The organism is Oceanobacillus indicireducens (assembly GCF_014647195.1).
GTDB lineage: Bacteria > Bacillota > Bacilli > Bacillales > Amphibacillaceae > Oceanobacillus > Oceanobacillus indicireducens.
Genome location: NZ_BMOS01000008.1, coordinates 1 through 57,671 on the forward strand (window position 1 = coordinate 1; position 57,671 = coordinate 57,671).

A 57,671-nucleotide genomic window follows, 5' to 3' on the forward strand; every position below is an offset into this window, starting at 1 on the left:
ACGCCAGTGCCACTGGCTATTCATACGACATTATGCGTGGCTGCGAACATCACTTATTATAGGCAATCTAAAATGTTATTGGCTGTAAGTACAAACCAACAGTCATATGTGCTTTGTATTCAAAACAAGACATTTTTCCTCATAAGTTCTTTTTTCACCCCCTATTTGAGTTTTTAAGAAACTTGATCTTATAACTCTGCTAACGAACGTCTAATTGTGCTTCGATTTTCTTTTCATATAAAGGCAGACTCAGTTTTCTTTCACCATGTTCTTTCTGCCATTGTTTACAACTCTACACTTTAGATTTGTACCCACCATATTTTTAGGATCTGATTTTTACTTTTTTTATCATCCAGATTTAATCCGAAAAATTGACAAGATAGAGCAAATCCAATTAGCTCAAAAATGTAAATTTTTAATTCCTAAAACTATTATAAGCAATAATAAAAATGATATAGAAGATTTTTTGGAAAAGCACGTTCAAAATGGTCTGATAATCAAAACAATGAACTCGCACTATACGGAATATAACGGAAAATTATACGAAGTATTCGGGAAAGTTATTTATGAAAATAACTTAGATATCGAAGAACTTGCCGTGGTACCTACGATAATTCAAGAATTGATTAGATTTTCTAAAGAGGCCCGCGTAACTGTTATAGGAGATAAAGTAATGGGTGCATTGATTCATAAAGATTCCAATGAAGGCGATTGGCACCATGAGGGTGTAAAACACATAAAATCAAGTACGTTAGAAGTCCCAAAAGACATTCAAAATAAATGTGTTAACTTTTTAAAAGAAGCGCAACTTGATTATGGAGCATTTGATTTTATGATTACACAAGAAGATGAGTGGTATTTCTTAGAAGTCAATCCTTTAGGTGATTGGCGTTGGGTAGAATTAGATACTGGGCAAAATATAACTAAAGAAATTGTAGATTATTTTATTAATAAAACATTAAATGACAAAGAAGGGAATTTATGAAAACACCTAAACTAAAGACATCAAAAAACGTAGTATTTTATATAGAGAAGTGTAATTTAATATGTGATCTTTTTTTAGATCACAAACAAATATCTTTGTCACCAGATCTTATGCCTTTTCTTACTTGGTTAGGAGAATGGAGAAGTTATAAAGAAATATTACAATATATAAAAAATCAAGAGTCAATTAGTGATGATGAATTAATAAGTTTAATTCAAACATTATTAAGTATGAATGTACTTGTTGAAAAAGATTCAAAAAGAAACAAATTGGAGAATGAGTTAATGATTTGGGATGAATGGGGAATGGCTCCAAAGTATTACCATTTTTCATCAAAAGGACTTGAAAAAGATAACTTTATCTCAGTGGAAAAGGATGCAGTTAGATTAACGGAAAAATACAAAAAAGAAAAAATGCCAAGTATCTATAAAGAGGAAAATGAATTTATTGAAAGATTTACTTTACCTACACCAGTTATGAAATATAATAAGTCTTTTTTTACTGCATTAACAGAAAGGCAGACCATTCGCACCTTTTGTCAAGAGGATAGCTTAAATTTGCAGCAATTAAGCGATCTTTTATTTGCAGTTTGGGGTGCACAATCATGCTGGTTATCTAAAGGATTTGGTGAAGCTTTATTAAAAACTAGTCCATCTGGTGGTTCTAGACATTCAATTGAAGTTTATTTAGCAATTATGAATGTCGATAATCTTCCACAAGGATACTATCATTACTCCGTACTAAATCACGAATTAGTATTATTAGAAGAGTCCAAAGGTATAAGAGATGAAATGATTGAAATGTGTGCAGATCAACCACATGTCGGTTTACCAAGCGTAGTATTTATTTACACCTCTCAAATTAAGCGTGTTATTTGGAAATACTCAGTTTCAAAGTCTTATAAAATAATATTCATGGATTTAGGACACTTAAGTCAAACTTTATATTTAACATCATCAGCAATGGACTTGGGGTGTTTTTTTACAGCTGCTACAAGAGAAGATATGCTAGAAAATAAACTAAATTTAAATATGGCTGACGAAATCATTTTAGGGGTTTCAGGTGTGGGGGTTAAAACGGAAAAAGTAGATAAAAACAAGCAGAGTGGAAGGTTTATAAGAGACGATTTATTATTTAACAATTAAAGAACCTAAACGTACCGTAGTCATCACTCCTTAAATCCCCCTCTCCTCTCTCTTTTTTAAGCATAATTTTTAATACTTTTAATGGAGAAATAAATCTATTAAAAAGCATTCTCATTATGGATACGCCTTATTATTGGATTTTCTGAAACTAAAATAAGTGATTTATTCATTTGGAAAGTCGGTTAAATACAAAATATTCAATAAGAACTTTTACTTCCTCAGTACTTCAACAAAAATGCCCAGAACAAAAGATAAAAAGGTGCTATAAGGCAAATCGCTAAAAGAAAGAGTGAAACTGCAAAAGGAAAGGCAGACTCAAGTCCTGCTGCATTTCTTAATAACGCTTCGTTAGCCATAACAAAGGCTATAAAGCCCAGGTTTTGAATAAGCAACATCACTTTTCCAACTCTGGCAAACTGGATTTCTTTATTCGCTTCCGTTAAATTAGCATAGTTCATTTTTTCCGGGTTTTTGACTAATAAGCCAATGAGGAACCAAATGAGGATGCTTAAAACTGGCATTACGAATAAAATGTATTTGGAACCCCAATTATCTGGAGTCTTACCAGTGAAATGGATGGCGTTCTGACTTGGGATATCTGACCAGAGATAAAATAAATTGAATATATGATAACCGAAAAGTAAAATGGAGATGGTGGAAAGGGTTATTTTAAAACGCTTGTTTCTCATTTTACTTTTACCCCCGTTTTAGACATTTTCCTAGGCTCTATCAACCCAATCTTCGCACTGACAAACTTCACAAAAATTGCTGCCTGAATTTCTCCTCCAGTATACAAAAAATCTAATATTTAATAACTTTGTTACAGTACGGTTTTGTGTTTAGATATACGTCTGAGATGGCGGAATAATAAAAGATATATTATTTCATATTGAAGTAACCATCCATTAGTGCAAATCCATATCTATAAGGGGAAAGTCATAGTGACTGTTCTAAGGTTAAAGCCCAATTTCTCATATAGTTTAATGGCTTGATTACCCGCAAATGCACTTAGACGAACTTCAGGGTATCCATTTTCTCTTAGTTCATCAATAGCAGTTCTCAATAATTGTTTAGAAACTCCATTTCCTCTAAATTCTTCCAAAACGAATAATTCATAAATAAAACCATTCATCTTATCAGTGAATTGGTCTCTACTTTCTCCTATAAGGATCCAACCCATTAGTTTACCTTCCTCAATTGCTATTAAATAATAGCTTCCTTTTTCCAATAATGGTTCAATAAGACTTTTAATTTTTTCATTTGTGGGTCTTACTTCACCTAATGTACCATCGAATAAGGCTTGCGGAGATAGTTGAATAATCTTTTCAAGTTCAGAACCATTTGGTCTCCTAATATCCATTCTAAAGTATTTCACTCCCTTCAATCCGATTTCGGTTAAATTTATTCCTTTTTTAACAAACATGCCCTATTAAATATATTCGACAAAAAAGGTGCTTCTCCTTTTTCAGGATTGCACCCGTTAGTGAACTTTCACTTCCACTCTTCCGCCAAAATCCCGTAAATTATTTGATCTTCATAATGGTCATTTAACCATTCTGTTTTTCTTATTCTACCTTCTTCAATAAAACCAAATTTTTCGGGTATAGCTCTGCTTCGCTCATTTCCAGCAGCTATATAAACTTCAATCCGATTGAGTGAAAGTTCTTTGAATCCATAATCTATCACCGTTTTGTAGGCCCTAGATATTACGCCCTTGCCTTGAAAGCCCCTACCTAGCCAATAACCTAATTCCCCTACATTATTAAATTTATCAACTTCATTAAATCCAATCGTACCTGCTATTCTTCCTTTATATATAATTGCAAACCACTTAGGATATCCACCGTTCTCCACTAATCCTTCGATTCTTTGTTTTAAGCTCTCATTTGTATCGTTTTGACTTTCGACAGCTTCTACCCAAGTGATCCATTGTTTTAAATGTTGCTTTGAGTCAACTATTAAATGATAATACTCCTCTGCATCATCCTCCGTAAACATTCTCAAAGAAACATCATTATCAATCTTATATTCAAACATATTTTCTCCTCCTGCAATTGCTTTTATAAATTTCTCTATTCACTGATAGTATTAGCAGAAAATCACAGCAACTATTTGTTAAATATCACTAAGAACAACTTCTCTGTTGTTAAACAATCCTGTCCTGTTAATACGATAACCAAACCATGCACCAGATAGCTTACAGGAATCTATCTAAAATCTTTAATTCCACTTTCAAATGCCTCTTTATCGTCATTCTCAATCCCGTGCAATGCTTCTTGCAAAGGAAACGTACGCTTATAGAATTTAACCCGTTCTGATAGCTGGTCACCGTTAGGATATAGGCTTATACACATATCAAAAAAGTCTCTACCATAGCTGGAGAGTATTCCCGCAAAATCATAAGCTGGGTCTCCTAATCCAGAACCACCAAAATCTATTATCCCCGAAATTCTACTTGTTTCCGGATTCCATAAGATATTAGATGCACCAAAATCTCCGTGTATCAGTGTGATATCTACTTTTGAGAACGCTTCCCCTTTTAGGAACGTTTCAAATGTGTATGTTATTTCTTCTTGAGCGTCTTTTCCAAAATAAGGAAATAGCTTTTTTTGAATCCTATCATACAAGTTATACATTTCTATACGAGGATTACGAACCTTTAGTTTCAAATCTCGACTTACTTTTTCTTCTGAAATCGCATGTAATTCTATAAGAAAAGAAACAAATTGCTTTGCTACTCCTTTAACCAATTCATAATTCTTAATACCTTTTAAACTTTCCTTCCACAAAGGAACACCAGCTATTAGATTATAACCAGTAAAGACCTTACCTGGTTCTAACCCTTCAAAGGAATGATAAATTGGATTCGGAATAGGGGTCGAGATGATATCTTTAATGTAATTCAAAATTTCCGTCTCTCTTTTTAATTGAAGGATTCCATTTTTATATTTCGGAAATCTAAAAACCAAAGATTCGTTTACAATGAACACGTCGTTATTTTGGCCAATTTCATTAAGATAAAACTGTTCAATTGGGAGGTTAGGATAAACCTTTTGAATGTGTTCAATAAAGCTATTCTTCATGCAGCCCCACCCTTTTAGTCACTTTTTATTTTTAAATTGCAAAAACTCTTGTTGAATGAAGCTACCCCATTTGTTAGAAAAGACAATAGTACTCAAACAATTAAAGCATTTTCTAATTTTAAGCTTCGTCCTCGAAAAGTAACTGTAACCTCTATAAATGGTAATTCTGATATTTCCTTTATCTTAATCATATTTTTCTAAGTCCAGTCCATTTTTTCTCATGTATATCGAGATCCTCTCTAGATGTACGAAAGAAGTATAGTTCCCGATTAGGCTTTTGCTTGTGTAATTCATTGTGGCGACGGAATGCGTCCATCGAGTCGTCAAAAGTATCTATTACGGCTATGTCATCTACTATGCGATAATTACTATCTGAGTGAGCTTCGATTGCTTCAAATACAACCCATTTATCAGGATATGCTTTTCGAACTTCTTCCCATAACATATATACTCCCCCTCGTATGAAATAGAAATTTCTTATTATCATTTTGTCAAAAATTTTATTCATTCACATCAATTTCTTTATTAAAGATAAGCACCTGATAATTGAATCAAAATTAGATAAAAAAACTAAATATTCTTCTTTCTAAAAATTAGAAAGAAGGAGTAGAATTATCCCTGTTATTATTGATGGTAAGGTAATGGATAGAATTCTTCTGGAATATCTTCTGCCAACACACCTATCCTTTCATTAAACATAAATCCAAGCATAAATAATAGAAAACCTAACCAACCAATTACCTTCCCAAACTTAGTATGGTTTTTCATCATATTTAAGAATCATTTCAACTAAATAAAAATCAACATTTTATAATTAGCTATCCTGCCCCATTAGCACAATAACTTAGCTTAATTCTAACATTGAGTACCGTTCGATTCATCAAGCGGATTTCCAAACGTGCAGGAATAAATAAGACCATTCATCCCTTAAACAATTAAACCACCTGCTCTCTCCAGTCTCAATCGTTTGTTGAACAAAACCTAAACAATTTTCTACCTGTATTTTACCATAAGAACACTTTATCCTTCTTGCACTAAAATGCCCTATACTTCAACAAAAGAGTGCGATCTACTTCTTGAAGAAACGCACCTGTTTGTTTAAAATGTTAGTTGAACAGAGTCAGGGATTTACGGACTGTATATTCCCCACCTCCACATGCTGGGCTTCCCTCCTGTTTAGAGGTGGGTATTACAGACTATTAATGCGTAATAAATTGTAACCATTATAAAACTAACCTATACTCATAAATACCCTCTCATTCTGATCACCTTCCCACCAACTTCAGAACCCGTTTCCTCCATTCCTACATTGCGATAAAATCTAATTGCACCGGTATTTGTTGGAGAAACTCTTAGATGGTATTCATTAACTTTATTTTTTTCAAAAAACTGTAGTGCGTATTGATATAACTTTTCCCCTATGCCATGCCCACGTTTTTCAGGTATTAAATAATACAAATGTATATATCCTATATTTTTGCCTTCGTATTCACGAATCGATAGTTCAAGCTGTCCGATATATTCTTTGTCTTCTTCAATTAGAACAAAGCCCTCTGGAAATTCAGCTATTTTTTCTTCCAGCCATCTTAAATAGTCCGTTGCAACAAAGTTTGAGGCATCACCGAAGCTGACTCTAAATGAGTCTTTGCGAAATTCAACTACTTCTTTATGGTGTTTTTTTATATCAATTCCGATAAATTTGAGCACAGCTATCCCCCTAACCAATTTAGATACTATGATTAAAATTACTATTCCTAATGGTTCTTTTAAACAACTCCTTATCTTTATTTAACTTCCAAATTCGACTCCCCGTCATCCTCCCGATAAAACCCTTGCTTGTCAGGTTTCAATACAGAAACGGAAAAAATTATCGAAGCAACTAACATCACGAGAGCCAATGTAACAATCGTCATTCGTAAGGAAACAAGATCTGCCACAACACCAATTGCTAAAATAAATATTACTTGGATCGCACTTTGAATAAGCTGATAAATACTTGTAATTCTGCCCATCACCTCGATCGGAACGTTATTTTGATAAAAGGTCATGATTCCTGCATTAAGGAAAACATTGAAGAACCCTAAGATGACAAAGCCAACAATTATGGAAGCGAACGACCAGGAAAATGCATAAATCACGTAACCGACCGTCCACATAATCAATCCGATCACTATCATATGGCGCAATGACATTTTATTCGAAAAAATCGTTAAAAGCATTGCCCCTACGAGCGATCCAATGCCTGTAATACTAATCAATAAACTATATTCCAATTCCGAAAGACCGATGACCTGCTGCGTAAAAACAACCTCCTGAGCATCCATCGCAAAGGAAAAGATCATAATGATAATGGATCCGAGATAAATAAAAGTTACATACTTATTTTCTCTCATGAACTTTTGCACAACCGTAAAGTCACGGACGACTTGGGAAATAGTTAATGCGGGGATAGCTTCTTTATCAATCTCTTCTTTTTCCGGTAAGAATAATAATAAGATTGCTGCGAAGATAAAAGATACTGCATTTATCCACAAGGTAGCTTCAACTGAGGTGGATAAGATCAATGCCCCTCCAATGGCCGGCCCGATAATAAAAGCTCCAGAATCGACAAATGACCGAACAGAGTTAAAGCGCTTCCTTTTTTCTGTCGGGATAAGAATAGCAACATACGTCATGGATGCAGGATTATAGAAAGCTTTCCCGACACTTAAAATTACGAGAATGCCATAAATTACTACCATGTTTGGAGCATATGGGATTAAACAAATGAACAATCCTCGCAAAATAAACGTGGCTCCCATCACGCTTCTTTTGCTCCGGTAATCAATGAAACTCCCGGTCCAGAATTTCGTAACGATGTTTGTTAAGGGGCTGATGATCCAGAGACCAGCCACTGCCGCTGCGGAACCAGTGAGCTGGTACACCATGATGTTTATCGCAACAAGATGAATAAAGTCTCCGATATTTGATATTCCGATTGTTATTAGTAGCAATGCAGGATGTTTCCAGCTTTTTAGATTTTTTATGTTATCCATTCCCTTAAGGTAATTATTTTATCTATTAAGTATGAAATATACCGACAATCAAAATTATAATAAGATAAGAAGACTTAGTGTAAGTAAATAAAATGAGGGTCAATAATGAAGCAGCAAGCATATTAAAATCAATCGGGGTCTTGAAACGCTCATTACACTCATTCCCTTTTAGTAAAGGGTAACATATTTCATCGGTGCGAGATAGTTATTTTCAAATATTTCCCACAATAAGGAAAGCCGTTTTATATTTCCTAAAACGGCTTTAAAATCATCAACGCTATAATGATAAGGAAAATCACATTAATAATCCGTTCATAAAAGAATAATTCCTTCGATAAATCATAATACACCTGAGGGATCTCGTCTCCCTCTACATCGACAAACAATTGCTTGATCGGCTTCGAACGTGGACTGAGCACGACCGGTCCCATCACAAGCGCAACAAGGAAGAGTACGAGACTAACAATATACCAGCCTTGTCTGAACCAAAACGGATTCAGAGCGCCCATCCATAATCCGGTGACAAGTAGTAACGTTCCGCCTACCATTGTAAATATATGTAACGAATTTCTTACTTTAAAAGAATGCCTTAACTCCGTCATCGTAGCTGGTTTCGATAGCGTGACGACAGCAGTCATTACCATGCCCGGCCCCATCCCGAGAATAGCTGAGAAAATATGTATAAACACTAGTGCGTCGTAAAGCGTCATTTATGTAGCCTCCAATTCTTTTACCTACCTTCTATTTTATCTGCATTTCTAGGAAAAGTCAGTGATGAACCTCACAAACTATTTGATTTCCATGTGAATTGCTTTATCATTCATCCTGAACTACAATCAATGAGAGAATATATTAAACAAATAGGGGACCTGAAAAAATGGAGAAGACATATTTAGCGAATATTATTCGGGAGCGACGGGCGATTAAGAAAGGGTATAACGATAAAACGGTCACAGAAGAAATCGTGCGGGAATTATTGCAGGATGCGCGCTGGGCACCGACTCATGGGATGCGCGAACCGTGGCGCTTTATTTTCGTTGGAGAGGAAGAGCTGCCGGTATTTGCAAAGCGAGTAGCAGCAACATATCCAGAAGCAAGACAGGAGAACCGGGAGAACTATTTGAACGAACCGAATGCAATATTAGTCGCTGTGATGGATGTTCCGGAAATGGAAAAACAGTGGGATGAAAACTTCGGAGCGATTGCAACGCTGATTCAAAACTTCTGGCTGCTCGCTTGGGAGAAACAGCTTGGCGTCGTTTGGAAAACAAATCCGCATATATACGATCCGAAAGTAAAAGAGATTCTTGATGTTAAAGATAATGAAAAAATTGTCGGCTTTATCCACCTCGGGTACTTTGACGAAAAACCAACACCAAAAGAACGAACACCACTCGAAGAAAAATTCACCCGCTTCAAAGCGTAAATGAAACTGGGACATGGGGTCAGAGACCCTGTCCCAGTTTATTTTTTCCCTCGACGCCTTTTTGCTTCTTCATAATCTTCTTTCGTAATCTCACCTTCTTCGTAACGCCTTTTCATGATGTCGAGCGAATCAGAAGGACCCGCCTCCGTTGAATTACCGTTTCGAAAGCGGATGAGAATAACAACAATGATTACGAGCACAACCGCAGTAACAATCAATCGGATAATCATAGCTTCGGGCATAATCGTATACCTCCTGTTTCAATAGGACCTAGGTGTACTTGTTCGGGTACTAATGGAGCGGTGAATAGTACATGTATATTCATATGTCAGTGGTCGTTTTTGTGTTTAATATTCGGGGAAGTGATGACTGTTATCAGTTCTTTTCGTTGAAGGGCAGTGAGCGAGCTTGTCAATAACTTTTCCGAAAATAGCTTATTGCTTGTGGGGACTGATCCAGACTATCACTGCCCTCTTCAACAAATACTAGCACCAACTGGAACTGGTTATGTGAATTTACGCCTTAACTCGGATGACCCAAACTGGGACAAATGCTCTGACCCCATGTCCCGCTATTTATATTTTTGTTCGCTTTGGGAGTTGTCTTTTGTTTTGTGTTTGTCTTTTTCATCTTCTTGTTCGATTTTCAAATCTTCGAGAGGGATGTCATCAACATGCTGCTGTTGTTTGAATTCATCAAGCTCATTGCGGCGCTCTTCATTCCATTTCGGCTTCTTTTCTGGGACTTTTTCAAAACTTTTATCTTTATCATTCATTACGTTCACCTCAGATTCTTTTTTCTAATCATTTTCCCGCTTTAAGTCCACATAAACATTAAACATGGTTTAAGCACACTTCCCTGTTATAATAATAAAATAAATCTTACATTTGGAGGTCATAGCATGCGCGTATTCCAAGAGCTTCATTCCATTCGAGAAATTGACGACTTCATCAATTGCCACCCCTTATCTTTCCTATATATTTCACGGACCAACTGCAGTGTCTGTCATGCCTTACTCCCGAAGGTGCAAAGCTTGCTGGAGAACTATCCCCAGATTCATCCCGCTCACATTAATGCAGATGATGTGGAAGCAGTGGCTGGGCGCTTTTCCATCTTCACCATTCCCGTTCTCTTATTGTTTGTGGAAGGGAAAGAATATATTCGGGAAGCAAGAATCGTCCATATGGATTTACTCGAGGAAAAGCTTGATAAAATATATAAAAACGTGGCTCTAGACTAATGCTAAAGCCACGTTTCTCTTTACCGTTTTTCTTCGATTGAATAGATTTCTACATTATAAGCATGCGTCTCTTTCGGCACATCGGTAAGCTTGATTTCTCCCTCATAGACGGTTTCACCACTTTCGAGGTCAACCTTAAACAATTTTTTCTGGTTCCCATCTTCTCCTGTATTACTATGGAAATACAGATGATCTCCTTTAGGGTAAACTCCGGAAAGCCCGCTTAAAATGTTCTCGTCAAAGCTGATTTCCTTTTCCTCACCAGGCTTATTTTCTTTCAAATGATATGGATAGTATTTCAGCCCATCAGACGTGAAAGTTATAAAGTAAAGTTCTTCCTTTCCGATACTCGTATAGTTCATCGGATAGATCACTTCTTCATCCAATTCTTGCTCTTCCTCCATGTAGTCTTGCCCTGTCGTCCTGTATTCTTCCTCTGCAGTTGCAAACTCTTCCGGAACTTCAATGACCTGCTTCTCTTTTGTCTCTAAATCATAAATAAAGTATTCTTCCCCAACTAACTCTGAAGTATACATACCTTCATCCCATTCGATATCCTCCACTCTAACAACGAGATATCCTTGTTGTTGAATCCCCAAACCATCATTTAATACATTAAAATAACTATGAACTGAATCACTTACAATGGCACCCTGGTCCTCAATTGTTTCATCACTCAGCGAAATTTCATAGACATGTAATTCCTTATCCTCCATAATAAAGTTAACAGTTGCCACATAAAGTGTATCATTAAGGAGCTGTACTTGTTCTACATACGAGTGATCCGTTCTTTCACTATCCGGTATATCCACCTTAAACGATTTTCTTTCCCGACTTTCTCTATCCAGTACATCCACCTCAAGTTCGTTTGACTCAAAGTAAATATTTGATGGTCCGGCATATGCTATCCGCTCCCCATCATCAACAAATCGAGCTGGATCTTCTTCCTTCCCTCTCATAAAACTCCGTTCTTCATTCATCAACTGCTCCATTTCCTGTGGTTGGAAGAATGCATTAAATTGTTCTAAGAAATTTTGATCCCTAGAATATTTAACCCCATCTGTACTAAGTCTAAACGATTCCCAAACGGAACCCTCATATGTCACATAATCACCGTAAACGATGATATCTTCCCTGTTCTCTTCATTACCTGAAACATTCACCAGCTCAATCTGCGGCAAACTTTCCTTAGCAATTGCGTGATGCACATATAAAACGCCAAATGTTATAACAATAAAAAGTGGCAGAATTACGATTTTCCAATACCTCTTCACAAAGCTCCCCTCCTATACCGTGACCTTTTTATTCAATAAATAATTGCTGACCCAAATGCTCACCCCTGTAACAACAACCCACAATAAAACCTCAAGAATAAATAATTCGATTGGATATAAATAGCTTTTTCCTAAAATCATCTCCACGACAAACGGCGCAAAAAAAACAACGAACGCTATAATTGCATAACCAATCCCATACGCAATTCCTTTAAACCGGTAACTTCTTTCAAAAAGAATTGCCGTGAACAAAATAAACACAACCATAAAGCCAACCCCATAATGGATTAAAAATTCAATGAAGCTCGTCGGAATAATTAATCCCACTGAAAACCCACCGACTGCATTACCGATAAACTCCATAATTCCTAGATCCACTCGCAAATTAGCGGGAACCATCCATTTCAAAATATTAGACTCTACATTTAATAAAATAACCTGCAAAGCGACAAGCCCAAGCACCATCAGAAAAATAGCACTCGCCTTCGCTAAATATATATTGATTCTTGCTGTCGGCAGCATGAGCAGCCGATAGATGAACGTATTCTTCCCCAACCAATCCCGATACCAGATGAAGAAGGAATAAATGATTAAGGTTGCCGCAGCAAAAATGATGGGAAAATCAAACAATTGAGAATACTGCACATGAAGTAAACTAAACTCCCCGTGAGTCTCAACGAACTGCTCTGTCGTCATACCGTTCGTATATATTTCTTCGTTAAATAGCTTCATATAATTATTTGCAACGAGCACCGTAGCGATTAGCTGAGAAGCAATCGTAATTCCTGCAAGAATGAAATAAATCTTAATAAATCGGCCAAGCTCGAAATTCACTAACTTCAGATAATTATTCATCCGCGATAAACCTCCCTCATCACGTCAACTACCGATTTTCCTTCCACTTCCCGCATCTCTTCCGTTTCGAATTCCTTAAACACAATCCCGTCATCAAGGAGTACAACTTTATCGATAATATGTTCGATATCGTTTATTTCATGTGTCGTAATGATAACACCGCGGTCCTCGACTAAGTGACTCGTGAATACATCGGCAATTTGCTCCCGGCTGAAGATATCGATTCCGGAAAAAGGCTCATCCATTAATAAATAATCTACATCAAGAGCAAGCCCTAACAATAGATTCGCTTTTGCCACATTCCCTTTCGATAGACTTGAAATGCGATCTTCCTTTTTCAATTTAAAAAACTGTAATAATTCCTCCGCCCGTTCATTGTTCCAGCTATTGTAAAAGTCCTGCATAAATTGCATCGCTTCCTCGATTCGCATATGAGGGAGCATCGTGATCGCATCTGGAATGAAAGCCACTTTTTCATATGTTTCCTTTGTAAGCTTCTCGCCATCAATTAAAATTTCACCACTCGACATAGGTGTGAGGTTTACAATACCATTTAAAATCGTTGTTTTCCCGACCCCATTCACACCAATCAGGCAAGTGATCTCCCCCTTATTCGCTGTGAAAGAGACTCCTTGAAGTACTTTTTTCCTGCCAAATTTCTTCGTCACATTCTTCACTTCGATCAAACCTGTCCCCTCCTCTGTTCTTCATATTTCTCTTGAATTAGCCCAATCAATTCATCGATCGGAATATTAACCGGTTCAACAGCCGCAATCAAGCGATCCACTGCACCTTCTATTAGCTCTGTACGAAGATCACGTAATACTTGCTCATCCTTCGTAATGCGACTCGGATTATTTCCCTCTGTAAAAATCAAGCCCGCTTCCTCCATTTCCTTATATGCTCGTTGTGCCGTATTCGGATTAATTTTCAACTGATTCGCCAGCTCGCGACGGGATGGAATTTCTTGTCCCAACTCATACTTGCCACTCACAATTTGCTCTTTGAAATGCTGTACGACCTGTACGTAAACGGGATCCCGTTTATTAAACGTAATCTTCAATATAACCCTCCTCATTTCCTGAAGTTAATATCTTTTATGTCCTTTTATGTATTAAACACTTAATACACTGAGGGTATAATTGTGTATTAAGAAGTTAGTACACTAGGTGTAAACAGAGCGTATTAAGCACGCAATACATCCGATATGCTGTATTATATGCTTAATACACGTAACTGTCAATCTCTTTTTTAAAATATATTTCCCTTTCTCCTAAACCCTCGGCCGCGGAGGTTTATGTTACAATAAACTTTATGCAAGATGAAACGATTAGAATTAAAGGGAGTTAATATAAAATGAAGTTGGTCTCATGGAATGTGAATGGAATACGTGCTTGTGTCCGGAAAGGATTCCTGGATTACTTCGAGGAGATAGATGCAGACATCTTCTGTATTCAGGAATCGAAAGTACAAGCTGGTCAAATAGATTTGGACTTAAAAGGCTATCATCAATTTTGGAACTATGCCGAGCGGAAAGGCTATTCTGGGACGGCTGTTTTTACGAAGGTTAAACCAATAAACGTCCGTTACGGAGTTGGTAGTGAGGATTCGGAAATCGAAGGTCGCATCCTCACGCTCGAATACGAAGATTTCTATCTCGTTAATGTGTACACGCCAAATGCAAAGCGTGATTTAACACGGCTTGAGGAGCGCCTTGAATGGGAAGATAAACTATTTGAATACCTGCGTGAACTTGATGCTTCAAAACCAGTCATCTATTGCGGCGATTTAAACGTTGCGCATGAAGATATCGATATTAGAAACTTTAAGACGAATAAAGGTAACTCCGGCTTTACAGTAGAGGAACGGAGTAAAATGACGCGAATCCTGTCCAATGGTTTCATTGATACATTGCGGTACTTCCACCCGGATACGGAAGGGATTTATACCTGGTGGTCGTACATGAAGACGGTTCGGGAGCGGAATATTGGTTGGCGGATCGATTACTTCATCGTTTCGGAGCGGCTAAAAAACGCTCTTGTTCAGTCTGTGGCACATCCGGATGTGATGGGGAGTGACCATTGTCCGATCATGCTGGAGTTGGACGCGGAATTGTTAAACAGTTAACAAACGATATCATGTCTATCATCATTCATTTCTAAAGGAAAAAGCCATTTTGATTTATCGGTCAAAATGGCTTTTTTAATAAATATTCGTTTTAATGTTCGTTATGCGAATTTCAGGGATAACAAGTAGGGCAATGAGAAACATTCATAAATGGTGCATAGACGTTTATGAATTTACGTCAATCTTCTCACAAATCCTCTTTAAAACCACCCTGCAGACCTTGAGCACTTAAACTGTTCCTATCCACTTTATAAGCAAACGACCACGTATCCCTTTCCTCTCCTTTCTCCCACGTTTCCGTGAAGGTAACGAGATACGTTTCTTTGCCAATTTCTTCTACACTCGTTTCTTTTATAACGCGATAATCCTCAATTCTTTCTTCCCACTTTCCAACAAACTTAGGGAAGCCTTCCGTAATTGAATCTTCATCAGAAGTTGCCTCGAGAATGGCATCTTCCTCTGTAAATGGTGGCAGGGGAGGTGAGATAATCTGTAAATAACCCCAGCAAATAACAATAGTAGCGATTGGTATAAGGAAGGCGGCTTTCATACCTTTTGCCTTTTTCCTTCTGCCCTGTAACCATTTATCGATAATCCCATAGAGAATCGCAGCCATCATTCCATACAAAGCGGCCAATAGATTATGAAACAGGATACCATTGGCTAATCCAAATAAGCCAAGAAGCATTACATACAACCAATCATACTGTTGAAACCACTTTCTCTGTAAAAGTTCAATCACCACGGATACAATATTTCCATATAAAAGGATGATTAATCCGATATACATTGTATAAACATAGAACCAACCGAGGAACTGATTTCCTTGATTATATTCCATTTCAGAGCCAAAATTGATCGTGAAAAGAGCGAAAAAAATGGAAAGAAGCGAAGTCGTAACAAAAGTCGTAGTTAACTTCCTAAAAATAAGTATTCTTGTCCCCCCTTTCATACATATCCCCTAACATCTAAATTCTGTAGGGAGAGCTAGTTCCTTTCTTAGTTGCACTCTATTCATAAATAATATCATAATACCTTAAATTTTATTTGTTATTTCACACAATTTTTTCACTGATAGACTTCATAAATCCCGAACGAACTAGAGCGGAATAAACAGGCGATTAGAGCACTTTTATTCACTCAAACGAATTCGAATCCAGCCGCCTTATCAAATAAACTAATACCATCTGCTCGGTGAAGTGTATCGAGTAGTTTTCTTTCTTGCATCCGGTTTATCAGTGGTACCGCAAGAATATTTTCACTACGTATTCCCATTTCCTCGATTGCGGTGATCACTAGTTCAAGATATATTGAATGCTCAAATGTAGAAAAAATTTGCAATCTATTTCACCTCGTAAGATCTGGAATTTTAAACGGAGATTGTTGATAATTTTGCTGGAGAAATTTTCGTTGTTCGCTTTCAAACAACTTGTTATTTTCCACTGTATTCACATAAGCATCATACACGGCAAACGAGAAATACGAAGGAATAAATAAAAACCATTGCGGGTTAAGTGATGCTGTCGCCTGTTTAATTTCTCCTAGGAAAAGGAAATGGACAGCAATAAGTGCATTCGAATAATAAACAAAAATGATAGAAAAAATTAGCATAAGAGCAGCTGTTAACCCCCGGTGTATATATAATTGCCCCAATCCCGGGGTGAAAATAGACCATAATACCGCCATCAATGGACTTCTTTTATCCAAATAATTAATTCCTACAGAGCCAATGGCATAAGAATTAAAGCTGGCATTTTCACGTTCAGCTAATATGAAAATCTTATTCAGATCTACTGTTGTTCGGTAACTATCCCATATAGCGAAAATATAGACCGGTAAGTATAAAAGAAGTACTCTTGGCTCGAGAACCTCCCTTGCCATCTGAAAGTTACCGGTAAAAGAATACACAATAGCCAGGTTCAAATGAGACATATTATTCACGATAATCTCCCAAAAGAAAAAGGAATACCCTCTCAGGTACTTGGATAAGAGTAAATGGCCACACCCTGGGAACGCAGCAGACCACCAGGCATTAATATAAGGATTTCTCAGATGAAGTTGCGTAGTGCTATATAAACTAACATGCGCTTTATAACGTCTCGCTGTATTATCATTATTATAATTGTTCATTTTCGTGGCTCCTTAGGGAAATGATCAAACCCCTTGCTCTCGTCGATTCCACGGATCCATTTATAATAAAGCAATATTATGCAGAATAATATGGGATAAACGAGAGCGGAATATGTCAATTTCCACCAACCATGATGAAAGAATCCCCATGGTCCAGGCAGCATGGTTAAAGCTTCAAAAACCGTAATGATTAGGGACCAGAGCAGAATATATAGTACGCGCTTGAATCGAGAGCTTTGAGTTGGATATCCATTTAAAAATAGAAGAGCAGCTGGCGGGGATAACAGAGCAACCGGAAGAACATCCAACCATTGAAGTCCCCTGTCGAAATACCAATATGCCCCGTATTTCACACTCAAAAAGAGATCAACTGATAAGTGAAAAAGGATAATAAAAACACAGATGTGAACGATATGACTTTTAGCGAGTCGCTTCACCCATAAAAATGCACCCATGTTTAACACAATGATGGCAATAATAAGTCCAAGCATAAAGAATAATCTCCTTCTCTTTAAAGATTATTCTTTGCTAATTCATCACGGAGTATTCGAGCTCCCGTGATCACTTTTAATTTAGGAGCATCCGCTCAAAAAGGGTGAACCAGGAACTTGTCCCAATCCACCCGCTTTCCTTATTTATCCTTACTGCTTTATCTTCTGAAAATAATCAATCATCCCTAGCGCACTAATCTGTACATCCAAGTTAATAATAATGTACACCTCATGGTCATCCTGGATGCCTAGACCTCTTAAATGTTCCTTTACCCTTTTCATAATTCTGCGAGCGATTTCATTATAGTCGCCGCCTTCATCTACAACTTCTTCCGCGATTTCCACATAAATATCCAGCCACTGTGCCACTTGCTTCAACGCTTCCTTTGGATTTTCCGTCATACCGAAATGACCGAAGTAAATTCGGTCGACATCTTTTTCCGCAAAGCGATTAATTGAAGCATGCATATCATTCGGATTGAAATGGTTTGGTGATGTCGTTGGTAAGTATAACTCCACCCCATCTTGCAGTAATAATTCATAACGGACTCCCGCTGTATCCCCTGTGAACATTCCATTACTTACCGGATCAAAAATGCTGAAGTGGTGTTTCGCATGTCCCGGTGTGTCCCAAAATTCCAATGTGCAATTCGGTCCAATATCAAGCGTGTCACCTTCAGATTTCTCAACTACTCTATCCGCCGGAACCGGAACAATCGGATCATAAATTTCCGAGAAACTTTCACCATAAATCGCCCGCGCACCTGCCGCAAGCTTCGTCGGATCGATCAAATGTCTCCCGCCGCGCGGATGGACAATCAACGTCGCATTTGGACATTGCTGGAGTAGAAAGCCTGCGCCACCCGCATGATCGAGGTGAACATGGGTAACGATAATATACCTCACTTCCGCAAGGGATCTACTTAAGCTTTCAAGCCCGCGCTTAATATATTTCACCGACGGACTCGGCCCCACCTCAATCAATGTCAATTCCTCTTCCTGAATGACATATGTACCTGTTCTGCTTGGTATGTCCATATCAAACCCATCAATCAACGAAATTCGTTCATCCAACTGGATCGGCTGCTTTTCCTTCACGGTACATCTTCCCCCTTATTCTTCAACTATCCCCATCATAACAAAATTTCAAGTAACCTGTATAAAACGAAACTCATTTAATTGGAGCTTTGTACTTTTCTCACGGAATGTTAGTTGGATCAATCAAGGGGGAACGTCCGTTAGCTCCCGCTTAAAAAAAGATTACTTTCTTTTTTAGGCAGGGGAATTACAAATGATTACCCGTGAAAAGTCGAACACAAATCGCTTGGACAAAATTATTATGCATAACATTCCTCAATCAGAAGAAAATAATACCGATCATATGAAGGAGGTCATCCAATTGTTCAATCAACAACAAAATCAAAATTTTAACGAATCATCCCAAATGCCGGCCCAAGTAAGTCATGGAGGACATGAGCTTTTTGATTCTCATGAGGCGATTGATGGTTTAGTCGGCGCGCTTGAACATTCTGTTATATACGAACAGCATATTCAAGACCCGGAATTAAAGCAACTTCTTTCCAGACAGAAATCGTATTTGACTCAAATGTACAATACGATTATCGATGCCCTGCAAACCGGTCAGGAGCCAGCTGTAAAAACACAAACGTATAATATGCCATATGGGAATGATACAACCTATGGCATGGAACCAAGCCAACCGAAGACTCCTGCCCAATCGATGAATGAAATCAATGACGCCTGTTACTCCAGCTTTATGATGGGACATTTAAAGGGCTGTGCGTCCCACTTCACAACGACAGCACTGGAAGCGACAAACCCAGTCCTGCGCCGTGTATTTGCTGACAGTATCCCGAATCTCATTGAAATGGCATATGAAATTTTCCTTTACCAAAACAAAAATAAATATTATCAGGTACCGCAATTGAAACAAGAAGACATGCAAAATTATATAAACAGCTTTGGTAAAGTCCAAGGGCAAATGCCTCATTAAACGTAAAGGAGACTTATCATGGGTAGAGATGAACACAAGAGAAGGAAGAATGCTGCATTAGGCCAAACACCGAAGCACCAATTAAAATATAGCGATGGAATCGATGTCGAATTTTCCGATGAGTTTGCCGACGCGGACGACTGGGAAGCTCAAGCAAGGGATCGAGCAGCCATCCGAAGAATTAAGAATAAATGACAAGCGTCAGGTCTTCACATGGTGGAGGCCTGATTTTTCATTTGGAAAAGATCACAGGTAGAACTGCCTTAGTTGATTTTTAGCCATGTTTCACGTACATTTAGAGTAAGAAGACATCTCCTAAAGGATGATTAACAATGAGCAGAAAAAATGTAGATGACTATATAACAGAAGGGATACACGGCGTCCGTCTTCCAAAAGAAGATGAAAGAATCCGGTTTCTCGGTACTTTGCGCGAACGGGTCGTCATTGCCCTTACAATCGGTCAGGTGATGAGTGACTCCGGACTCGAAAAATTAGAAGAAGCGATGCAGCAGCATCCCGGTACAAGGCTCATTATGAATGGACATGTTGCCTACCGATTTCTAACAGAGGAAAAAGCACTCGCCACAAAGTACAACATCCCTTATACTACGATCACCAACGAAGAAAATAATACCGATATTGGCGCTGTTTTAACGTATGATCACGCCATCGATAAAGAAGAAATCTTCATTAAAGAAGAAGAAGCAGAAGAAGAAAACGAGGAAGAAAAAAAAGAAAAAACCCTGCGTTCAAAAATTAAAAACTGGTTCCGGTAAACGGGGAAATAATGTTACGAGAAGTCTTAGGAGGTTTTTACGGTGAGAATTACGTCAATTGAACCTACGCCAAGCCCCCACTCCATGAAAATCAATGTGAGTGAGGAACTGCCAGCTGGTGAGAATTATAATTATAAAGCTAGTGATGACTTAACAAATGCTCCTGAATATGTGAAAGAGCTCTTTCAGATTGAAGGTGTTAAAAATATTTATCGTGTCGTTGATTTCATTGCACTAGCACGAGCTCCGAAAGTTCCTTGGGAAGAACTCCTTCCTCAAGTGCGTGAAGTGCTTGGGTCGGAAGAAACTGTCGAGGACTTACATATGGAAGAAGCAAGCGAACCGACACAAGATTTCGGGGAAATAAACGTGTTTGTCCAATTTTTCCGAGGTATTCCAATCCAAGTAAAGTTAGAAGAAGGCGATGACGAGAAACGTTTCGGCCTTCCGGAAGAATTCCAAGAAGCAATCATGAAGGCAACCGCGGCGTCGGATAGTTTTATTTTCGAACGCAAATGGGTCGAACAGGATCCGCGTTACGGAAAAAGTGATGAAATTGGTAAAGAAGTAGTGGAAGAACTGATTGCTACCCATGATAAGGAAAAGCTCAATCAGCTTGTTGAACTTGCTATTGAGGATCGCGACGCTTCGGAACTGGAACGTGACTCAGATGAGGACATACCATTAGAGGTACTGGATGATCCCGATTGGAAAGTGCGTTATGCGGCACTCGATAAAATCATCGAACCAACGCTTAAGCATCTTCCGCTGTTAGATAAAGCGTTGGATGATGCAAAGGCATCTGTCCGGAGACTCGCAACCGCTTACCTTGGCATGATTGAAGAACCGGAAGTACTGCCATCGCTGTATAAAGCACTAAAAGACAAGGCAGTGAACGTAAGGCGAACGGCAGGAGATTGCCTATCCGACCTTGGGTTTACAGAAGCAATCCCAGAAATGATTAAAACATTGGATGATAAAAGTCAGATCGTTCGCTGGAGAGGTGCCATGTTCCTTTATGAAGTCGGGGACGAGCGAGCCATTCCTGCCCTTGAAGCAAAGGTCAATGATCCAGAATTTGAGGTCCGGATGCAAGTACAGCTCGCCCTGGAGCGAATTAAAGGCGGCGAGGAAGCGAAAGGATCTGTGTGGCATCAGATGACACAGGCTGTTTCGAAAAAAGATTAAAATGAACTCCTAAAGCTGGTATGTGGAAAGCTTTAGGAGTTTTTTAATTGGAAAAGTAGTATAGTGTTAGTGAACTTCATGAAACTAGTATCACAATATAAAGTAGTCCTTGAAAAAGTACACGTTCTTCATTATAATTCTTCAAATTATTTATGTATATCGCCACGGTTATCAATTAGTATATATCACCAATTGGAGGTTGTATTGTAAGCCCTTGTAAAGCTTTTTTTATTCTAACTTGTACAGATTTCTCTTTTCCTTAAAAATTCAATCGATTCACGACTCAGTGTCAGTTGGTAAGTTAAGCTCATCCATTGCTTCCTCCCATGACACAAACTCAGAGTTATTCTTTAGTTGTCGTTTTTCCTCTTCACTCAAAGGAGTTTCGTCCGGTTCTAATTCCATAATTTCTTCCCAATTTGGTCGGACATGGCTTATCGTTAAATATTTTAAATAATCATATGCTGATTTCTTAGCGGATTGTGGTAGGTTCTTTACCATTTCAACTAATTCTTCATTACTTATAGCTATTGTTCAACCTCCTTTGTCCGATATTAAAGACTGGCATTTATTCTACTACTGTTTCCAATACAAATGATAATGATATTCGCAAGCTTCATTAAATAAAGAGGCGCACCTTAAGCAGCGATCCGTGTGCAAATATTCATCAATCGTATGCTCCTTACGACAGACACCGCATAGCACAGCTTTTTCATCATATTCCATCCTTTCCCATAATATCGGCTTGTGATCTTCCGCCTCCGCATGGCATTTGTAGCAAGGATAGTATTTATCGCAGCACTTGAATTTGATAGCGATAATGTCTTTTTTCGTTTGATAGTGAGTGCAACGCGTTTCATCGTCCACTGTAAAACCATATACTTTTTTCATTCCATCCCCTCCTTGTTATACTGGTAGACGTTCATTATACTTTAGATAAAACATAATGAACTCCCTCAATTTTGTCAAAATAAAAAACGAAAATGTGAGGTTAATGGAATGAGATATATCATATTATTTATAAGCGTAATTTTTCTCGTGGGTTGCAATGAGCCTACTATTTCTGAACCCGAAAAAGTGGCAGGGATCGTGCACAAAGTGAAATTTAAAGAACAACTAGAATCAGAGATTGATTTAACGTTATACGAACGTGAACCTAACGAATGGGGAGAAATCGTCACAGGAGTGAAAACACGCTTCGTTACAGATGAAAAAGAAATTGCCCTTACGTTTGATGCGTGTGGTGGTGACTTCGGGAACGGCTATGACGAAACATTGATTACATTTCTACGTGAAGAAGGGATTCCCGCTACGTTATTTGTAAATGAACGATGGATTCTAGACAACGAAGAGACTTTCCTGGAGCTCGCAAACGATCGGCTTTTCCAAATCGAAAACCACGGAACGACCCACGCTCCACTTTCTGTTGATGGAGCTGAGGCCTGTGGAATTCCGGGCACGAATTCAGCGGAAGAGGTTTTTGCTGAAATCATGGACAATCACGATACCATAAAGGAGTTAACCGGACGTGACATGAAGCTCTTCCGCTCCGGGACAGCCTTTTATGACGAGGTTGCTGTGGAACTTGCCAACGACTTAGGATATGAAATCGTGAATTTTGATATTTTAGGAGATGCGGGCGCGACATACTCTGCTGCAGAAGTGGAACGTGCTTTACTAGGTGCAGAGGCAGGATCGATTGCGTTGTTGCATATGAACCAGCCAAATAGCGGAACAGCCGATGGTGTGCAGGCTGCAGTTCCCCTTTTACAAGCAGCAGGATTTGAATTTGTACAATTGGCTGATCAGAAGTTAGAATGATTATTAAGATTTCTTTGGTGTATTTAATCCCTAAAAGGAGGTATTCGCGTGATGGCTCATTCCCTCGGGCTTTCTGGAAGTGTTATTTTATCTGACCCTAATAAACTACCAGACTTGTTCACCTATGAAATGATTAACCATATTGAAATCGGGGAATTTCCAGATGAAGCAGCTTTTCATCAGTTCTTACATCTTAAAAGAAAAGAAAACGTAACATATGGAATCCATTCGCCATTGCTTAGAAACATGAGCAAATATGACCTATTGGAGAAGGTCCAATTCGAACCAGAGGAAGCCTGGGAACAGTTTGAATCCGAGGTCGAGGCTATGGCCCGATTAGGTGCAGCGTATATTTTAGTCCACTTCCCATATTTTAAAGAAGAAAAGGATACAGATACAGTAGATATTATTGAAAGCGGACTGAAAAAGTTTCATCAGCTTCAGGAAAGGTATGCCATCCCGATCGTCTGTGAACCGAAACTGGGGCATAACCGCTCCCCCTTTGGCATTCAAGCATTGGACCGGTTCCCTCTCGAGACTTGGAACAAATATGGGATTAAACTATGTATTGACGTTGGCGATTACTTACTCGCTACTGACAGTGATGCTTTAAACTATGTAAAGAAATGGCGAGATCATATTAAAGTCGTTCACTTACATCATGTGGAGTTCCATGGTGAGAAATATATATGGGTACCAGTCCACCAATCATACGAAGTTATCGATTCTCATTTTCAGATAAAAGGACTCATTAAACAGCTAGCCAAAAGCCCCGATGTATTTTTTATTTTCGAGCATACCCCACATTCCAAACCTACCAGAGCTTTTGTCGAGGAGGGTATTCAGTGGGTTAAGGAGTTAATCAATAACTAATCTGAAAGTAGGGAGCGAGGGAAATATTGTGTTACAGCGTATCATTCAACAATTTGGCTTACAATTAGAAACGATTCATGAGGTAGATGATTCACATAGTTCTACTGTCTATCGATGTCAATTATCAAATAATGAGTATGTTTTCTTAAAAATTCCTTATTCAAACTTAAAATTCCAAAGAGAATTGGAAGCGTATCATATTTTAAAAGGAATCATCCCCATCCCAGAATTATTGGATTCTTGGTCCGGTAATGAGGAAATACCGGGAGCTCTTTTGTTATCTGCATTAAAGGGACACCCCCTGTCTGAAAACGATTCCCAAGCAACAGCCTATCAAGTTGGTGTTGTACATGCATCCATGCATGGCATCGAGCCACCACATCCATTACATACGATTCAAAACGAATTTGCTAATTGGCCCATGTTTATTGAAAAACAATTTTACAGTTTTGCAGAGGATGTAAAAGAAATAATAGATGATCATTTATTTAGAAAAGCTCTAAACAAATTTGAGTTCATGAAAGATCAGCTGCCGAAACCCGACGGCCCGAGTTTTATTCATATGGATTTTCGACCGGCAAATATAATAATCAATAATGGAAACGTTTCTGGAATAATAGATTTTGAAAGTGTGAGATTTGGAGCTACAGAAGTGGATTTTACTAAATTGTACCGGGATTATTTAAGCTATGATGAGAAATTATTGCAAGCATATACATATGGATATAACAGTGTAAGGCCCTTAGTTAATTTAGAAATCGTACTGCCATTTTATCGCTTCACCGATGCTTTTAACAGTATCGGCTGGTGCAGACGACGAGGATTGGAAAAAAACAAAAGATTTTTAATGGAAAATATTACTGCATTAAATCAACTTCTCACGTGACAGATTGTATTTAAGGGGCAATCATCCCCTTCTTATCCTATATAGAAGGTTTCCTTTACACGAGGCAAGCGTTTTCATATAATATTAGTAATTCACACAACTATAAGGAGGTCGTCAGATGGAGCGCATTCAAGAAGGCACATTATTATGGGAACCAACACAAGAGAGAAAAGAAAACAGCAATCTGAACCACTTCATGGTCTGGCTGCAACAAAATCGCAACCTTTCATTTGATAGCTATGACAAACTATGGGATTGGTCCGTATCCGAACTGGAAGCATTCTGGGAAGCGATGTGGGAATACTTTGATATCGAATCAAGCACCCCTTATCGATCCGTCCTCTCTGCACGGAAAATGCCCGGTGCGAAATGGTTTGAAGGTGCTAAAATCAATTATACGGAACATGTTTTTAGAAATAGAGATTCAGAGAAAACGGCAATTATCCATACATCCGAAGTACGACCTGAACTTAGAGAAGTGAGCTGGGGGAAGTTGTACGAGGACACCTTAGCCATCCAACAAACATTGAAGAAACTCGGTGTGCAAAAAGGGGATCGAGTCGTTAGCTACAGCGCCAATAACTATGAAACCGTTGTCGCCTTCCTTGCAACCGCAAGCATAGGAGCAATCTGGTCCAGCGCGTCACCTGACTTCGGAACGCAAAGTGTCATAGACCGCTTTAAACAAATCGAACCAAAAGTTATGTTCACCGTAGATGGCTACCGTTATGGCGGGAAAGAGTTCGACCGACTGGAGACTGTCCAATCGATTCAATCGGAAATCCCTTCTCTTGAAGCAACCATCACGATACCTTATTTACAAACCGATGCTGACTTTAGCAAGCTGAAAAAACCAATTAGCTGGGAAAAGGCTACAGAAAATACAGAAACAAAAGGCTTAACGTTTGAACACGTCGAATTCAATGAACCGCTTTGGATCTTATTCTCTTCCGGCACGACTGGAAAGCCCAAACCAATCGTACATAGTCAAGGCGGTATGTTAATCGAACATTTGAAGGCGCTCACCTTCCATTGTGACTTAGGTGAGGATGATCGCTTCTTCTGGTTCACAACAACAGGCTGGATGATGTGGAATTTCCTAATCGGCGGCTTGCTGACGGGAACAACGATCATACTTTATGACGGAAATCCTGCATATCCATCCACCGATACGCTTTGGAAGCTTGCACAAGATACGAATATGAACCTCTTCGGAACAAGTGCAAGCTACATCACAGCATGCATGAAAGAAGATCTTAAGCCGAAAGAGAAATTTGACCTAAGCGCATTACAGAATATTAGCTCGACTGGCTCCCCTCTTCAGCCTGAAGGTTTCAAATGGTCCTATGATAACGTGAAAGAGGATCTCTGGATTGCTTCCGTCAGTGGCGGCACCGATGTTTGTACAGCCTTCGTTATTGGAGCACCTGTTTTACCAGTCTATGCCGGGGAATTGCAATGCCGTGGTCTCGGTGCAAAAGTGGAAAGTTTTGATGAAGCTGGCCATGCCCATATTGATGAAGTCGGGGAACTTGTGCTAACCGAACCTTTCCCAGCGATGCCTATTTTCTTCTGGGATGATACAGATGGAACGCGTCTCTATGAAAGTTATTTTGACTTGTATGATGGAATCTGGAGTCACGGAGATTATATCAAAGTGACAGACCGGGGAACTTGTGTCATTTATGGACGCTCGGATGCAACAATCAATCGGGGGGGCATCCGGATTGGTACGAGTGAAATTTATCGTGCTGTTGATAAGATCCCAGAAATTGAAGACAGCTTAATCGTCGATATCCCGTCACCTTCCGGGGATTCCCATACCCCATTATTTATCGTCTTAAAAGAAGGATACGAGCTCACGGATGAGTTAAAGACAAGTATTAAGAAACAGATTCGGGATTATTGCTCACCGCGTCATGTTCCAACAGGTATCTATGCAGCACCAGACTTGCCGAAAACATTAAATGGTAAAAAGCTAGAAGTACCTGTAAAGAAGATTCTGATGGGTCAACCAGTGGAAAGCGTTGTAAATAAAGGTTCGCTAGGCAATCAGCAAGCGCTGGATTACTTTTTGGAGTTTGCGAAAGAATTGTAATAGAGCTGGAAACAGGACTTGGAGATAAAATCCCCAAGCCCTGTTTTTTAATGCTAATCACCAACTATCCTAGCCAAGGGAACTCACGCATAGTGAATGAATGAACTTCCTAAACTGGCAAATCAACTGATAAAGTGAAACTTCATTCAGTGGGGAATTCCTTACCTCCCCACTGAATGTTAGTTGAACAGAATCAGGTATTTACGGACTGTATAGCCCCAATCTTCACATCTTGGGCTTCCTTCCATGTTTAGAGGTGGGGGAATTACAGACCGTTAATACGTGATAAAAACTCAGGCAATTGTTGTTCACGTTTGTCGAGCATAATCTGTTCTGGCTTGATGCCCCGCTCTTGCAATACTGCAATGTTCTGCTTGAGGAATTCGTCACTGCCAACAACATAGAAAAGGCCATCCCTATCTTCAGCAAGATTTTTCACCTCTCCATAGTAATCTTCACGGTTATCGACAAACTGTGATGTGAACTTCTTGTCAGGGGCGGATGCAAAAATATCTGGGAATAGGAAATTTCTTGATGAATCGATGTTTAAGGAATGGATTTGTTTAACGTTGTCAGAACGGTCGAAATAATCAAGTACAAGCGGTCTGAAAGTTGCCAACCCGACACCTGATGACAACAGGTAAACATTTTTGTCTTCTCTTTTTAGCGGTACATTCGAATGGATTTTAAAAATGGCAACTTCATCGCCGACTTCAAGCGCTCTTAAATTCGCTTTAAACTCCGAACACTGCTCTCTAATGCGTGTAGTAATACCGATAGAAGCTTCATGAGGTAAAGTGGATATGGACATGTGGCGAATTAAACTGCGGTTTGGCTTATCTCCCGCATTAAATCCTTCCAGTGCCAAGTGAATATGGGCTCCTTCTTCCCATGTTAGACCTTCCGGGCAATCGACATGGTAGGTTTTAACCTCTGGTGTTTCTTCTATAATATTATTTATTTTAGTCCAATATATTTGCATGACTTATTCTCCTCACTCCATAATCTGGATTGTTACCATTTAATATACACTAAATGATAACAATTCTCAATTAAATGGATGGATTCTTCAATAATTTAACTCTCCTTCATGCGAAATTTCCTGCAGCATCTCCACCCTATTACCGAAAGGATCTCTAAATTCAAACCGCTCATAATTGGGGATTGGTATGGATTCTATAATTTCGACACCATTCTCTTCTAAAACCCTTCTCCAATATGTGATATCCTTCACTTGGTAAGCTACATGAGCTTTTGTTTTTGTTCGATCGAAGTCCTCTTCTGTTCCAACATGTATCTCTTTGTCCCCTACTTTTAGCCAAAATCCCCCGCGCCCTTGCAGAGATTCCGGCTTTTCAATTTCAGGTAATCCTAAGACATTGCAATAAAATTTTTTCGCTTCCGTTTCCATGCCCTAATTTGAACATGATGCAGACCAATAATCATGTGAATTCCTCCGTATTTTTCATTATCAACCGCTAGTTTAACTTTACTAAAAATTGGTAAATAAATAAAATATATAATTATTATATAAAGAGATAATTAAAAGTTATAGAGGTTAACTTCTTTTTTGCTTTTTAAGCATTTCCTTTAAATATTCCTCTGACTTTCCTCTAGGAATGCTTAAACTTTTCCAGTTTTCCCCTTTCAATTGCTTACCGATATAGACAATTTGGCCAACATGATATGCATAATGTGCTACTTGTCTTTCGATCGCTTCCATAACCAAATGATTTTCTCCCCGAATAGATATATTCTTCATTAAATCCAACTCGTCTAAGCCATGAAGGGTATCGAATAAAACTTTCCAGCCCTTTTCCCAGTAAGTAATGATGTCTGATTTCCCCGAAATGTCATCTATGAATTCTTGCTCACGGTTTCTGTCAGCTTTTTCACCGTCTGTCGTTAGAAAGTCGCTCCATCTTGAAACCATATTTCCACTTACATGCTTAACAATAACAGCAATGCTATTCGACTCGCTATTATAACTCCAATGTAATTCCTGTTCTGATAACTGATTTATCGTTTTGTCCCCTAGGATTTTTACGCTTTGAAACCTATCAATTACGATTTTCAAATATTCCTTTCCAAGTTCCAACTGATTCTCCCCTTCCATTGTTTCGTAAATTAGTTCAAAGAATCCAGAAGCTAGTTTATTCATAACATCTGGTTTTCCTCACTAGTCTAATACCACAATTCTCTATTTCAATTAACTTGGCATGTGAAATATGTTCTATCCTTATCTATTATCAAGTGAATGGTGGCATTCTTTTTCACTATATTTGGTAGCTTCTTCAAAAATATCAGTAACACCATTTGGAAGAAGAATATCTTTCTCGCAAAACTGCTTTACCTCTTTCCCCTTTTTCGTTACCCCATAATAATAAGTTATATCTCGTTCATCCTTGAAAACAACCATATAATGCCCGTGATAAAAATCTCTATTAATCAAATGCTTCGGCTCTACATAATGTGCGTCAGCGATTTCTCCATCAGTATAGCCTTGCTCCCCAAGGTAAGCTGGCACGTGCTTATTCGCAATATATTTCGTATATGGGTTTCCATTATTTAGTACATAAAGAAAACCAGCTGGAATAGCTGCAATTATCACGACAACGGTAATGAGACTAATAAATATCAGTTTCTTTTGCATTAAGAGTTCCCCTTGTATATTTTTCCCTAGTTTATATTTAGAGCTTAACTTCTCTTTTCAAACTGCTTCTTGCTGTTATTACAATGCACGCAATACTGATTAGCACACCTAGAATTGCAACGACACTTACTCCAATACTTTTCTGGATAATAAACCCAATTGGTACCATCCCTAGAAATGCAATTGCTACAATTGCTTGAAATACGATAAATATAATGTTTGCAGTCCGATTTTTGAATAAAGCTAGAATCAGCCCCGGTAAAAAAAGAATAACAGCCATTCCAATGGACAACCACAAACCAAGTGGTTCATCATACGAAACAGTATTAGGGCCCGTCGGATGTCTCGCCGCGATTAAAATCGCAGCTATAGCTAGAATTAACAAAAATAAGACCATTAAAAATTTTTTCACGACCAAGAGCTCCTTTTTATTATTTCATTCAGATGATAAACTTTCCTTGATGTACGCTTCCTTTCTAATTATTACGTTTCCGTCAATGTAAAGTTTCACTCTTCGGTCAAAATTAGTAGATGTGGCAACCCTCAACCTTAGACAACTCACAAACTCGCCAATTGGTTGAATAAAAGGCTTGACCACTCCAAGTATCAATCCAAATTCAACTAGCATTAGTAATACGAATTCTTTCCAGCCCCAATGGTCATATTTTTTCCAATTCTTTTGCTGTAATTGCATGCGTCGTCTCTCTTCCTAATTATGGTATAACCCAACTATATTGAATGACCTATTTACTTTAGAAAAAATAATTATTTTAAAATCACTTTCTCTTCCACTGGATAATATTCGCTAAACGGACAGCTTAACTGCGCGAAATTGAATAAGGTAAGTGTTTCAGATGTTGGTTAAGATCTCTATATGCCCGGACAAACCCGATTTTTGTTTATTCGGGGGATTAGAGCATCTCTTATTGCCTGAACAAATTCTAATCTTGCTCATCCGGGGGATTAGAGCACCTCTTATCGCCTGAACGAATTCAGAATTTGTTCAAATGAGCAATTAAAAGTTAAAACGTCTCTACTCTCTTGATTCTTGGAATCGTGCCCAAAGCTACAATGAATTACTAGTTGCACTGATTATACCAGAGGAAGGATAGCTCACTGTTTCAGACTGCGAAAGTTGAATTTCTTATGATCTAAGCTCTATAAAAACAAGAAGCCTCCTCGTCAAGGGCTTCTTGTTTAATGCGGTATCTTTTTTTATTTCAAGATGAAATCCATTGCCCACCATTTACATGAAGTGTTTGCCCTGTCACAAAGCGTGAATCATCTGATGCGAGATAGACAAAGGTTGGTGCAACTTCAAAGGGCTGTCCTTGACGTTGCATCGGGTTCCCAACTAATGTCACTTCATCTGCAGAGAAGCTCGCCGGGATGAGTGGCGTCCAAATCCGTCCTGGCGCAATAGCATTTACCCGGATCCCCTGATCGATCAAACTATTTGCAAGCGCACGGGTAAACCCAATAATAGCTCCCTTCGTTGCTGTATAATCGATTAATTGATCATTCCCATCGTATGTCACAACAGAGGATGTATTAATGATGGAGCTGCCTGCTTTTAAGTAAGGAAGTGCTGCACGAGTGGTGAAGAAATGCGAGTAAATATTTACTTTAAACGTATCATCAAATTGTTCATCGGAAATATCAAGCAAGCTCAATTGTTGAAATTGAATTCCGACATGGTTACATAAAATATCAAGCTGTCCCCATTTTTGAATCGTTTTTTCTACAATGTCGATACACTGCTCTTTTTCTCGCAAGTCACCAGGCAGCAATAAACAACTTTGTCCAAGCTCCTCAATTCTTCTCTTTGTCCGATTCGCATCCTCATGCTCATCTAAATAAGCAATCGCAATATTCGCCCCTTCTTTTGCAAAAGCGATAGCGGCTGCTGCCCCCATTCCACTATCACCGCCTGTGATAAGAGCTACTTTTCCTTTTAATTTATCGCTGCCTTTATAATTTGGATTTTCGATAATTGGCCGCGGAACCATCAGTTTCTCTACACCTGGTTGACGTAACTGCCGCTGTTCAGGAACTGTAATCGGGATTTCTTCGTATCTCGTTATTTTCCCGTAATTGGGATACATTGGATAATCGCGTCCGTCCGTGTTTTTGTTTTTCTGCTGATTTAGAGACATAGTGACCTCCCTGAAATAGTCATTTGCCCTAGGTTATGTTGCTGATACTATTAAAGTGCATGGTCATTGTTGGTGATATTCAAATTATCGCTCTTGTACGGGCTCAATCATTACCTAGGTTGAATAAAGTGAAAGAGTGACCTATGGAAGGAGGGTATCGTTTGCATTACTATAATCCAGAAGTAAAGTTATTACTAATCAATCATTCCGATAAAACAGTGCAATTGTTATATGATGATAATCCACAAACATTTACCATGCCCTTGATCGGACCAAGACCACCCTATTATTATAATCCACGATATGAAGAGAATTATCCTATTATCTAGTCAAACTGGGACACGGGGTCAGACCCTGATGTCCCAGTACAGTATCAAATGATGGGTTCTTTTCGCTCACATCTTCACACCTTGGAAAGTTTAATACTGCCAACCCCCGCGGTAAATTTCAAATCTCTCTCACCGTTTCCCAATACACTTGAAAATTCCCCTGATTTCTCAAACCCTACAGGTAAATCCGTCCGCACACTACCAAGTCCAGCCGTTGCTTCGATTGTTGCATTTAACTGTTCAGGATTTGGAAAATGAACGTGAATATTTCCAGCCCCTGACTTCATCAAGAGATCATCTTCTCCATCCACATGAAATTCAATATTTCCCGCTCCTGAATGAATCGTCAGCTCTCCGTGACATGCAGTCCCTTTAATATTTCCCGCTCCGGTTGTGGCAACTAAATGACCTGCATTGATTTCTCGCAACTTCATATTCCCCGCACCTGACTCGAGCATTAGATATTTAGCACTGATGGCACAAATCTCAACTTCTCCTGCACCTGTCTTCATCTCAAGCTGCTTGAAAATCATATCAGCCATTCGCACATTGCCAATGGAACATTTCACCTCGTATCGTTCGGCAAATTGTTCCGGTAAATATATCGTGAGCTTACCAAACCGCTTTTTCATCTGAAAGATCCCCCATTTTCTTGGTATCCCCACATTAATTTCCAATCTTTCATTTATAAGCCGAACAGCAAGATCTTCTCCTTTTTCAAACGTTTCCAGCACAATATCAACTCGTTTCTTATCATGAACTGAAAAATGGACGCTCGTAACATCAGAATTTACAGCAAGCTCTTTCACCCGCTCCACTTCCACTATGTTTTCTTGAACAATTGGATCTCCCATCGAACTGAAAAAATCAGCCATCGCTATCACCTCGTATATTTCATTTTGTTAGCCTTAGTTTACTAGAAATGAATATTATCCCAACATGCTAGCGGTTGAAAGATTGTCCGACTGGGGACGGAGATTGCGGGGAGCACAATCAAATTGGAGGTGGAGCTCTCAATATGGAAATCAAATTCTAAATAGTCACAAAACCTAATCAAACTTTTTTTATCTTGATGTATTTAACATTTATAATAATGAAGATACATGTAAATATCTCTTGCATGATAAGTGGACTCATGAAAATTTACAGGAAGAATTTAATAAAAAGCTTGGGAATAGTTCACTCACAAAGGAATCAATGTTAAGTTTAGCAGTAGTAAACCAAATTAAAGTAATTGGCGATTTATCTGTATGGTATACAGATATTAAAGATACTGTTGAAATTGGCTTCTGTTTTTCTAACGAAGTTTCTGGAATGGGTTATGCAACTGAAGCCGTGAGTAGTTTAGTTAAGAAACTATTTTATGAATTTGGTGTACATCGTGTACAAGCTAACCTTGATGCAAGAAATAAGGCATCACAAAAATTATGTGAGCGTATTGGTATGAGAAAAGAAGCTCATTTCATTCAGGATTTTTGGAATAAAGGTGAATGGACAGATAGCATTAAGTATGGAATGTTGCTTTCAGATTTAAATTAAAAAACGAGGTGAAGATTTAAATGAAGCAATGAAAAACAATCGTACTATTTATGAATTTATTATTGAAAACAAAAAAGTCTCTTTCCTGTTAATGTAATAGGAAGGAGATTTTTTTATGTTTTTTTATAAAAAATGAAACGGTATTGCGAATTATTTAATCTGGCCCGATCGTGGAATAAGAAAGAAAATAGGATGCCCCAATTCTATAGTATTGGAGCATCCTATTGTTATACGTTTGTTAAACTTATATACAATATTGAAATAGAAAAATGTTAAAAAATAGTCGGTACCATCCCCCCATCCATACGGATTGGAGAACCTTTAAATGCGGATGCATAAGGACTACATACAAATGTAGTTAGTCTACCTATTTCAGTTGGCTTGATAAATCGCTGTATTTCAGATTGAGGTAGGTTTGTAGTCATAAATTCTTTCTCTTTTTCTGAAAAAGTCATATCATCATTAGAGTATATACTCTCAATTATTTGATGCACATTTTCAGAGAGTGTTGGTCCTGGCATGATCGTATTAACTGTAACTTCTCTTCCTATTGTTAATTTAGATAAGCTTTTTGACAACGATAATAGCATTGATTTTGTCATACAATACTGAGGCATTTGTCCTGAAGGCATAATTGCTTCTTCACTTGCAATAAAGATAATGCGACCATAATCATTTTTTAACATTTTAGGTAAATAAAATTTAGATAATCCATTTGCAGCAAGAACATTAGTGCGGAAGTATTTCTCCCATACTTCATCATCAATGTCCTCATATTGCATAATTTCATAAATACCCATATTGTTAACTAAAATATCAATAGTGGGGTATTTTTTAAATAAAGCTTCTCTTTGCCCCATATCGACAATATCAGCAGTAGCATTTTGAGGAGAGGTAGCCGGGAAATCCGATTTAATTTCATTTACAATTCGTTCTACCTCTTCATAATTTCGTCCATTAATTAGTACATTGACACCTTCTTTGGCAAGTTCAATGGCAATCGCTTTACCTATACCTTTCGTTGATCCAGTAACTAAAGCCGTTTTATTGTTTAACCCCATATCCATAACACATTTCTCCTCCTAATTTATCCTTATGATTATAAAAAGTTAATATAAAAAAAGTTCCTATTCTTTTGTAGTTAATATTAGGTTCTCCTTCTTTTAATATAGTGTTAAAAAATTCACTTTTAATACAAAGTTAATGTATCGAGTCTGCACCTAAATGTTCAGTACGCCAATTTGCGGGAGTATCACCTTCCCAAATGCGGAAGGCGCGGTAGAACGAGTTCTGATCTTCATATCCAATCATGAAGGCTACTTCTTTAATATCGAACGTGGGGTCTGCCAAGTATTCTCGAGCCAAGTTATGTCGGACTTGTGTCAAAAGATGCTTGAAGCTGGTGCCTTCGTCAGTAAGCCGGCGCTGCAAGGTACGATTGCTCATCCCCAACTCGCTTGCGACAGTCTGAATATCAGGGCGCCCTCCTGCAAGGTTACGTTTCATGATCCACTTGACCATTTCGGTGATTGAATGACTGTGTTGCTGCTCACCCAACGATTTATCCAGTACGGGAGTCAGAATTTCCAGCAACTCTTCGTTGTACGAGACAAAAGGGAGGTCCAGATCTCCTCGATGTAGCGTCAACCTGTTACAATCTGCACCAATCCGGATATGACAGCCGAAGTAAGCTTCAAGTGCCTGTATGTCGCCCATCGAGTGCGTAAATTCGACAAATCTCGCCATCAACGGTTGACCTGTGCCCCGACGTCCAAGCTCCAAAAGAAATGCCAGAGTAATTCCAACGAGCAGCGGTGGACCTGGTTGCTCGGTATATAACCAATCTAGTTCAATTGTACAGTTCTCACCTTCCTCGGTGATACGTAAGCTTTCAGGGGGACACATTCGTTTGTACCGTGCCATTCGTTTTAGAGCGTCACGGTAGTTACGAGCATGGTAAGTCGCTAAGACGGCGGGTGGGTAATGCGCTGTTTCAAAGACTGTCGTAAGCTTGATGATTCCTTCGGCAGTGTCATCAATGAGATCTGAATAAGCCTGCCAAATCGCGAAATATTGATCGGTGGTGACAACTGGCTCATTAATAATGGTGAGCGGCAGTTGTGCCTTTCGAGCGACGTCGTGAGGAGCAATCCCTAATTGATGTATGCCTGCCCAAAATCCTGCCGGGATTTTAATACGAGTATGAGACTTCATAACAGGCCCTCCTTTAGCTATCTACACATTCACTAGTTTTGAGTGTGTTTGCGTTCTGTCTAGTTGACGGGACAGATATTATATTACCTGTTCAATGTCGCCTTGTAACTAGCAAAGGACGACATTTTACTTGCTAACTACGTCGAATAAAATCGTTTAGGTACAGAAGCTACCGTTCATACAGGCAGCTTCTGTAAAAAACCCCTAAAAAATCCTATTTACCTAAGTGGTTTAAAAATGTGCTAGTACTTTTTTATTTGTACCTACTCATCGGAAGCCACTCATTATAATCAAATTGACCTTGGCATTAAATTAATTTACCCGGTATTTAATATGTCTATACTCCACAATTTGGCCCGATTGCGAAACAAAAAAACCTGCATATTGGAGGGAATTGGACCAAACAAAAAGACTGGACCACTTTTGGATCCAACCTCGAATTTTGATTACTTGCTGATTAAAAAAGGCATTAATTCTGTTGAAGTAAAGCACCCAATCGTTTTAAGTTTAAGAGTTCTAAAAATCAGTTATATTTACAAAGCAATTAAGGTTCAATCATAACCACCTGAAGGTTCCGGTAATTCATTGTACTCTTCTTTTATCATAATAATCTCTCGGTGTACAAATTCTACGAAGTTTTTTAATTTATTATCAGGTACTTTGTCACAATCGGATGTAATCCATTCTCTTTGATAAATTTCGCCATTCATTGTAATTTTAAGTTTGTTTATTTCGTGAGGATCCGCACATTGAGATTTAGAAGCACTTTCTGCTGAATTCAATATGTCAGCCTCTTTCATTTCCTCGTAAATTGTTTGCATTTCCTCATCTGAAAATTTCATTTCTACCGTTTTATCATCATTCGAAATCATGTTTTTGGTATAGGTATTTTCATATGTGTTTATAATGTCTCTTGCCTCGTAGCCATAATTTAAAACAAAGTTAAAGTCTTCAGGTATTTCTTTAGGGAGATTACTCCCTCCTAGATTGGAACTACACGCCCCCAGCAAAAATAAGCAAGCAACAAGCATTAGTAATGACTTCAATTACTTTCCCCCTTTTTTATAAGACAATAGCATTCTAATAAATGTTCCTTCTTAAACTCTCCTGCCACCGTTAGTTTAAGTACCTTTTTTCACAATATTTTTTTTCATTTTACCATATATTCCAAATGCCTTCGCAAGGTCCATTAAAGCGTTGTAGAGTCTCATAATTATTATGGAAGTGAAAAGAATACATCCAGTTTGGGAAAGTGATTCACTGGCTGTGAAGGGGTTCGAGCCCCTGGGCCTCATTCTTAACCAAACAAAAGAACACTCTTGCTAATTCAACTATAGAATAAGCAAAAGTGTTCTTCATAAAGACGATTTCAGTGGAGAGCCTTCATCCTCCACTGATGGTCAGTCGCACTTATTGGACTTTTACGGGCAGTTGACATCCACCTACCTTCTTCGTTTCCACAGAAGCTTGAAGCGGGAGTCTCACTGCCCGTTTAGGTTGTATACTCCTTAATATTGAAGTCCTAATTAGTAATTACTTTTATCCCTTTAATAATATTCCAAATAAAATAGTATACATCAATAAGGAAGCATATGACTACGGCGATGATGGTTGCAATATAAAATGCCCCAGTAGGTTCTGATAAACCAAATCCTAAGGCAGCAAGAACAAGAATAGCAATAAGTGATGCAATCGCTGGAATTATATGTGTCCAAAGTGCTTTTTTCGCATGTAGTTTAGTTGTTTCATTTCCGAGAATCCAAACAATAATTGGAAATAAGATCGGCGCAAAAAAGATACTCCAATAACACAGGGCAGATAATAATTTATTTTCTTCTATCATAATCACCTGATTTCTTAATTAATAGATAAGCAATTTAACTTTGGCAACCAAAAATATGGTCAGAAATATCACCAATAATCCTATTGCATTTAGACCTAAACTAGGCAATAACTTTTAAAAATGCGCTCAAGACACTAAAAGACTCTCACTCGGCAAAGTAAGAATCCCAAAATCCTAAGGCGAGAGATTTCCTTCGCCTAACCATATTCTACCTTCAGAATAACCGATATATTCTAAGGGGTCAATGAGTGGGTTTACTAAGTGTGGGTTTTATGTTCTCTAATAAAAGTTGGGTTTAAAGCATCATAAGCGATAAATAAACCAAAAGTGACTACTTCCATAACCATATTTCGGTGGATGTGAACTCGGGATTTAATTTGTGGAATATGATGGGGTTCCCTATTTCGTTAATACATTTCATATGTACATTAAGGAAACGAATTTTTAATCCAGGGATAATAGGAATAACCAAGAAAATAAAACGCTTTAATAAGGGTCTATTATTTCAAATATCTTCTCTATTTTCTTTAAAAACTTGCTTTTACCCTATCAATGTTATATAATAATATTGCTTTGCGAATTTCATCTATTTAAATTTTTAATATGGGGCTGTAGTTCAGCGGGAGAATACTTGTCTGGCAGACAAGGGGTCACGGGTTCAAATCCCGTCAGCTCCACTACATAAAAACACTCATACTTATTCTAATTACAGAATGGAAGAGTGTTTTTTAAATTTAAAAAGCGTTGTAGAGCCTCATTTTATTAATTATTTTTGTTTTTTGAAGGTAGTTAGAGATAGGAACTCCGTTATCTGTGTTTCTCCTGTCTTTAAGAATCCATTTTTCAAATAGAAGGCTACTGCCGGTGCATTTTGGGTTCCAGTTGATACTACTATTGTTTCAAATTTTTCCAATTCGACCTCGATAAAATTTAATAACTTCTTAGCAATTCCCTACCTGAAATGTTTAGGATGCACCATTAATCGGTGTATATCGATTATCCTACCGTCTGTTTTTATAGAAAAAACTCCGCATAACTCTTTATTTAAGTAATGACCAAAGAAAGTCTCCCCACATTGTTGTAACGACTGCACGGTGTCCTTTAATGGCGGTATATCATAAAAGTCAATTATTTTTGCCTCCACGTTGTATGAAGGTATTTGAATGTTTAATACTTCTTGTGAAACCTCAGGATTGGTTATATCTATCTTTTTAATCAAGGCTATTCCCCATTTACTAAAAGAGTTTGTTAAGCAATATGGCCGGTTTGCGACAATTCGTTATGCGGCAACCTCCCCTTTAACTGAATAACTAAGTAATCCTCAAGTTAGGTTGTATTGAATAAAATATTTGCTTAAACTCAATTTATTAAGATTACAATCTCATCTATTGCGCGTTTTATATCATCTTTAATGTTATAGAAATGCGGGGCAATCCTTATCACATCTTTTCTTGCAGCAACAATAATTTTTTTGTCTCTTAACATCGCTTCCACTTTTGATGCATTTTCAATCCGAAAAGATACAAGGCTTGTCCTATTTTTAGTAGATAATGGTCCAAGGAGATGTAATCCTTTTTCTTGTCCATAATGTATGGTAAATTGGGTTAGATCTTTTAATTGGGTTTCAATATTACTTATCCCAACCTCAAGTAGCAATTTTAATGCCTCACAAGCTGCATAAATACTTATAAAAGAAGGCGTACCCGTTTCAAATCGCCGTGCTCCCTTTGCAAAAACAGGATTATAAATGTCAAATGAAGATGTATGCTCTTGTCACCATCCACCCAGTAACTCTTGGTTGTAATTGTTCTACTAGTTCTTTTTTTATATACAAAAACGCTACGCCGGGAATTCCTAACATGTATTTACGAGTTCCCGTTGCTAAAATATCAATATCCATCTCTTTCACATCAATCGGAATATGTCCTGCTGATTGGTAAGCATCCACGAACAATAGAGATCCTTTTCTATGCGCAATACTAGCGATTTCCTTAACGTTTTGCTTATATCCATTGTAATAATTCACATGAGGAATACACGTAATAAGCGTATCAGTTGTTATTTTTTTCTCATATTGTTCTAAAGGTATTTCACCATTGGAAGAACGAATTACAGTGATATTATCCTTAAAAGGTTCTTGTGCAAACCATATATGACCGACAGTTGGAAAATCTAAATCTGTAAACACAACCTTATTTTTCTTTTGCTGATAAGAAAGGGAAGTTGCAATAGCAGAAATAGCATCTGAAACGGAACATAATACTGCAACCTCATCAGTCTCGGCTCCAATAAGTTCAGCAAATTTCAATCTAGTCTCCTCTAATTTACTTATTGCTTCCTCCCAATTACTTCCAGACATTAAAAGGCTATTATGATATTCCTCAATTGCTTTTGAAACAGACTTTGCTAATGCACCTTGGGAACAACTAGCTAGGTGTGTGTGAGTAGCTAATATAGGAAATGATGAGCGATAAAAATCATGGTCCAATTCATTTTCCCCCTAATAAAATGGCTATTCCTGGATACGTTTATCCAACAACAATGCCCGATTGCTGAACTTATCCATCATATAAATCTTTGTCATCATAAGCCTGTATCCAATGAAATGGTTGTATTTCCTTTAAAGTTTTAAATGTTAAATTCTCATCTTCAGAGGTAATCGCTGCTTTGACCTCTGATCCCCAATAAAACAGTCTTTCTTGACAGACTCCACAAGGAGTTAAAACTTTAAACGTAGAATCCTCATCATCCCGTACTACACACAAAGAATGCGTTATCCTTTTATTTAACTTATGTGCTTCGAGAATTGCACCTGTTTCAATACATAGTTCAGTTGAAGCGTTGATTACATCCGGCGCTACACTCGTTAGTACCTGACCATCCTCTGTATACATTGCTGCTGCACCACCCCAACCAGAAGGATATCTGTTTTTTACCAAATCTATTGCTGCATTATAAAGTTTTTGTTCAATGTTCATTTTATCTTCCCTTCATAATTTCTTTTCTTGAAATTGTTCCGATCCTTTGCTATTTCTATAAGATTGTTCCATCAAATGGCTGGTTTGCAAGATTGGACGCTAAACTTATTCCTAATAAACGTCCGAAATATGCCGTTCTGTGCTTAAAATTCTTATACAATCCAAAGCAGCAAACACAATACCTAATATTAGATACAGCTATGCTCTAACCTCTCATTTCTTAATTATCTTTCTTCTAAGCTTTCTTGATTTCTAAGTTGAGTTCTTAGATCTACGTTTAAGAAACCAGCTTTTTAAACTTTCATTTACTAAACACAAGTTAACGAGAATACTAATTAAATTCTATAGTTTTGGCGGTCCTTTCTGCCGCAGATTCTCCTACAATTTTCTCGACAATGTATAGTGCCATATTTATTCCTGAAGAAACTCCACCAGAAGATATGATATTGCCGTCCTGTACAACTTTCCTATCAGATAAAACTTGAACTTCAGAATACTTTTCTTGTAGCAACTTCAATGCTAAATGGTGGGTTGTTGCTTTTTTTCCATCTAACAAACCAGTTTCACCTAATATGTACGCTCCAGTACAAACAGAGCATATATATTCAATACTATTATGCTTAATAATCCAGTCAATTATCTTTTGGTTTTTAACTATAGATTGCACTGCCCTTAAAGGACCACCAGGAACTATTAAAATATCTAACTTGGGACTATCTTCAAAACTAAAATCAGGTTCTACTTTTATCCCTGAATGAGTTTTTACCTTCATTCCTGTTTCTGAAATAGTGAATACATCAAATGGTCTTGTTGGTAATAAATGCTTTTTATAGAGATTTAATGTTTGTTCAGCTTTATTGTTTGAAGTTAATGATAAAACCTCAGCGGGACCCGCAAAATCTAAAACATCCACATAATCAAATAGTAAAATTCCGACTTTTCGCTTTTTCATTAATTTAAATCTCCTCTACCTCAAAAATACTTGTTTAGTCTCCTTTATACTAACCCTCGGATTAGTTTAAGTCCATTTCTCACAAGTTTCTTTCACTTTAACGTGGCTTATTATGTACACCGCTGCATCTTTTTAACTCTATAGACTCTATTTTTCTGAAACATTATTAATGATGGTTTCCTTCATCCCCTTTCGAAATTTTTTCTATAGAGTTCGTCTCAAGTGCATCTTACTTTATTCCACTTATTAAAGTCTGATGTCTTTTCTTTACAAAAATATAACAATCTCAATCCTATGTTTAGTATAGACTTGAACGGGAATGCATCCTGTAAGCAAGAAAATATTGCTGATGGGAAATGAATTTCCCTACTTTACGGCAGTTACTGCACGTAAAAATACTACCAAGGAGGTATTTAAAGTGGCACGTAAAGAAAATCAGAACAATAAGAAGATGACGGTTGAGGAAGCTGGTCGTAAAGGCGGAGAAGCTACTTCAAGAAATCATGACAAAGAGTTTTATCAAGAGATCGGTCAAAAAGGTGGAGAAACCACTGCAAGAAATCATGACGAGGATTTCTATGAAGAAATTGGTCACAAAGGTGGAGAGGCAAGAGCAAATCAGTCCACTAACAATTCCAATAAAATGAGTCAAGAAGAAGCTGGACGTAAAGGCGGAAGAGCTAGGGCAAATAAACGAAACGACAATTAAATAATTGCTCTGTTGATATACAAAGGCGGCTGCAATTGGCCGTCTTTTTCTTGGGTAATTTTAGTAAGAAATCAAATTTCTATGGATATAGGGGAACTTCTTTAAACAGTTGAATATACATGTAAAGTAGAAAACAGGAATTAGATATTGCCTTCTTTATCCTTAGGGTTCAGGGCTTTCCACCTTACTAAGCCAGAAGAGGGCAATTCCTCTTCCCGTTCCCCTCATCAAAACGTACGTGAGGATTTCCCTCATACGGCTTTCCGACGTTCTTCATCCTTTGGCTTTACGGACTTTCCTTGGCACAGAGGTATAATGTTTTCCAGAGTTCTTGGGCTTTTGCTTGACTGGTGTAGTTAGCCATTTTCTTGGAATTCACTGACTCTTACCTCCTCCCAAACTTATGAGCGAAACAGGGTATTGGCTTTTGCCGTCCTTTCCTAACCTTGTTTTGCGTTTTTTATAAACAAAATATGGTTTAATACTTGTAAGCATATTTTTTCATTTTTCAACATTTCCCGGGAAATATTTCTCACCTATGACAGCTCTCTCTGCGGATTTTTAATTGTTTCTTTATCTATATCCTGTGAATGAGTTCTTTTTCTATGTTTATGGTCCTACACTGAAACCCCATACATTTCCCTTCCAAATCCTGCTATAATCAAGACATCAGTATCCCGAAAGGAAATAACCATGTCTAAAAAACTCACAAAAAACATTCTTATTCTACTTGCCATTTTCGCCGCTTTAACTGCTTTTCGTTTGCTATGGCTCTTCTATCATGCACCGACAGATCAGCCGATTGCCCGAGATGGTGTATTAGACTTAAGTGATTATCCATTACATGAAAATCAATCTCTTACCTTGAACGGTGAGTGGATTTTTCTGCCAGACAAATTATTAGAGAGTCCCCGCCAGCTAAATGCCTCCATGGAGAACATACCAACTAATTTTACAGGGGGCGCAAAGAATGATAATCATACCTATGGGACTTATTATTTGAAAATAATCCTTGATGAAACGACTGATCTCGATTCCTTACTCTCCATCCGGATGCCATCAACAAAAACAGCATCTGCATTATATGTGAATGGTCATTTAAAAGAACGATCGGGTACGGCTTCTCCGGAAGAAAGCAGTCATGTCGGTCAGGGAAATCCGTATCTTGTTTCTTTCTCTCCTGACAGTCATGAAATCGAAGTGATGCTGCAAATTTCCAATTTCGATACAACAGCAGGAATTTCAGTCGGCAGTCCGATTCAATTTGGTACAGAAAAGGGAGTCCAGCAGGATATAGGCTTTCAGGATGTGCTGTTGATTGCCATGGTGGTCATCCTTGTTCTGCATAGCCTGTATAGTCTCCTTATCTTTATTTTTATTTCAAGGAATAAAATTTTTCTTTTCTTTGCACTGGGCTTTCTGTTCCCAGCGATTGATGAGCTGCTCACTTACAACAGTGCTGCAATGGAATGGATGAATTTCAACTATAGATGGTCCTTCAAATTTAAAGAATTGATTTATCTCGGAGCAGCCTTCTTCTTTGTACAAATCATGAGATATTTGTTACGAACGGCCTCGCAATATAAGCGTTTTCGTTGGCTGTCAATCCTATATGGTATTAGCGCACTTTTGATTGTGGTACTTCCATTAAATATCCTTATTCACGTAAATATTACATTTTTCGCCCTATATTTCATCTCCTTTATCACCGTTGTGCCGTTAGCATTGAAGGAGTATTTCCTGTTTAGGGATGAATCGATCTTTATTGCAATCGTCGTAGTCGGGATCACTTCCGGGATTATTTGGGGATTGATTAAAGCTCTCTCAGCAATTGAAATTCCTTTTTATCCGTTCGATTACATCTGTGCATTTCTCGGCTTTGCAGTATTTTGGTTCAGACGCTTTTACCGGCAGAACCAACAAGTAATTGAACTGGTAGATAAGTTAGAGCGGGAAGATAAGAAAAAGGATGAATTTTTGGCGAATACATCCCATGAACTGCGCAACCCGCTGCACGGACTCATTAATATTGCGCAAACGATTCTTGATGATAAGGAAGAAGATTTAACGGACAAAAACAGAGAGAATCTGGAACTTCTTGTCAGCGTCGGTCATCGGATGGCATATACGTTGAATGACCTGCAGGATTTCGCCCGATTGCAGGAAAGACAAATACGATTACAAAAAGAAGCGGTTAATATCTATTCAGCGGCAACGGTTGTACTCGATATGCTCCGTTTCATGACGCGAGGAAAAGATATACAGTTTAAGATAAATATCCCTGAGTCCTTCCCCTATGTCAATGCAGATCCGAACCGCTTGATTCAGATTATATTCAACCTCGTTCACAATGCGATAAAGTATACAAACGAGGGAAGTATTGCGATTGTTGCAGCAATTGATGGCAATATGGCTAGGATTTCCGTAGTCGATACCGGCATGGGCATGAATCAGGAAACAAAGGAAACCATTTTTCAACCTTATGAACAGGAAGATGCAAGTATGACTTCGACTGGAAGTGGTGTCGGACTTGGACTAAGCATTTGTAAGCAGCTCGTTGAACTTCACGGAGGGACTATTTCTGCAGCCTCAGAGCCGGGGAAAGGGTCTACTTTTGCATTTACGCTACCTATTGCAGACCCGTCAGAAAAAGAAGCTGCAGCGATTTTTGAAGCCAATGATTTTTTCATCGACCAGAAAAGGGTGGAGGGCCAATCACAAACAGCTAGTCTATCCGAAAATAAGAATGATAACAGTGCACGTATCCTTCTTGTCGATGACGATCCGGTAAATTTAAAAATTTTGCGTGAGATGCTTGATTCAGCATACGATGTGCATACTGTCACCAACGGACCAGAAGCGTTACGCATTGTTAGTGAACAGGACTTCGATTTAGTCATTTCCGACATCATGATGCCGAATATATCAGGATATGAATTAACAAGAAAGATCCGCTCGTTGTTTTCTCTATCGGAATTGCCTGTTTTATTATTGACAGCTCGCAACAACCCCGAGGATATTCAGGCTGGATTCCTTTCAGGTGCGAATGATTATGTGGCAAAGCCCGTAGTCGCCTTGGAGTTCAATTCTCGAGTAGAAGTGCTGACTCGACTAAAGCAATCCGTGAGAGAACAGCTTCGAATGGAAGCGGCCTGGCTCCAAGCACAAATTCAACCGCATTTCTTGTTTAATACGCTAAATACGATTGCATCTTTAAGTGAAATCGACACGGATCGGATGGTTGACCTACTCGATCATTTTGGAAACTATTTACGGAATAGTTTTGATGGCAGCAACACAGAATCCGTCGTATCAGTAAAACACGAACTTGATTTAGTCCGCTCTTATGTATATATCGAACAGGAAAGATTCAGCGATAGACTTGATGTGGTGTGGAAAGTGGATACCGATTTAGACTTTGCACTCCCTCCCCTTTCTATCCAGCCACTTGTTGAAAATGCCATTAATCACGGGGTGTTGAAACAAATGGAAGGTGGTACCGTAACCATACAGATTACAAAAATTAAAGAGGGTTATGAAGTAATGATTGCAGATGATGGAGTTGGGATTGCGGAAGATAAAATGTCGCATATCCTAGATGGGAAACAAGGAAACCGCAGAGGTGTTGGCTTAGCAAATACACATCACCGATTGGTTAAATTGTATGGTGAGGGGCTTGATGTAAGAAGTGAACTTGGGAAAGGGACGGTTATTCGGTTTTCTATTCCACTTGCATAATTAGGACAACGTATTTCTAACATTTTAGATAGTACCTCACCATTTATCAGGAGGTACTATCTTTTTACAATTTTTCTACAGATTACTTAATTTTTTATTTCAGAAACCATGAATAATATAGAAGTCTTAAATGTGAGGAAAATTACGGAATAACAGAAATTAAAATAAGAACATTTTATAATCAGTCGAGGGAGGAGAATCCTATGATTTTCATCGGACTTAATCGACTGCAGGATGAATTGATTATTGTGGATACAGATGGGACGGTGTATGAAGAGTATTAGATTAGAAATTATTAATTACGGTAAATGTCTGTCTATCAATGAAAAATCTCTACCATCATAATCTAATTTAAAGCATATATAGATTTTTACAATCAAAAAACCACTTCATCCTATTATGCATGTATAGAAGGAGTGGTTTTACTTTTTGGCAGAAAGATAAGTATAAATCCTTTCTTACTGCATAAGTGCAACTAATTAATTTATAAAGGTGTTAATCTTTTCTAGACATTCCACAACAACAACTTCTGGAACTTTATCAACTATTTTCAAATTTCTTAAACGCCAATCCAAACTTCTTAATTGGTCAGTCAGGATAACTCCATTTATTTTTAAATCATCAGGAATTTTAACCTCAAAAGGATAATTTTTAATTTGGCTGGTAATCGGACAAACAACTGCAAGCTTTCCGCTATTGAATAATTGCAGGTCTATGACTAGCCTGTTCATAACCCGATTGGGGAGTGAAATTAAGAAAAACCAAATCGCCTCTGTTCAGTATATTCATTACAGTAATTCATTCCCCTCCTGCTTTCCAAAATCTATTTCTTCATGTTGATTTTCGCGAGTAATTTGCACCATTAATTCTTCTAATGTCAATTCTATTTTTGCGGGCTTCAATATTATTTGTCCTTCTTTTACAATAATCTCCATTTGAGACCCGTTTACAATTCCGAGTTCTTCTGCTACTTTTTTTGGAATACGAATACCTAAACTGTTGCCCCACTTTTGAACTGTTGCAGGCATTTTAAGCACTCCTCTATTTTCATTCTCATTTTTCATTATAACATCCCCAATTCGTATATCATCAGTATATACAACCAGCTATGAAGAGTAAATTTATCAATCACCTGAGGTAAAGAGGAAAATCAACTTATCCACACTTGTTAAATTTCACCATGTTATTTTTGTTTTTTTAAAGCTAAACAAACCTAATTTCTAATGTTTAGCTGTTTTTTGTGGATAACTCATTTTTCACTTTATCACAACCTCTGCTACAATTTAATTACTAGGTAAACCTCACTTGAATGGGTTTCTCTAGGCCTATGAGGTCCTCTTCTGTTAATGTTAGAGTCTGGAAAGCTCTTAACAGGTTAGAGGCCTTTTTCTTGGTGACCTGGTTACACCTGTTTATAATGCATCAAAACTCGCTTTAGATCGGATCAATGCGCAATTAAATCAGTAACAAACTGCATGACTTCTGTTTTCAAAAATACAATTTACAAATTCTGTTTGTCCGTGTATTTTTAAGAGCAATTATGAAATTGATTCGATTAAGTGTATTTGTTTTTTCTAAGATTTTTTAATCGCACGCTAAATTCATAATAGGCTATTCCAGGGACCATAAGTCCTAATGCTGATATTCCAGCCAGCATGATAGCAAAGGCATTCATTCTCTCATTGATACCAAGGTAATACCCAAGGAGCCCAAACAACAAGAACAAGACTAACGCAATTAAAAATGGAACAGCTCTTTTACCCATGAGTTTCTTTTCCTCTTCATACATTTCTATTCTACTTGTAATATCGGTATATATCGGTCTTGCATTCTGTGGAGCACAAAATATATGAATTTCATCGGCAGAACATACATGCATCCATCCCGCGTCTTCAAAGTATGAAAAATATTCTTTGTCAGGATATTTTTCATAATCAAGTGAGTACTTTAGATTCCTCGGCTCTCCCTTTCTTAGCTTGAACTTAAAAAATCCATAAAAACCTTCTAAATGCCACCCTTGCTGTGAGTACCTTTCCAGCTTCGCCATTTCTCTTTCCTCAAAACGTCCAAGCCCATTATTTCTAATATATTTTGTTGTCTTCATACTTGTTCTCCCTTCTCATTAAATATATCTTCAGCAAGAGTAATCATTTCTCTCCTGCGTTGTACTTCTTTTTTTAACAATTGAATACCTTTTTCTGTTGTTTGATATGTTTTCCTTTGCTTATTTTCACTACTTACTAATTCTATTAGCCCCGATACTAAAAGCTTTTGGATATTTGAATATAAAGAAGCAGGTCCAATTAAGAATTTACCGTTTGTCATTGAATCAATTGTTTTCATTATTAAATATCCATGTTTTGGTTGTACCAGGAACAACAGTATATAGAAAGTGATATCCGTAAGTTCCTCAATTTCTAAGGTGTGATTTTTTGACATGAGCATCCTCCTAAATATATCGGTTAGTGATATATTTATATATACTATATCACTAACCGATATAGAAGCCAAACTAAATATCGGATTAATCTGAAATATTTTTTATTACTCATATGCTCATTTATGTATTTATGAGCTGTTTGCCTTCCAGCTGCATTAACAGCGATATCACGGGATGTCCGGCCACATGAACCTTTCATTGATGTAGTTTTTTATTTGTAATAAAATTTAAGTCTAATTCTCATCACGCAAGAAAAGCTATTCACGGCAGGGTATAATAATTCAAAAAAATAGACTTAGATGCTACATCAGTAGATCTAAGTCTATTTTTACTCTGTTTGTAATTTGCTAATCAACCCGTATTAACTAACCCCGCCGCAACACCATTAATCGTCAATAACACATCCGTCTTCAATTCTTCAGAAGGATTTTCCGTCGCTCTTAATCTACGGATGGAATCGACCTGCAAAATGTTTAACGGGTCAACATACGGATTACGGAGATGGACGGATTCTCGAATATTTGGTGAGTGGCTTAGGAGCACTTCATTGCCAGTAATTTGCAATAATGCCGCTCTTGTTCGTTTATATTCGTCCTTGATATTGTTAAAGATCCGTTTGGCCACTTCTGGATCTTCCACTAATTCCAAGTACTCTCTCGCACTTCCCATATCTGCCGTCAATAAAGCCATTTGCAAGTTGTTGATCGTTGCATGGAAGAAAGCCCAATCGTTATACATCGTCTGCAGGATCTCCAAGTTGCTTTCATCCTGGTCAATGAATGTTTGTAAGCCTGTACCTGCTGCATACCAAGCCGGGAGCAAGTGTCTCGACTGTGTCCAGGCGAATACCCATGGAATTGCACGCAAGTCCTCGAATTGCTGGCTGTTTTTTCTGCTCATCGGACGGGAGCCGATATTTAATGCATCAAGTTCCGCGAGTGGTGTCGCTTCGTTGAAATAGGTTAGGAAATCGGGATCACCGAAAACAAGGGATTGATATTTTTCCAATGATTTTTCTGAAATGACTTCCATTGCTGTTTCCCATTCTTCTTTACGAAGTTCCATCTGGTCAGGTGCGCTCGCAACTTTGGCACTCGCTTCAAATAAAGCCGAAGCTGCTTGCTCCAAGTTTCGGTAGGCGATATCTTCCAGTAAATATCTCGAGGACAGTACTTCACCTTGCTCCGTAATTTTCACACCATCTCCAAGTGTTTCCACTGGCTGTGAGAGAATGCTAGTATGGAGTGAACCACCCCCGCGTCCTAATGAGCCGCCACGTCCATGGAAATATTTTAAATGAATATCATAATTTCTTGCCATCCGGTGAATATCTTTCTGTGCTTTAAACAGTTCCCAATTTGCACTTAGCGTTCCACCGTCTTTACTTCCATCGGAATAGCCAAGCATAATTTCTTGATGATTGTGTCGCGCTTCCAGTTGTTTGCGGTAAACGTCTGCCTCAAATAAGGTCTGCATAATTTTTGGTCCTGCTTTCAAATCATCAATCGTCTCGAGCAGTGGTGCGACATCTAAGTCACTTTCTACTGTTCCGTCTTGATTGATCCGGTATAGTCCAACTTCTTTAGCAAGCACAAGGACCTCCAGTAAGTCACTTGGAGATTCTGTCATACTAATTATATAAACCTCAATCGCACGTTTGCCAAATTCATCATGTGCCTGCTTAATCATTCTGAATACTCGCAGCATATCCTGCGTCGCTTTGGAATATCTGTCATCTGTAAGCAGTAACGGTCTTGGGTCTTCCAGAATTTTGTACAAGATTGCTTGTTTCTCGGTTTCCGTAAGGGTGGAATAATCGTCAGCAAGCTTGACAATTTTTAAAATCTCAGCGATTGCCGCTTCATGTTCTCCGCTGTGATTCCGGATATCGAGTGTTGCCAAATGGAAGCCGAACATCTCTACTTGGCGGATCAGTTTCCGAATCGCTTTCAGTTTCTTATTAACTGGTAAATGTTTTTCTACACTTGCTTTAATTTCCTTCAGATCGGCTGCCAATTCCTCTGCACGCGTATAGCCTAAATCTGACTTCCCCTTTTCCCTGACACGTTTTAAAATAATCGCAAATTTACGCCTGTAGACTTCAGATTTCACTCGCCATTTCTCTTCTTTTTCTAAGTATTCTTTCTCCTCAGCTTCTACCTTTTCTATGAATTCTTGTTCGATAGCTAAGCGTTCAGTAGATTGGCTGAATCTTCTCATTAAATTCGTGATGGAAGCTTCATATTTCTGTAAAATAAGTCGCTGCTGCATTTCAAGTGTCGTCCAAGTTATTTCGGGAGTCACATTCGGATTCCCGTCCCTATCTCCACCGATCCAGGAACCGAAACGGATAAAGTTTGGCACTTGCCACTCCTTCTCTGCTACCTGATCCCGGAGCTGTAGTTCCAATTCCCAGAAAACATCAGGCAATGTATCGAAGAGGACTTGATTAAAGTAATAGAGGCCATTTTTCACTTCATCCAACACTTCCGGCTTCCTGTGTCTTAATTCATCGGTATGCCATAATGCCATTACTTCGTTGAACAGACTGTCCTCAATTGCTTCCCTCTCCCACTCGGTGATAAGCGGGTTATCTATTTTACGAAGGTTCTCTGATATCCGTTTTTGACTTTCAAGCACTGTTCGTTTTGTCGCCTCGGTTGGGTGAGCCGTCATAATCAGTTCAATCGATAAGTCATTGAGAACATCCTGTATCTCTTCTTCATTCAAATTATATTCCTTTACTTTGGTGACCGCTTTCTCGAGTGAGAAGGCTTGACTTGTCCCTTCCTCAAGTAAATATTGGCGTCTACGCCTAATCCGGTGATTCTGCTCTGCTACGTTCACGAGATGGAAATAAACAGAAAATGCCCGAATTACTTGTTGCCTCATTGGTGGTTGTAAGTTGCTGATTTCTTGTTTCAATTCCGCATACAAATCTTTATCGAATTTTTTCCGGATACTTTTCGTCATTTTTCGAATCGTTTCGACTTTATCAAATAACGCTTTACCACCATGGAGGACTAATATTTCGCCTAGTATATTTCCAAGCATATTCACATCATTTTGCAATGGAGTGTTATGAGCTGTTTTTTCTATCATTTTTGTCCCCTCCTTAGTTGTATTCTTTCTATCATACCACTTATCTTAAAAATTAATAAAGTCTAACATCGATTTTCAGTGTAAATAATAGATTCACTCTTGATAGCAAAAAGCCGAATGATACGGTGCATTCGGCTTTTTTGCTTTTAATATATCCATATTTTTATTACTTGGCGCATGATTTATCAAACATATAGCCAACCAATGCCTCATATATCGCTGGCTTGTTCGAGAATTGGCTGTTATATAGGTCTGCATAAAACCCCTTTTTCTCCAATAATTCATCATGTGTGCCTTGCTCCATAATATTTCCTTTATCCATTACCAATATGAGGTCAGCATTTTTATTGTCGATGATCTGTGGGCAATAACAAAGCTCGTTCGCCCTTTCATCAAATGATCCATGGCTTCTTGGATATACATCTCTGTTCGTGTATCTACACTTGATGTTGCTTCGTCTAAAATCATAATGGGCGGATCCGCTAGTATGGTGCGCGCAATCGTTAAGAGTTTTTTCTGCCCTTGGGAGATATTTGATGCTTCTTCATTTAAGACGGTACCATAAGCTTCCGGCAACGTGCTGATGAAATGATCAGCGTGAGCCATTTACACTAATATTCGCCTCTACAAAAAAGAGCGACAGATCGCTCTTTTTTGTTCTTAATTATTTTCCTTCAGTATACACAGCCATCGCCCCCCGCATAAACATTGCCAAGCCTTCCCCAAACTGGTCAAAGTTTTTCGTAATGCGTTCATCTGCGACATACATCTCACCAAGTCCTTTAAACTTATTTTTATTTTATTCGCCCATTCTTGGGTAATTTAATCTCCTTCTAGACGTTTTCACCATATAGTGAATGGAAGAGTATGTTTAGGAGGTTGAACAGATGAATCATAATCCATATAATTCGCATCAATACCCACATGATGGGTACGAAGAGTATGATGAGGAAAGACTATTCAATTACCCAGGTAATTTACCATTCGTTGGTGGCGGACAGCAGGAACCTCCGCCGTTTGGACCACCAGGATTTCCAGGTGGACAGTGGGGGCCTGGTTCTGGAGGTGGTGGCTGGTCACCACCTGGCGGACCTGGATCAGGAGGCGGTTGGCCACCGGGTGGACCTGGCGTAGGACCTGGAGGAGGACCGGGCGGATTTCCAGGGCAAGGGCAGCAGCAAGTGGGACCACCTTCCGCTCCACCACCGAATTTCACCCCACAGCAAAGTCAGTTTCAAACCTTTGCCGTTGATCCGGGCGGCATTCGCGGCTGTTTATTCCGCTTCACTTATATTTGGTTAAGAAGAGATCAATTCTGGTTCTACCCGACCTTTGTCGGAAGAAATTCGATTGCAGGTTTCCGCTGGCGAGGGAACCGTTGGGTATATTTTGGAATCGACCTCGATCGAATCCAATCTTTCCAATGCTTTTAACACAGGCGGGGCATTCAAGAAAAATTCTTGGATGTCCTGTTTTTTTAAATGATATAAATTGGACAGACCATTAAGTACGATATTGTTTCCGTAATGGTGACTTGTAAGATTGGGCTATCGGACAAATAGGAAGGGAAATCTATGAGACTTATCCAATAGAACTCTAGACCTGAACTCAAATGTAAATTTATATTAACAATTCATCAACAAATTCTTACCAATTTCTCATTTTCCTCACAGCGCGCTTTTACCTCTGGCGGATAATATTACATTGCAAGGAGGAGAAAGGGCATGGCAATTGAAATTTTTAGGAGAAGAGAACAGAAATATTTAATTACAACGAAACAATATGAAGAACTTGTTGACAGGATTTCTCCCTACATGCGGCCGGATAAGTTCGGTAACAATGGCAAGTACACGGTGACGAGTCTCTATTTCGAAAGTAACGACCGGAAAATTTATTATGAAACGAAGAACAAATTAAAGTATCGGCAAAAGCTGAGATTACGCGTGTATGATGATGCAGCTTTGGATAGTACGGCTTTTTTCGAAGTGAAACAGAAACATAAGAAGGTTGTGAATAAACGACGGATGCGTCTTCCTTTATCTGAAGCCTACCGTTATATTTATTTCCCGAATCGGAGTTTGGAAGAATTCGAGACTTCCAATCTGCAAGTATTACGGGAAATCGACTACTTTAGAAATTTATATCATTTGGAACCGGAAATGGTCGTCAGTTATGACCGGCATGCATTGCATCATAAAGAAGATGCAGACTTAAGAATGACATTCGACTTTAATTTACGCTGTAGGGATGATGATTTACAGTTGGCAAACGGTTCTTATGGGGACTTATTCATTGATGAAGATCTCGTTGTTCTTGAGGTGAAGGTGAATGATAGTGTCCCATTATGGCTTGCGCGTATTTTGCAGGAGCTGGGTTGTGAACAGCGAAGTGCTTCGAAGTTTTGCACAAGTATGGAATTATTGCATGGGATCGCATCACCCGCAGGAACAGCGCGGGAAACGGTTCATATAGGAGGAATGTAAGATGGATATGATCAATCAACTTTTTACAGTAGATGGTGGGGAAACGACATTGGTGCTCAGTTTAGCCGCAATGGCACTTACAACGATTTTAAGCATTATTATTACGCTTGTTTATCAAATGACTTTTTCAGGTGAGCGTTATTCTCAGAATTTCGTGCATACGATCATTATCATGAGTGTTGTCGTGTCTGTTATTATGAATGTGGTGAGCGGGAATGCCGGAGTTGCCTTTGGTTTATTTGCGGTCTTCTCCCTAATCCGCTTCCGTAGTGCGGTAACAGATGCAAAAGATATTGCCTATATATTTTTCGGGCTTTCGGTTGGGATGACTAGTGGATTATATCAATTCCAGTTAGCCATCATCTTGACATTTTTCGCAGGTATTTTATTTTATATCCTCCATAAAGTCAATTATGGAAAAGGCAAGGACACCCAGATTCTTAAAGTGACCGTGCCGGAGAATTTGAACCATGAGAACCTGCTTGAAGACGTATTCGAAGAGTTCACACTCTCAAGTCACCTGCGCCAGGTAGAAACGACAAACCTTGGAACGATGATTATGTACACATACGCAATCCGGATGAAGAATGATACGAACGATAAAATACTACTCGACCGAATTCGGGAAAAGAACGCGAACCTGAAAGTATCTTTATCGTACTTGCAATCTGGAAATTAATTGAAGTATAAAAAAGCTGCCCAGGTCAAAATGGCAGCTTTTTTCTTATGCTTCTTCTTTTAAAATCTCGTCCACGGTATTTTCTACTTCGGTCCGGGTCATCTTCTCGTGTCCGTCATCCATTGCTTTTAGCGTCTTCTTCGCAAGGGCAAGCGGAATTCGGCAGAAGAGGACAATATTCTTCGTCTCAAGATCTTCCATATATTTATCCGCCTTGGCCAGGTTATCTCGAGCATAATCGAACATATCAGCACGCGTCCAACCATCCGGGATGAAACGGACACCACGATCCGCATCTTCGTCCTGATTTCTTAACATGTTCACCGCTTGCAGACCGCGGCCATAGCCGATTGCTAGGTCATAATCGGTTTCCGTACCGTCATACCACTTCCAAATATCGGATAGCATGACACCAACGAGCCCAGCTACAAAGTACGTATACTCATCAAGTTCTTCCTTTGTCGTTACGATGAAGTCTTTTTCGACCCATTTCGCCATTCCGTCCGCCATAATGCTTGTTGCTTCCATCACTTTCCTAGTAATTTCCGCTGGGCAGACGTCGATCCAATCTGCGAGGCGCTGGGTTACTTCCGGTAATTCTTCGTAAGGCTTGATTAGTGCTTCATATGCTTCACGGTCAAAACCTTTTTCAGACCGCAACAGTTTTGCTGTCTTTCGCAGTAAATGTGTTTTCGTTTCTTTCTGCATTGTTTCATGATCTTCAATCTCATCAATCGCACGCATGCATAAATAAGCTGCGCCAACTGTTTTTCGTAGCTTCGATTTTAATAATTTAATTGGTATATAAAAAGTTCTACTTGTCAGCTTTAACATGTGCATTGCTTCTTTTTGTAATTTCACTTCTGTGCTCAACACGTTGTCCTCCCTTTAAAACTTGAGGTAATTCAATTATAACAAACTTCACGAGCTTTTTCCTCCTTATGCTCGGCTCTTGTGAAATTAACGGTTAACACGTAGAATAATAAAGTGAAACTTCATTCAGTGGGGTTCTTTCCAGCCCCACTGAATGTTAGTTGAACAGAATCAGAGATTTACATGTACTAATAATAGAAAGGTCGTTACATCATGAATAAACGTGTCTATTTTTTAATGACGGTATCCTTTGTCGTCGGAATGGTGGAGCTCATTATCGGGGGAATTCTTGATCTGATTGCGGAAGATTTGAATGTGAGTCTCGGATCTGCGGGAATGCTGATTACAATCTTCTCTCTCACATTCGCTATTGCTGCTCCGATTCTACTTGTTCTCACTGCGAAAGTCGAGCGGAAACGACTCGCATTGATTTCCTTAACCATCTTCTTATTCGGGAATATACTTGCACTAATTAGTCCGTCTTATAGTATTCTCTTTATCGGAAGAATTATTTCTGCTGCGAGCAGTTCAATCTTAATCATCCTCTGTGTTGTGCTCGCAGCGAACATTGTCGAACCGAAATATCGCGGACGTGCGATTGGGATTGTAAGTATGGGTGTTAGTGCTTCGCTTGTGTTAGGTGTTCCAATTGGGCTAAGTCTTGGCAATCTATTCGGCTGGCGTGCTCCTTTTCTCATGATTGTTATTCTCACTGTCATTAGTATGGTTGGGGTCTATTTCTTCATGGAGCGTGTTGCTCCGCGTCCAGTCAGTACAATTAGAGAACAATTCCTTTCACTGAAAGACCAGAAAGTTTTCTTCGCCCATTTAACCATCTTTCTCATGCTCACGGGACACGCAGTGTTATATGCCTATTTGACACCATTTGTACAAGTAACGATGGGGCTTGAGGAAAATAGCATTAGCATCGTGTATCTCCTGTTCGGGCTTGCTGCGGTAAGTGGAGGAGCTTTCGGTGGAACATTGGGAGATAAATTTGGTAATACGCGAGTAATCTTGCTCTTCATTACGATTTATGCTGCGATGCTATTCGCCATCTCCCATACGACATCAATCATGCCATTATTTATTGTCGTGCTCGCCTTGTGGGGATTAATGAGTTGGTCAGTCACACCCCCGATGCAAAGTTATTTAATCGATTCTGCTCCGGAAACAGCGGATATGCAAATCAGCATCAGCAACTCCGCCCTCCACTTCGGTATTGCCTTTGGTTCCTTCATCGGCGGAATTTCAATTGACCGAGTAGGAGTAGAAATCAATCCATACATCGGTGGCCTATTTGTTGTCGTTGCTTTTCTCACGATGCTTCTTTCTAACAGACAAAAGGAGAAAAATAAAGAATTGGCAACGAATTGATGCTGTTTTTTAATCACTATTTATCTTATACTGAAGATAAGTTATTTCATTAAACTAAAACGAACATCTGTCTTCGGGGAAAAGAGGTAAAAGATGAAGCAAACAAGCAGATTTATTACATTTCTCGGCGGTAAAAATTTATTCTTTCTCTTTGCTTTA

62 protein-coding genes, 1 tRNA gene and 4 pseudogenes (1 of these 67 running past the window's edge) are annotated in these 57,671 nt (G+C 38.5%); 23 read left to right on the top strand and 44 right to left on the bottom strand.

The genetic code is table 11. The features are described from left to right. Positions 1-280: 280 nt before the first annotated feature. Together IEX94_RS06970 and IEX94_RS06975 are read left to right on the top strand one after the other, a co-directional pair. Positions 281-985, top strand: a complete 705-nt coding sequence (locus IEX94_RS06970) for an MvdC/MvdD family ATP grasp protein (protein ID WP_188856608.1) — start codon at positions 281-283, stop codon at positions 983-985. Next, positions 982-2,130: a SagB/ThcOx family dehydrogenase gene (locus IEX94_RS06975; RefSeq protein WP_188856609.1), complete on the top strand. Its 1,149-nt coding sequence runs from the start codon at positions 982-984 to the stop codon at positions 2,128-2,130. The genes IEX94_RS06970 and IEX94_RS06975 overlap by 4 nt, the downstream gene beginning before the upstream one ends. 218 nt (positions 2,131-2,348) lie before the next feature. On the opposite strand, the gene IEX94_RS06980 is transcribed toward IEX94_RS06975, so the two are convergent. The 9 genes from IEX94_RS06980 to IEX94_RS07020 form a co-directional block, all read right to left on the bottom strand. Next, positions 2,349-2,819: a DUF1648 domain-containing protein gene (locus IEX94_RS06980; RefSeq protein WP_188856610.1), complete on the bottom strand. Its 471-nt coding sequence runs from the start codon at positions 2,817-2,819 to the stop codon at positions 2,349-2,351. A gap of 233 nt (positions 2,820-3,052) precedes the next feature. Next, positions 3,053-3,490: a GNAT family N-acetyltransferase gene (locus IEX94_RS06985; protein WP_156856122.1), complete on the bottom strand. Its 438-nt coding sequence runs from the start codon at positions 3,488-3,490 to the stop codon at positions 3,053-3,055. Between the two features lie 131 nt (positions 3,491-3,621). Beyond that, entirely contained in the window at positions 3,622-4,167 is a 546-nt protein-coding gene (locus tag IEX94_RS06990; protein ID WP_156856078.1) for a GNAT family N-acetyltransferase, read from the bottom strand. A 170-nt stretch (positions 4,168-4,337) separates the two neighbouring features. Further along, positions 4,338-5,213, bottom strand: coding sequence for a phosphotransferase family protein (locus IEX94_RS06995; RefSeq protein WP_188856611.1), 876 nt, complete (start codon positions 5,211-5,213; stop codon positions 4,338-4,340). Between the two features lie 187 nt (positions 5,214-5,400). Then, entirely contained in the window at positions 5,401-5,658 is a 258-nt protein-coding gene (locus IEX94_RS07000) for a hypothetical protein (RefSeq protein WP_156856123.1), read from the bottom strand. Positions 5,659-5,837: 179 nt separating this feature from the next. Beyond that, positions 5,838-5,984, bottom strand: coding sequence for a hypothetical protein (locus IEX94_RS07005; protein ID WP_188856612.1), 147 nt, complete (start codon positions 5,982-5,984; stop codon positions 5,838-5,840). A gap of 471 nt (positions 5,985-6,455) precedes the next feature. Further along, a complete protein-coding gene (locus tag IEX94_RS07010) occupies positions 6,456-6,920 on the bottom strand; it encodes a GNAT family N-acetyltransferase (RefSeq protein WP_188856613.1) in 465 nt (154 codons plus the stop codon). A gap of 77 nt (positions 6,921-6,997) precedes the next feature. Next, positions 6,998-8,248, bottom strand: a complete 1,251-nt coding sequence (locus IEX94_RS07015) for an MFS transporter (protein ID WP_188856614.1) — start codon at positions 8,246-8,248, stop codon at positions 6,998-7,000. Between the two features lie 251 nt (positions 8,249-8,499). Next, entirely contained in the window at positions 8,500-8,958 is a 459-nt protein-coding gene (locus IEX94_RS07020; protein WP_188856615.1) for a DUF2269 family protein, read from the bottom strand. Between the two features lie 167 nt (positions 8,959-9,125). Between IEX94_RS07020 and IEX94_RS07025 the strand changes: the two genes are divergently transcribed. After that, positions 9,126-9,674 carry a nitroreductase family protein gene (locus tag IEX94_RS07025; protein ID WP_188856616.1) on the top strand — a complete coding sequence of 183 codons (549 nt, stop codon included), beginning with the start codon at positions 9,126-9,128 and terminating at the stop codon, positions 9,672-9,674. Positions 9,675-9,712: 38 nt separating this feature from the next. On the opposite strand, the gene IEX94_RS07030 is transcribed toward IEX94_RS07025, so the two are convergent. Together IEX94_RS07030 and IEX94_RS07035 are read right to left on the bottom strand one after the other, a co-directional pair. Then, positions 9,713-9,916, bottom strand: a complete 204-nt coding sequence (locus IEX94_RS07030; RefSeq protein ID WP_229782608.1) for an SHOCT domain-containing protein — start codon at positions 9,914-9,916, stop codon at positions 9,713-9,715. Between the two features lie 329 nt (positions 9,917-10,245). After that, a complete protein-coding gene (locus tag IEX94_RS07035; protein WP_156856083.1) occupies positions 10,246-10,449 on the bottom strand; it encodes a YczO family protein in 204 nt (67 codons plus the stop codon). Positions 10,450-10,575: 126 nt separating this feature from the next. Between IEX94_RS07035 and IEX94_RS07040 the strand changes: the two genes are divergently transcribed. Then, positions 10,576-10,914, top strand: a complete 339-nt coding sequence (locus tag IEX94_RS07040) for a thioredoxin family protein (protein WP_188856617.1) — start codon at positions 10,576-10,578, stop codon at positions 10,912-10,914. Positions 10,915-10,934: 20 nt separating this feature from the next. Here IEX94_RS07040 and IEX94_RS07045 read toward each other — a convergent pair whose 3' ends face one another. From IEX94_RS07045 to IEX94_RS07060, 4 genes are read right to left on the bottom strand one after another with little or no spacing between them, the layout of a single operon-like run. Beyond that, positions 10,935-12,188: a hypothetical protein gene (locus IEX94_RS07045; protein WP_188856618.1), complete on the bottom strand. Its 1,254-nt coding sequence runs from the start codon at positions 12,186-12,188 to the stop codon at positions 10,935-10,937. Between the two features lie 12 nt (positions 12,189-12,200). After that, positions 12,201-13,043 carry a hypothetical protein gene (locus IEX94_RS07050; protein WP_188856619.1) on the bottom strand — a complete coding sequence of 281 codons (843 nt, stop codon included), beginning with the start codon at positions 13,041-13,043 and terminating at the stop codon, positions 12,201-12,203. Further along, complete coding sequence (locus IEX94_RS07055) at positions 13,040-13,729, bottom strand: ABC transporter ATP-binding protein (RefSeq protein WP_188856620.1); 690 nt, start codon at positions 13,727-13,729, stop codon at positions 13,040-13,042. Before IEX94_RS07055 ends, IEX94_RS07050 begins: the two co-directional genes overlap by 4 nt. Next, the gene (locus IEX94_RS07060; RefSeq protein WP_188856621.1) at positions 13,726-14,106 is read right to left on the bottom strand and encodes a GntR family transcriptional regulator; all 381 of its coding nucleotides are present in this window, start codon (positions 14,104-14,106) and stop codon (positions 13,726-13,728) included. Before IEX94_RS07060 ends, IEX94_RS07055 begins: the two co-directional genes overlap by 4 nt. 293 nt (positions 14,107-14,399) lie before the next feature. On the opposite strand from IEX94_RS07060, the gene IEX94_RS07065 reads away from it, so the two are divergent. Then, on the top strand, positions 14,400-15,170 hold the full coding sequence (locus IEX94_RS07065) for an exodeoxyribonuclease III (RefSeq protein ID WP_188856622.1): 771 nt from the start codon (positions 14,400-14,402) through the stop codon (positions 15,168-15,170). A gap of 187 nt (positions 15,171-15,357) precedes the next feature. Here the strand turns inward: IEX94_RS07065 and IEX94_RS07070 are convergent, their stop codons facing one another. From IEX94_RS07070 to IEX94_RS07090, 5 genes are all read right to left on the bottom strand, one after another. Then, positions 15,358-16,122 carry a glycosyltransferase family protein gene (locus tag IEX94_RS07070; protein ID WP_156856090.1) on the bottom strand — a complete coding sequence of 255 codons (765 nt, stop codon included), beginning with the start codon at positions 16,120-16,122 and terminating at the stop codon, positions 15,358-15,360. A 188-nt stretch (positions 16,123-16,310) separates the two neighbouring features. Further along, positions 16,311-16,511: a hypothetical protein gene (locus IEX94_RS07075; RefSeq protein ID WP_188856623.1), complete on the bottom strand. Its 201-nt coding sequence runs from the start codon at positions 16,509-16,511 to the stop codon at positions 16,311-16,313. Positions 16,512-16,517: 6 nt separating this feature from the next. After that, on the bottom strand, positions 16,518-17,300 hold the full coding sequence (locus IEX94_RS07080; RefSeq protein ID WP_188856624.1) for a hypothetical protein: 783 nt from the start codon (positions 17,298-17,300) through the stop codon (positions 16,518-16,520). Beyond that, entirely contained in the window at positions 17,297-17,791 is a 495-nt protein-coding gene (locus IEX94_RS07085) for a CBO0543 family protein (protein ID WP_188856625.1), read from the bottom strand. Before IEX94_RS07085 ends, IEX94_RS07080 begins: the two co-directional genes overlap by 4 nt. Before the next feature lie 150 nt (positions 17,792-17,941). Next, positions 17,942-18,889: an MBL fold metallo-hydrolase gene (locus IEX94_RS07090; protein WP_188856626.1), complete on the bottom strand. Its 948-nt coding sequence runs from the start codon at positions 18,887-18,889 to the stop codon at positions 17,942-17,944. A gap of 283 nt (positions 18,890-19,172) precedes the next feature. On the opposite strand from IEX94_RS07090, the gene IEX94_RS07095 reads away from it, so the two are divergent. The 4 genes from IEX94_RS07095 to IEX94_RS07110 all read left to right on the top strand — a co-directional run bounded on the left by IEX94_RS07095 (position 19,173) and on the right by IEX94_RS07110 (position 21,769). Next, the gene (locus IEX94_RS07095) at positions 19,173-19,805 is read left to right on the top strand and encodes a spore coat protein (RefSeq protein ID WP_370459745.1); all 633 of its coding nucleotides are present in this window, start codon (positions 19,173-19,175) and stop codon (positions 19,803-19,805) included. A gap of 18 nt (positions 19,806-19,823) precedes the next feature. After that, positions 19,824-20,000, top strand: a complete 177-nt coding sequence (locus tag IEX94_RS07100; protein WP_188856627.1) for a YfhD family protein — start codon at positions 19,824-19,826, stop codon at positions 19,998-20,000. 137 nt (positions 20,001-20,137) lie between these two features. Further along, entirely contained in the window at positions 20,138-20,581 is a 444-nt protein-coding gene (locus IEX94_RS07105) for a YueI family protein (protein WP_188856628.1), read from the top strand. Between the two features lie 42 nt (positions 20,582-20,623). Further along, on the top strand, positions 20,624-21,769 hold the full coding sequence (locus IEX94_RS07110) for a conserved virulence factor C family protein (RefSeq protein WP_188856629.1): 1,146 nt from the start codon (positions 20,624-20,626) through the stop codon (positions 21,767-21,769). A 276-nt stretch (positions 21,770-22,045) separates the two neighbouring features. Here IEX94_RS07110 and IEX94_RS07115 read toward each other — a convergent pair whose 3' ends face one another. Next, positions 22,046-22,270 carry a hypothetical protein gene (locus IEX94_RS07115; RefSeq protein ID WP_229782610.1) on the bottom strand — a complete coding sequence of 75 codons (225 nt, stop codon included), beginning with the start codon at positions 22,268-22,270 and terminating at the stop codon, positions 22,046-22,048. Positions 22,271-22,345: 75 nt separating this feature from the next. Further along, positions 22,346-22,660 (bottom strand): CHY zinc finger protein, encoded by a 315-nt coding sequence (locus IEX94_RS07120; protein WP_188856630.1) that lies wholly within the window; start codon positions 22,658-22,660, stop codon positions 22,346-22,348. Between the two features lie 198 nt (positions 22,661-22,858). On the opposite strand from IEX94_RS07120, the gene IEX94_RS07125 reads away from it, so the two are divergent. The 4 genes from IEX94_RS07125 (at position 22,859) to IEX94_RS07140 (ending at position 27,447) form a co-directional block, all read left to right on the top strand. After that, the gene (locus tag IEX94_RS07125) at positions 22,859-23,590 is read left to right on the top strand and encodes a polysaccharide deacetylase family protein (RefSeq protein ID WP_229782611.1); all 732 of its coding nucleotides are present in this window, start codon (positions 22,859-22,861) and stop codon (positions 23,588-23,590) included. A gap of 51 nt (positions 23,591-23,641) precedes the next feature. Then, positions 23,642-24,463, top strand: coding sequence for a sugar phosphate isomerase/epimerase family protein (locus IEX94_RS07130; protein ID WP_188856719.1), 822 nt, complete (start codon positions 23,642-23,644; stop codon positions 24,461-24,463). A 28-nt stretch (positions 24,464-24,491) separates the two neighbouring features. Continuing rightward, positions 24,492-25,349, top strand: coding sequence for an aminoglycoside phosphotransferase family protein (locus IEX94_RS07135; RefSeq protein WP_188856632.1), 858 nt, complete (start codon positions 24,492-24,494; stop codon positions 25,347-25,349). Between the two features lie 118 nt (positions 25,350-25,467). Continuing rightward, complete coding sequence (locus IEX94_RS07140; RefSeq protein ID WP_188856633.1) at positions 25,468-27,447, top strand: acetoacetate--CoA ligase; 1,980 nt, start codon at positions 25,468-25,470, stop codon at positions 27,445-27,447. A gap of 265 nt (positions 27,448-27,712) precedes the next feature. Here the strand turns inward: IEX94_RS07140 and IEX94_RS07145 are convergent, their stop codons facing one another. The 6 genes and pseudogenes from IEX94_RS07145 to IEX94_RS07170 all read right to left on the bottom strand — a co-directional run bounded on the left by IEX94_RS07145 (position 27,713) and on the right by IEX94_RS07170 (position 32,256). Next, positions 27,713-28,429, bottom strand: coding sequence for a dihydropteridine reductase (locus tag IEX94_RS07145; protein ID WP_188856634.1), 717 nt, complete (start codon positions 28,427-28,429; stop codon positions 27,713-27,715). A gap of 87 nt (positions 28,430-28,516) precedes the next feature. Continuing rightward, positions 28,517-28,893 (bottom strand): annotated as a pseudogene (locus IEX94_RS07150) (VOC family protein). Between the two features lie 112 nt (positions 28,894-29,005). Further along, the gene (locus IEX94_RS07155; protein ID WP_156856126.1) at positions 29,006-29,545 is read right to left on the bottom strand and encodes a DUF1572 family protein; all 540 of its coding nucleotides are present in this window, start codon (positions 29,543-29,545) and stop codon (positions 29,006-29,008) included. Between the two features lie 141 nt (positions 29,546-29,686). Continuing rightward, positions 29,687-30,100 (bottom strand): DUF3139 domain-containing protein, encoded by a 414-nt coding sequence (locus IEX94_RS07160; protein WP_188856635.1) that lies wholly within the window; start codon positions 30,098-30,100, stop codon positions 29,687-29,689. 37 nt (positions 30,101-30,137) lie between these two features. After that, positions 30,138-30,512 (bottom strand): YdeH family membrane protein, encoded by a 375-nt coding sequence (locus IEX94_RS07165; RefSeq protein ID WP_229782612.1) that lies wholly within the window; start codon positions 30,510-30,512, stop codon positions 30,138-30,140. Between the two features lie 808 nt (positions 30,513-31,320). Then, positions 31,321-32,256 carry an SDR family oxidoreductase gene (locus IEX94_RS07170; RefSeq protein WP_188856636.1) on the bottom strand — a complete coding sequence of 312 codons (936 nt, stop codon included), beginning with the start codon at positions 32,254-32,256 and terminating at the stop codon, positions 31,321-31,323. 143 nt (positions 32,257-32,399) lie between these two features. Between IEX94_RS07170 and IEX94_RS07175 the strand changes: the two genes are divergently transcribed. Continuing rightward, a complete protein-coding gene (locus tag IEX94_RS07175) occupies positions 32,400-32,585 on the top strand; it encodes a hypothetical protein (protein ID WP_156856110.1) in 186 nt (61 codons plus the stop codon). A gap of 74 nt (positions 32,586-32,659) precedes the next feature. Here the strand turns inward: IEX94_RS07175 and IEX94_RS07180 are convergent, their stop codons facing one another. Further along, complete coding sequence (locus IEX94_RS07180) at positions 32,660-33,460, bottom strand: DUF4097 family beta strand repeat-containing protein (protein WP_188856637.1); 801 nt, start codon at positions 33,458-33,460, stop codon at positions 32,660-32,662. Positions 33,461-33,668: 208 nt separating this feature from the next. Between IEX94_RS07180 and IEX94_RS07185 the strand changes: the two genes are divergently transcribed. Next, complete coding sequence (locus IEX94_RS07185) at positions 33,669-34,124, top strand: GNAT family N-acetyltransferase (protein WP_188856721.1); 456 nt, start codon at positions 33,669-33,671, stop codon at positions 34,122-34,124. Between the two features lie 272 nt (positions 34,125-34,396). On the opposite strand, the gene IEX94_RS07190 is transcribed toward IEX94_RS07185, so the two are convergent. The 4 genes from IEX94_RS07190 to IEX94_RS07205 form a co-directional block, all read right to left on the bottom strand. Beyond that, positions 34,397-35,191 carry an SDR family NAD(P)-dependent oxidoreductase gene (locus tag IEX94_RS07190; protein WP_188856638.1) on the bottom strand — a complete coding sequence of 265 codons (795 nt, stop codon included), beginning with the start codon at positions 35,189-35,191 and terminating at the stop codon, positions 34,397-34,399. A 133-nt stretch (positions 35,192-35,324) separates the two neighbouring features. Beyond that, positions 35,325-36,338: an AraC family transcriptional regulator gene (locus IEX94_RS07195; protein ID WP_188856639.1), complete on the bottom strand. Its 1,014-nt coding sequence runs from the start codon at positions 36,336-36,338 to the stop codon at positions 35,325-35,327. Positions 36,339-36,889: 551 nt separating this feature from the next. Then, complete coding sequence (locus tag IEX94_RS07200) at positions 36,890-37,384, bottom strand: hypothetical protein (RefSeq protein ID WP_188856640.1); 495 nt, start codon at positions 37,382-37,384, stop codon at positions 36,890-36,892. Positions 37,385-37,860: 476 nt separating this feature from the next. Beyond that, positions 37,861-38,181, bottom strand: a complete 321-nt coding sequence (locus tag IEX94_RS07205) for a magnetosome magnetite crystal formation protein family (RefSeq protein WP_373290805.1) — start codon at positions 38,179-38,181, stop codon at positions 37,861-37,863. Between the two features lie 605 nt (positions 38,182-38,786). Between IEX94_RS07205 and IEX94_RS07210 the strand changes: the two genes are divergently transcribed. After that, positions 38,787-38,858: transfer RNA gene (locus IEX94_RS07210), tRNA-Ala, on the top strand. Positions 38,859-39,540: 682 nt separating this feature from the next. Here IEX94_RS07210 and IEX94_RS07215 read toward each other — a convergent pair. The 3 genes and pseudogenes from IEX94_RS07215 to IEX94_RS07225 all read right to left on the bottom strand — a co-directional run bounded on the left by IEX94_RS07215 (position 39,541) and on the right by IEX94_RS07225 (position 42,111). After that, a pseudogene (locus IEX94_RS07215) lies at positions 39,541-40,669 on the bottom strand (aminotransferase class V-fold PLP-dependent enzyme). 70 nt (positions 40,670-40,739) lie between these two features. Further along, a complete protein-coding gene (locus tag IEX94_RS07220; RefSeq protein ID WP_188856641.1) occupies positions 40,740-41,159 on the bottom strand; it encodes a cytidine deaminase in 420 nt (139 codons plus the stop codon). Positions 41,160-41,490: 331 nt separating this feature from the next. After that, complete coding sequence (locus IEX94_RS07225; RefSeq protein ID WP_188856642.1) at positions 41,491-42,111, bottom strand: DJ-1/PfpI family protein; 621 nt, start codon at positions 42,109-42,111, stop codon at positions 41,491-41,493. A 418-nt stretch (positions 42,112-42,529) separates the two neighbouring features. Between IEX94_RS07225 and IEX94_RS07230 the strand changes: the two genes are divergently transcribed. Both IEX94_RS07230 and IEX94_RS07235 read left to right on the top strand, forming a co-directional pair. Beyond that, complete coding sequence (locus IEX94_RS07230) at positions 42,530-42,820, top strand: KGG domain-containing protein (protein ID WP_188856643.1); 291 nt, start codon at positions 42,530-42,532, stop codon at positions 42,818-42,820. Between the two features lie 693 nt (positions 42,821-43,513). After that, positions 43,514-46,558, top strand: a complete 3,045-nt coding sequence (locus IEX94_RS07235) for an ATP-binding response regulator (protein WP_188856644.1) — start codon at positions 43,514-43,516, stop codon at positions 46,556-46,558. A gap of 479 nt (positions 46,559-47,037) precedes the next feature. Here IEX94_RS07235 and IEX94_RS07240 read toward each other — a convergent pair whose 3' ends face one another. From IEX94_RS07240 to IEX94_RS07270, 7 genes and pseudogenes are all read right to left on the bottom strand, one after another. After that, positions 47,038-47,289, bottom strand: a complete 252-nt coding sequence (locus tag IEX94_RS07240; RefSeq protein WP_373290806.1) for a type II toxin-antitoxin system PemK/MazF family toxin — start codon at positions 47,287-47,289, stop codon at positions 47,038-47,040. Between the two features lie 57 nt (positions 47,290-47,346). Next, on the bottom strand, positions 47,347-47,622 hold the full coding sequence (locus tag IEX94_RS07245) for an AbrB/MazE/SpoVT family DNA-binding domain-containing protein (protein WP_188856645.1): 276 nt from the start codon (positions 47,620-47,622) through the stop codon (positions 47,347-47,349). A gap of 491 nt (positions 47,623-48,113) precedes the next feature. Continuing rightward, a complete protein-coding gene (locus tag IEX94_RS07250; protein WP_188856646.1) occupies positions 48,114-48,662 on the bottom strand; it encodes a DUF2812 domain-containing protein in 549 nt (182 codons plus the stop codon). Next, positions 48,659-48,997: a PadR family transcriptional regulator gene (locus tag IEX94_RS07255; RefSeq protein ID WP_188856647.1), complete on the bottom strand. Its 339-nt coding sequence runs from the start codon at positions 48,995-48,997 to the stop codon at positions 48,659-48,661. Before IEX94_RS07255 ends, IEX94_RS07250 begins: the two co-directional genes overlap by 4 nt. 352 nt (positions 48,998-49,349) lie before the next feature. Then, positions 49,350-52,100 (bottom strand): phosphoenolpyruvate carboxylase, encoded by a 2,751-nt coding sequence (gene ppc / locus IEX94_RS07260; RefSeq protein WP_188856648.1) that lies wholly within the window; start codon positions 52,098-52,100, stop codon positions 49,350-49,352. A 166-nt stretch (positions 52,101-52,266) separates the two neighbouring features. Beyond that, positions 52,267-52,703 (bottom strand): annotated as a pseudogene (locus IEX94_RS07265) (ATP-binding cassette domain-containing protein); the annotation flags it as partial. A gap of 61 nt (positions 52,704-52,764) precedes the next feature. Beyond that, positions 52,765-52,887 (bottom strand): annotated as a pseudogene (locus IEX94_RS07270) (TipAS antibiotic-recognition domain-containing protein); the annotation flags it as partial. Between the two features lie 100 nt (positions 52,888-52,987). Between IEX94_RS07270 and IEX94_RS07275 the strand changes: the two are divergent. From IEX94_RS07275 to IEX94_RS07285, 3 genes are all read left to right on the top strand, one after another. Continuing rightward, a complete protein-coding gene (locus tag IEX94_RS07275) occupies positions 52,988-53,533 on the top strand; it encodes a hypothetical protein (protein ID WP_188856650.1) in 546 nt (181 codons plus the stop codon). A 291-nt stretch (positions 53,534-53,824) separates the two neighbouring features. Continuing rightward, positions 53,825-54,583, top strand: a complete 759-nt coding sequence (locus tag IEX94_RS07280; RefSeq protein ID WP_188856651.1) for a polyphosphate polymerase domain-containing protein — start codon at positions 53,825-53,827, stop codon at positions 54,581-54,583. A 1-nt stretch (position 54,584) separates the two neighbouring features. Then, a complete protein-coding gene (locus IEX94_RS07285) occupies positions 54,585-55,262 on the top strand; it encodes a DUF4956 domain-containing protein (protein WP_188856652.1) in 678 nt (225 codons plus the stop codon). 45 nt (positions 55,263-55,307) lie between these two features. On the opposite strand, the gene IEX94_RS07290 is transcribed toward IEX94_RS07285, so the two are convergent. Then, positions 55,308-56,135: a squalene/phytoene synthase family protein gene (locus IEX94_RS07290; protein WP_188856653.1), complete on the bottom strand. Its 828-nt coding sequence runs from the start codon at positions 56,133-56,135 to the stop codon at positions 55,308-55,310. A 213-nt stretch (positions 56,136-56,348) separates the two neighbouring features. On the opposite strand from IEX94_RS07290, the gene IEX94_RS07295 reads away from it, so the two are divergent. Then, positions 56,349-57,512: an MFS transporter gene (locus IEX94_RS07295; protein WP_188856654.1), complete on the top strand. Its 1,164-nt coding sequence runs from the start codon at positions 56,349-56,351 to the stop codon at positions 57,510-57,512. A 93-nt stretch (positions 57,513-57,605) separates the two neighbouring features. Continuing rightward, a protein-coding gene (locus tag IEX94_RS07300) for an AI-2E family transporter (RefSeq protein WP_188856655.1) crosses the window boundary here: on the top strand, positions 57,606-57,671 show its start. 1,104 nt of this gene lie beyond the right edge of the window; 66 of the gene's 1,170 nt are visible here — the first part of the coding sequence; it begins with the start codon at positions 57,606-57,608; its stop codon lies off the right edge, out of view.

Bases quoted from the DNA above. Each gene is read 5' to 3' on its own strand.
- IEX94_RS06975 (WP_188856609.1), top strand. From the start codon at position 982: ATGAAAACACCTAAACTAAAGACATCAAAAAACGTAGTATTTTATATA.
- IEX94_RS06980 (WP_188856610.1), bottom strand. From the start codon at position 2,819: ATGAGAAACAAGCGTTTTAAAATAACCCTTTCCACCATCTCCATTTTA.
- IEX94_RS06985 (WP_156856122.1), bottom strand. From the start codon at position 3,490: ATGGATATTAGGAGACCAAATGGTTCTGAACTTGAAAAGATTATTCAA.
- IEX94_RS06990 (WP_156856078.1), bottom strand. From the start codon at position 4,167: ATGTTTGAATATAAGATTGATAATGATGTTTCTTTGAGAATGTTTACG.
- IEX94_RS06995 (WP_188856611.1), bottom strand. From the start codon at position 5,213: ATGAAGAATAGCTTTATTGAACACATTCAAAAGGTTTATCCTAACCTC.
- IEX94_RS07000 (WP_156856123.1), bottom strand. From the start codon at position 5,658: ATGTTATGGGAAGAAGTTCGAAAAGCATATCCTGATAAATGGGTTGTA.
- IEX94_RS07005 (WP_188856612.1), bottom strand. From the start codon at position 5,984: ATGATGAAAAACCATACTAAGTTTGGGAAGGTAATTGGTTGGTTAGGT.
- IEX94_RS07015 (WP_188856614.1), bottom strand. From the start codon at position 8,248: ATGGATAACATAAAAAATCTAAAAAGCTGGAAACATCCTGCATTGCTA.
- IEX94_RS07020 (WP_188856615.1), bottom strand. From the start codon at position 8,958: ATGACGCTTTACGACGCACTAGTGTTTATACATATTTTCTCAGCTATT.
- IEX94_RS07025 (WP_188856616.1), top strand. From the start codon at position 9,126: ATGGAGAAGACATATTTAGCGAATATTATTCGGGAGCGACGGGCGATT.
- IEX94_RS07030 (WP_229782608.1), bottom strand. From the start codon at position 9,916: ATGCCCGAAGCTATGATTATCCGATTGATTGTTACTGCGGTTGTGCTC.
- IEX94_RS07035 (WP_156856083.1), bottom strand. From the start codon at position 10,449: ATGAATGATAAAGATAAAAGTTTTGAAAAAGTCCCAGAAAAGAAGCCG.
- IEX94_RS07040 (WP_188856617.1), top strand. From the start codon at position 10,576: ATGCGCGTATTCCAAGAGCTTCATTCCATTCGAGAAATTGACGACTTC.
- IEX94_RS07050 (WP_188856619.1), bottom strand. From the start codon at position 13,043: ATGAATAATTATCTGAAGTTAGTGAATTTCGAGCTTGGCCGATTTATT.
- IEX94_RS07065 (WP_188856622.1), top strand. From the start codon at position 14,400: ATGAAGTTGGTCTCATGGAATGTGAATGGAATACGTGCTTGTGTCCGG.
- IEX94_RS07070 (WP_156856090.1), bottom strand. From the start codon at position 16,122: ATGAAAGGGGGGACAAGAATACTTATTTTTAGGAAGTTAACTACGACT.
- IEX94_RS07080 (WP_188856624.1), bottom strand. From the start codon at position 17,300: ATGAACAATTATAATAATGATAATACAGCGAGACGTTATAAAGCGCAT.
- IEX94_RS07085 (WP_188856625.1), bottom strand. From the start codon at position 17,791: ATGCTTGGACTTATTATTGCCATCATTGTGTTAAACATGGGTGCATTT.
- IEX94_RS07095 (WP_370459745.1), top strand. From the start codon at position 19,173: ATGAAGGAGGTCATCCAATTGTTCAATCAACAACAAAATCAAAATTTT.
- IEX94_RS07100 (WP_188856627.1), top strand. From the start codon at position 19,824: ATGGGTAGAGATGAACACAAGAGAAGGAAGAATGCTGCATTAGGCCAA.
- IEX94_RS07105 (WP_188856628.1), top strand. From the start codon at position 20,138: ATGAGCAGAAAAAATGTAGATGACTATATAACAGAAGGGATACACGGC.
- IEX94_RS07115 (WP_229782610.1), bottom strand. From the start codon at position 22,270: ATGGTAAAGAACCTACCACAATCCGCTAAGAAATCAGCATATGATTAT.
- IEX94_RS07120 (WP_188856630.1), bottom strand. From the start codon at position 22,660: ATGAAAAAAGTATATGGTTTTACAGTGGACGATGAAACGCGTTGCACT.
- IEX94_RS07130 (WP_188856719.1), top strand. From the start codon at position 23,642: ATGGCTCATTCCCTCGGGCTTTCTGGAAGTGTTATTTTATCTGACCCT.
- IEX94_RS07140 (WP_188856633.1), top strand. From the start codon at position 25,468: ATGGAGCGCATTCAAGAAGGCACATTATTATGGGAACCAACACAAGAG.
- IEX94_RS07145 (WP_188856634.1), bottom strand. From the start codon at position 28,429: ATGCAAATATATTGGACTAAAATAAATAATATTATAGAAGAAACACCA.
- IEX94_RS07160 (WP_188856635.1), bottom strand. From the start codon at position 30,100: ATGCAAAAGAAACTGATATTTATTAGTCTCATTACCGTTGTCGTGATA.
- IEX94_RS07170 (WP_188856636.1), bottom strand. From the start codon at position 32,256: ATGTCTCTAAATCAGCAGAAAAACAAAAACACGGACGGACGCGATTAT.
- IEX94_RS07175 (WP_156856110.1), top strand. From the start codon at position 32,400: ATGGAAGGAGGGTATCGTTTGCATTACTATAATCCAGAAGTAAAGTTA.
- IEX94_RS07180 (WP_188856637.1), bottom strand. From the start codon at position 33,460: ATGGCTGATTTTTTCAGTTCGATGGGAGATCCAATTGTTCAAGAAAAC.
- IEX94_RS07190 (WP_188856638.1), bottom strand. From the start codon at position 35,191: ATGGATATGGGGTTAAACAATAAAACGGCTTTAGTTACTGGATCAACG.
- IEX94_RS07195 (WP_188856639.1), bottom strand. From the start codon at position 36,338: ATGAAGTCTCATACTCGTATTAAAATCCCGGCAGGATTTTGGGCAGGC.
- IEX94_RS07205 (WP_373290805.1), bottom strand. From the start codon at position 38,181: ATGATAGAAGAAAATAAATTATTATCTGCCCTGTGTTATTGGAGTATC.
- IEX94_RS07220 (WP_188856641.1), bottom strand. From the start codon at position 41,159: ATGAACATTGAACAAAAACTTTATAATGCAGCAATAGATTTGGTAAAA.
- IEX94_RS07225 (WP_188856642.1), bottom strand. From the start codon at position 42,111: ATGAAAAAGCGAAAAGTCGGAATTTTACTATTTGATTATGTGGATGTT.
- IEX94_RS07235 (WP_188856644.1), top strand. From the start codon at position 43,514: ATGTCTAAAAAACTCACAAAAAACATTCTTATTCTACTTGCCATTTTC.
- IEX94_RS07240 (WP_373290806.1), bottom strand. From the start codon at position 47,289: ATGAACAGGCTAGTCATAGACCTGCAATTATTCAATAGCGGAAAGCTT.
- IEX94_RS07245 (WP_188856645.1), bottom strand. From the start codon at position 47,622: ATGAAAAATGAGAATGAAAATAGAGGAGTGCTTAAAATGCCTGCAACA.
- IEX94_RS07250 (WP_188856646.1), bottom strand. From the start codon at position 48,662: ATGAAGACAACAAAATATATTAGAAATAATGGGCTTGGACGTTTTGAG.
- IEX94_RS07255 (WP_188856647.1), bottom strand. From the start codon at position 48,997: ATGTCAAAAAATCACACCTTAGAAATTGAGGAACTTACGGATATCACT.
- ppc (WP_188856648.1), bottom strand. From the start codon at position 52,100: ATGATAGAAAAAACAGCTCATAACACTCCATTGCAAAATGATGTGAAT.
- IEX94_RS07275 (WP_188856650.1), top strand. From the start codon at position 52,988: ATGAATCATAATCCATATAATTCGCATCAATACCCACATGATGGGTAC.
- IEX94_RS07280 (WP_188856651.1), top strand. From the start codon at position 53,825: ATGGCAATTGAAATTTTTAGGAGAAGAGAACAGAAATATTTAATTACA.
- IEX94_RS07285 (WP_188856652.1), top strand. From the start codon at position 54,585: ATGGATATGATCAATCAACTTTTTACAGTAGATGGTGGGGAAACGACA.
- IEX94_RS07295 (WP_188856654.1), top strand. From the start codon at position 56,349: ATGAATAAACGTGTCTATTTTTTAATGACGGTATCCTTTGTCGTCGGA.